Here is a 46,110-nt window from a genome sequence, read left to right as displayed (position 1 = left end):
GGTTATCGAAATCTTCACCACCTAAATGAGTGTCACCATTGGTTGCTAACACTTCAAATGTTTGGTCACCATCATTACTGTCGATTTCGATAACCGCTTAATCAACTATTTAGCTGACGAATTTAAGAAAGACCAAGGCTTAGATCTTCGTAGAGATCCTCTAGCGATGCAACGTTTGAAAGAAGCTGCTGAAAAAGCAAAAATCGAGCTTTCAAGCACTAACCACACTGAAGTTAACTTGCCTTACATCACTGCAGATGCATCAGGTCCTAAACATTTAGTGGTTAAAATTACTCGCTCTAAATTAGAGTCATTAGTTGAAGACTTAATTCAACGTACTTTAGAGCCGTTAAAAGTTGCCCTAGCTGACGCTGATTTAAAAGTATCAGACATCAATGAAGTGATTCTTGTTGGTGGTCAAACTCGTATGCCTAAAGTACAAGAAGCGGTAACTAACTTCTTCGGCAAAGAGCCACGTAAAGACGTCAACCCTGATGAAGCGGTTGCAGTTGGCGCGGCGATTCAAGCTGGCGTACTTTCAGGTGAAGTGAAAGACGTATTGCTACTTGACGTTACACCATTGTCTCTTGGTATTGAAACCATGGGCAGTGTGATGACTAAGCTTATCGATAAAAACACCACTATCCCGACTAAAGCTCAGCAAGTATTCTCAACCGCTGACGACAACCAAAGTGCCGTGACAATTCACGTACTTCAAGGTGAGCGTAAGCAAGCGAGTGCAAACAAGTCTTTAGGTCAATTTAACCTTGAAGGTATTGAGCCTGCACCACGTGGCCAGCCACAAGTTGAAGTGATGTTCGACATCGATGCTGATGGTATCTTACATGTGTCTGCAACAGACAAGAAAACAGGTAAGAAACAAAACATTACCATTAAAGCCTCTTCTGGTTTGTCTGATGAAGAAGTAGAGCAAATGGTACGTGATGCCGAAGCTCATGCTGACGAAGATGCGAAATTTGAAGAGTTAGTTAAAGCGCGTAATCAAGCAGATGGTTTAGCTCATTCAACTAGAAAACAAGTTGAAGAAGCTGGTGATGCTTTAGCAAGCGATGAAAAAGAAAAGATTGAAGCGGCAATTGCAACTTTAGAAACGGCTATTAAAGGCAAAGACAAAGAAGCAATGGACACTGCAACTCAAGCTCTTATCGAAGCGTCTGCTAAGTTAATGGAAATTGCTCAAGCTAAAGCGCAAGGCGAAGCTGAAGGCCAAGCACAAGATGCTGGCCAATCTAAGCCTGCTGATGATGTTGTTGATGCTGAGTTCGAAGAAGTTAAAGACGACAAAAAGTAATTAACCATTTCAGTTAGTTACTTTAAAAGCGGGCGTTGAGGCTATCCTCACACGCCCGTTTGTATAAATTAAGTTTAACAACTTACTCACACCTTCGAGAAACAGAACACTATGTCAAAGCGTGATTATTACGAAGTTCTCGGTGTTGGACGTGACACCAGTGAACGCGAAATTAAAAAAGCGTACAAACGCTTAGCGATGAAATTTCACCCAGATCGTAATCCGGGTGATAAAGCCGCAGAAGCCAGCTTTAAAGAAATTAAAGAAGCGTACGAAATTTTAACCGACAGCGACAAGAAAGCTGCATATGATCAATTTGGTCATGCTGGCGTCGATCCTAATCGTGGTGGACACGGCGGTGGCCAAGGTGATTTTGGCGATATCTTTGGTGATGTTTTTGGTGATATTTTTGGTGGCGGTCGCCGCGGTGGTCAACGTCAGGCTGCACGTGGTAGTGACTTACGCTACAACCTTGAATTATCTTTAGAAGAAGCTGTCCGTGGTTTAACCAAAGAATTACGCATTCCGACACTCGCTGCATGTGATTTGTGTGATGGTAGTGGCGCTAAAAAAGGCACCTCTGCAACCACATGTGGCACTTGTCATGGTCAAGGCCAAGTGCAAATGCGCCAAGGTTTCTTTGCTGTTCAGCAAGCGTGTCCTACTTGTCATGGTCGCGGTAAAATTATTAAAGATCCTTGTGGCAAATGTCATGGCGAAGGCCGAGTCGAGAAAAGCAAAACTCTGTCAGTTAAAATTCCAGCCGGTGTTGATACAGGCGATCGTATTCGTTTAACCGGTGAAGGTGAAGCGGGCGAGTTTGGTGCACCTCCTGGCGATTTATATGTGCAGGTTAGTGTGCGTGAACATGCCATCTTTACTCGTGATGCCAATAACTTATACTGTGAAGTGCCTATTTCATTTAGTAAAGCGGCATTAGGCGGCGAGATTGAAGTACCGACATTAGACGGTAAAGTTAGCCTTAAAATCCCAACAGAAACCCAAACTGGGCGTATGTTCCGCTTGCGTGGTAAAGGGGTTAAGTCGGTTCGTAGCCATGCCGTTGGTGACTTGTTGTGTAAAGTGGTCATGGAAACGCCGGTTAACTTGAATGACAAACAAAAAGAGTTATTGCGTGAGTTTGAAGCGACCTTAACTGGCGAGTCAAAAAAGCACAGCCCTAAAGCGGAAGGTTTTTTTGATGGCGTAAAAAAGTTTTTTCAAGACTTAAACAGTTAGTATCGTTCCATTAAACGTGACTATCATGAAAGGCTGTTTACTTTAGGTAAACAGCCTTTTTTATTGACTGGTATAATCAGGTACTAAAAGGTGACATGTTATAGCTCTGCAGATGACGTCAATGTCTGTCTAGTTCATGGCGAACACATTTTTAACGATACAATTTTTTAGCAACTTATTTAGCTGTTTTTTCTACCATTAGGCGTTATGTATGTCATTTTCTGTATTCCAGCTCAATCCAACATTATTAACCGCATTACCGCCAGCAGTGACTGAGCCTAGTCGCGTTCAGCAATTAGCGATCCCTGCAATATTGACTGGGCAAGATGTCTTGGCATTGGCGCAAACCGGTAGCGGTAAAACCTATGCTTATGGTTTACCACTTTTACAGCGCTTGAGTCTGTCTCCAGAGGTTGGTCTTTCTGCGGTGGTCATAGTGCCAACTCGAGAATTAGCTTCACAAGTGATGCAAGATTTAGCCCCGTTAGCGCAAGCATTAAATTTACGCGTTGATATGCTATGCGGCGGCCAAGCAATTGAATTGCAAGTAGAGCGATTGACACAACCTGCTAACCTTATTGTTGCGACCCCAGGGCGCTTATTAGCGTTAGCGCAGCAAGGTGTTATTCAGTTTGAACATCTGCAAAGCTTAGTACTTGATGAAGCAGATAGATTATTGGACATGGGTTTTATTGGCGACATTAATGCGCTAATCGCAATGATGCCAACTGGGCAGCGTTTATTGTTTTCGGCCACATTGCCTGAGCCATTAACCACATTAGCCGAGCAAGTTTTGACGACAGCACATGTGCGTATTCAGGCGCATGTGATCAATAGTGCTGTGGCTGATATCGCTCAAACCTTATATCATGTAAATAAAGGCAGTAAAGCAAAAGCACTGATCCACTTAATTACTTTGCACCAATGGTCACAGGTGTTGGTATTTGTTAATGCTAAAGATGATGTCGATTCATTATGTAAAAAATTAGTCAAAGCGGGTATTAATGCCGCGGCACTTCATGGTGATAAAGAACAAGCTGTACGAAGCCATACTTTGGAGCAGTTTAAAAATCAACAGTTAACAGTACTAGTGGCTACCGATGTATTATCTCGTGGTATCCATATTGACGCTCTACCTGTGGTCATAAATGTTGATTTACCTAGCCAGGCCGCTGTATATGTACATCGTATAGGACGAACTGCTCGGGCAGGATTAAGTGGTGTTGCCTTGTCATTAGTGAGTCATGCTGAGTTATTAAGCTTGGATGCTATTAGGCTGTTAACAAGGCAAGCGTTACCGTTAACTGAACTCGCTGGTTTTGCCGTAACAGATAAGCCAACGAGCGAAGCCAGTAAGCGAGCGCCTCGCGATAAACAAGCTAATCGTCGTACAGCTAACAAACGCAGTATTAGTGATTTTACCAAACGCAAACCGACCCGTTAATGCGAGCTGATGTTTGATATTGTAAGTGATGTATTCGCGCTAAAGACTGGTATAAAATAAGCTAATGCTGGATTAGCTTCTTGATTCAATAATGTTTAAGGGATGACAACATGAAACCTCTCGCACTAACCCTATTTGTTGCTGCTTTATTAGTGGGCTGTGTCAATAGTCAATCGCCCACGGGGCGAGGGCAGACCTTATTGTTTTCTGATACACAGATGCAGCAAATGGGTGGTCAGTCGTTTGAGGCAATGAAACAAAGTGAAAAAATAAGTCAAAATAAAGCCCAAACTGACTATGTCAATTGTATTGCTAAACGTATCACAGCAGTATTACCTGATCAGTCCCAACAATGGGACGTAGTGGTATTTGATTCAGACCAGGTTAATGCTTTTGCATTGCCGGGCGGTCATATTGGTGTCTATACCGGTTTATTGAAGGTCGCCGTTAATCAAGATCAACTTGCTACTGTGATGGGGCACGAAGTGGCACATGTGTTAGCGCAACATGGAAATGAGCAAGTATCTCGCGCCCAGCTTACTGGTTTGGGTATGCAAGCCGCCGATGCAGCGATAGGCGCATCTGGAATTGCTAATAAAGATCTGTACATGGCCGGACTTGGCTTAGGGGCAAAAGTCGGCATTATTTTACCCTTTGGCCGCAGTCAAGAGTCTGAAGCTGATATTGTAGGTTTAGAGCTAATGGCTAAAGCGGGATTTAATCCGGCGCAAAGCATTGCTTTGTGGCAAAATATGGCCAAGGCTGGAGGTGCACAAGGGCCTGAGCTGTTGTCGACTCATCCGTCACACAGTCATCGAATTGAAGACTTACAAGCGGCGCAAAATCAAGTGATGCTGCTTTATACACAGGCAAGAAAACAGTCTTTGACTGAGTGTAAAATTGCTCAAGTTAAATAGCGTTTTTTGCCAACATTGACGGAGTTTATTGTGATAAACTCTGGTGCGAATTTTTTATGTTTATTGAGAGAAAATTATTATGTCAGATTTGTTCAGCACTATGGAACAGCATGCTAGCTACGGTGTAGGTCGTCAAATGGGCGAGCAGCTAGCGGCAAACTCTTTTGAAGGTATTGATATCCCGGCTGTTCAAGCTGGTCTTGCTGATGCATTTGCCGGTAAAGAAAGCGCAGTATCAATGGAAGAGCTTCAAGTTGCATTTACTGAAATTAGTCGTCGTTTACAAGAAGCTCAAGAAGCTGCTGCTGAAGCCGCTGCTGCTGAAGGCGAAACATTCTTAGCTGAAAACGCTAAGCGTGACGGTATTACGATTACTGAGTCTGGTCTTCAATACGAAGTACTTGTTCAAGGTGACGGCGAAAAGCCTACCTATGATTCAACTGTACGTACTCACTACCATGGTACATTTATCAGTGGTGATGTTTTCGACAGCTCTGTTGCTCGTGGTCAGCCTGCTGAGTTCCCGGTATCAGGTGTGATAGCTGGTTGGACTGAGGCATTACAGCTAATGCCTGTTGGCACTAAGCTTAAATTATATGTCCCGCATCACTTGGCTTATGGTGAGCGTGGCGCGGGTGCTTCAATCCCGCCTTATTCAGCTTTGGTCTTCGAAGTTGAATTGTTAGAAATTATCTAGTTATTAAAAACGCCTAAGTTAACTTAGGCGTTTTTGTATATGCTGTTTTTAGGTTTATCTTTAGTTAACACTGGGAGAAATAAATGACTGCAAAAGTGAGAATTGCTGTAGTTGGTGCCAGTGGCCGTATGGGCCGTACACTGATTGAATCTGCTAGACAGCAACAAGTCATCGTACTTGGCGCAGCGATAGATCGTACAGGCTCTAGTTTAGTCGGTATTGATGCCGGTGTGCTTGCTGGTGTTGGTGCAATGGACGTTGTTATTACCGATTCACTAGATAACGTAGTGAATGATTTTGACGTTCTGATTGATTTTACCTCACCAGAGTCTTCAATCATTCATCTTGATTGGTGTGCTAAAAATCACAAAGCCATTGTCATCGGTACAACTGGGTTCAATCATGCTCAAAAAGAGCTCATTGGTGCCTATTCAGAACAAGTACCTGTGGTGTTAGCACCTAATATGTCTGTTGGTGTCAATGTGATGTGGAAGTTACTTGCACTTGCCACTGAAGTGATGGGTGATTATACCGATATCGAAATAATCGAAGCTCATCATCGTCATAAAAAAGATGCACCGTCAGGCACCGCGCTCAAAATGGGTGAGATTATTGCTCAAACATTAGGCCGTGATTTAGACCAATGTGCGGTATTTGGACGTGAAGGTATTACTGGTGAACGCGACCGTAATACCATAGGTTTTGCTACTGTTCGCGCTGGTGATATTGTTGGTGAACATACCGCTATGTTTGCTGACATAGGCGAGCGGTTAGAAATAACCCACAAAGCATCGAGCAGAATGACCTTTGCGAATGGGGCTATGAGAGCGGCTTTTTGGCTCTCAGATCAAAATGCTGGTCTATACGACATGCAGCAAGTACTAGGGTTGAATTAGCGACTAAAAACACCATTCGTTGGTGTTTTTTTTTGAAAACAATCCTGCAAAATATAGACGTAAAAACGAATTTCTTATACAATCGCTAGAATTTGCCAAAATTTCGTAATTTAACGGAAATTGGTATTTTTAGTGCAAAATAAAAAACACATAATTTAAGTGGCTTGGCTCTTTTCTGGAGGTCGCGTTGACACAGTCTGCCTTACTCGTACTCGAAGATGGAACCGTATTCTCTGGTACCGCAATTGGTGCTACCGGTATCTCTGTTGGTGAAGTGGTATTTAATACTTCAATGACAGGTTATCAAGAGATTCTTACGGATCCTTCATATTCACGCCAAATAGTAACATTAACCTATCCTCACATCGGTAACACAGGTACTAATGATGAAGACACTGAATCGGATTCGGTTCATGCATGTGGCTTAATCATTCGTGACTTACCGCTTATGGCGAGTAATTTTCGTAACCAACAATCATTAAGCGATTATTTAAAAGCAAATAATGTTGTTGGTATCGCTGATATTGATACTCGCAAACTAACTCGTATTTTGCGTGAAAAAGGCGCTCAAGCCGGTTGCATTATGGTCGGCAACCTAGATGAAGCGAAGGCACTTGCAGCTGCAAAAGCATTTCCAGGCTTAAAAGGTATGGATTTAGCTAAAGAAGTGACTACCGATAAAGCCTATACATGGCGCAATGGTAGCTGGAAATTAGTCGGTGGTTTACCGTCTGAAACACCAGAAGCTGAACTCAAATATAAAATTGTTGCCTACGATTACGGTGTAAAACGTAATATTTTACGTATGTTGGTTGACCGTGGTTGTGATGTCACCGTGGTACCTGCGCAAACTTCTGCTGCAGACGTACTTGCGATGAATCCTGATGGAGTATTTCTGTCAAATGGTCCTGGCGACCCTGAGCCATGTGATTACGCGATTACCGCCATCCAGCAAATTTTGAAAACAGAAATCCCTGTTTTTGGTATTTGTCTTGGCCATCAACTATTAGCATTAGCCTCAGGCGCAAAAACCTTAAAGATGAAATTTGGTCACCATGGTGCAAACCACCCAGTGAGCAATGTTGAAAAAGGCAACGTGATGATCACCAGTCAAAACCATGGTTTTGCTGCTGATGAAACCACGCTACCTGCTAATATCAAGGTGACGCATAAATCGTTATTTGATGGATCATTACAAGGTATTCATCTAACGGATAAACCCGCATTTAGCTTCCAGGGTCACCCTGAAGCGAGCCCTGGGCCAACCGATGCCGCGCCTCTGTTCGATCATTTCATCGAGCTTATAGAACAATACCGTCAGCACGCCAAGTAGTTATCTGGGAGAAGACAGAAGCAATGCCAAAACGTACAGATATAAAAAGTATTCTTATCCTAGGTGCCGGTCCAATTGTTATTGGTCAGGCGTGTGAGTTTGATTATTCAGGTGCGCAAGCTTGTAAAGCCCTTCGTGAAGAAGGCTATCGCGTTATTCTGGTCAACTCTAATCCAGCAACGATTATGACCGACCCAGAAATGGCCGATGCAACCTATGTCGAGCCAATTCATTGGGAAGTCGTACGCAACATTATTGCCAAAGAGCGTCCAGATGCCATTCTCCCGACTATGGGTGGACAAACCGCACTGAACTGCGCACTTCAGCTTGAAGCAAAAGGCGTACTAAAAGAGTTTAATGTTGAAATGATTGGTGCGACAGCAGATGCGATTGATAAAGCTGAAGACCGTAGTCGTTTCGACAAAGCGATGAAATCCATTGGTTTAGACTGCCCGCGTGCGGGTATTGCTCATAACATGGATGAAGCTTATGGCGTATTAGATATGGTGGGCTTCCCCTGTATTATTCGTCCGTCTTTCACCATGGGTGGCAGCGGCGGTGGTATTGCCTACAACAAAGAAGAGTTTGAAGAGATTTGTTCTCAAGGCTTAGATTTGTCGCCAACTAACGAATTATTGATCGATGAATCATTAATTGGTTGGAAAGAATATGAAATGGAAGTGGTTCGTGACCGCAACGATAACTGTATTATCGTCTGTACTATCGAAAACTTCGATGCGATGGGGGTTCACACCGGTGATTCAATCACTGTCGCTCCAGCACAAACGCTAACCGACAAAGAATATCAATTAATGCGTAACGCTTCGATAGCGGTACTGCGTGAAATTGGTGTTGAAACCGGTGGCTCAAACGTACAATTTGGTATTTGTCCTAATACTGGCCGCATGGTCATTATTGAGATGAATCCACGGGTATCTCGCTCATCAGCATTGGCCTCTAAAGCAACCGGTTTCCCGATTGCTAAAATCGCGGCTAAATTAGCTGTGGGTTACACTTTAGACGAGCTAAGCAACGACATTACTGGCGGTAAAACACCAGCATCGTTTGAACCTGCTATCGACTATGTTGTGACTAAAATACCGCGCTTTAACTTTGAAAAGTTTGCCGGTGCAAACGACCGTTTAACCACTCAAATGAAGTCTGTTGGTGAAGTCATGGCAATCGGCCGTACTTTCCAAGAGTCATTGCAAAAAGCGTTACGCGGACTTGAAGTGGGTCGTAACGGTTTTGATTCTGTGGTGGATTTACAATCACCAGAAGCCATGCAACGTATTCGTCATGAACTTAAAGAGCCAGGTTGTGACCGCATTTGGTACATAGCTGATGCATTTCGTGCCGGTTTAAGCCGTGACGAAATCTTCACGTTGACGAATGTCGACCATTGGTTCTTGGTTCAAATTGAAGATTTGATTACCCATGAAGCCAAAGTGGCTGAGCTTGGTATGTCAGGTTTAGAGCAAAACTATTTACGTCAATTAAAGCGTAAAGGGTTCTCTGATGCGCGTTTAGCTGCTGTGTTAGGTGTCAATGAAAACGAGATTCGTAAACTACGTTATCGACATGAAATTTACCCAGTTTATAAGCGCGTCGATACTTGTGCTGCTGAATTCTCAACCGATACCGCGTACATGTATTCAACGTACGAAGAAGAATGTGAAGCTAACCCATCGAACCGTGAAAAGATCATGATTCTGGGCGGTGGTCCAAACCGTATTGGTCAAGGTATTGAGTTTGATTACTGTTGTGTGCATGCTGCATTAGCCTTACGTGAAGACGGTTATGAAACCATCATGGTTAACTGTAACCCTGAAACCGTATCAACCGACTACGATACATCTGATCGCCTATACTTTGAACCTGTCACCTTGGAAGACGTGCTCGAAATCGTGCGTATCGAAAAGCCAAAAGGCGTTATTGTTCAATACGGTGGTCAAACTCCGCTTAAACTCGCGCGTGAGTTAGAAGCCGCAGGTGTGCCAATTATTGGTACTAGCCCTGATGCGATTGACCGTGCAGAAGACCGTGAACGTTTCCAACAAGCAATTCAACGTTTAAACATGAAGCAGCCAGAAAATGCCACTGTAACGACTGTTGAAAGTGCGGTGATTGAAGCTGAAAAAATTGGTTATCCGTTAGTGGTGCGTCCATCTTATGTATTGGGCGGTCGTGCGATGGAAATCGTCTACGACAAGCAAGATTTACTGCGTTACTTCAATGAAGCCGTTAAAGTGTCTAATGCATCGCCTGTATTACTCGATCACTTCTTAGATGATGCAATTGAAGTCGATATTGATGCAGTATGTGACGGCGAAACCGTGGTTGTTGGCGCTATTATGGAGCATATTGAACAAGCAGGCGTTCACTCTGGTGACTCAGGTTGTTCATTACCACCTTACACTTTAAGTGCTGATGTTCAGGCGAGAATGCGCGAGCAAGTGTCAAAACTGGCTTTTGAGTTAGGCGTAATCGGCTTAATGAACGTGCAATTTGCGGTAAAAGATAACGAAATCTACATGATTGAAGTTAACCCGCGCGCTGCCCGTACCGTACCATTTGTATCTAAAGCAACAGGCGTTCCTTTAGCTAAAATTGCTGCACGTGTGATGGCTGGTCAAAGCTTAATTTCACAAAACTTTACTAAAGAAGTGATCCCACCTTATTTCTCGGTAAAAGAAGTTGTATTGCCGTTTAATAAATTCCCAGGCGTTGATCCACTCTTAGGCCCAGAAATGCGCTCAACGGGTGAAGTGATGGGCGTGGGTGATACATTTGCTGAAGCCTATGCTAAAGCACAGCTTGGTGCCACATCTGAAGTGCCTAAGTCAGGTCGTGCGTTACTATCTGTTCGTAACAGTGATAAAAAACGTGTTGCTGACTTAGCCTCTAAGCTGATTGAGTTAGGCTATGAAATTGATGCCACTCACGGCACTGCGATTATTTTAGGTGAAGCAGGGATTAATCCTCGCTTAGTTAACAAAGTACATGAAGGTCGTCCACACATTCTTGATCGTATTAAAAATGGTGAATATACCTACATTGTTAACACTACTGAAGGTCGTCAAGCAATTGAAGATTCTCGCCAGATCCGTCGTGGAGCATTGCGCTACAAAGTGAATTACACGACGACATTAAATGCTGCCTTTGCGACCTGTTTGGCGCATTCAGCAGATGATCGTATCAAGGTGACATCTTTGCAAGAACTGCACAAACGCATAAAAAGTTAGTTTTTATTGCGAAGGAATGACTAAGGTCGCCTTTTGGCGACCTTTTTTATGACATTTTGATGATGGATGACTAGCAAGTCTGTAAAAGCTTAGGTAAGCTGTCAGACATCATCGAAAAGATGCATCCTAGATACGTACGCTAAGTCGATTGCGTACTTCCAACTGAATTTTTACTGTGTTGACTTTCGTCAGCACGGGATGCTTTTGTTTTTAAAGGAGACAAAGACATTATGAGTAAGGTCCCAATGACGGTAGTTGGCGCAGATCAATTACGTAAAGAAGTTGAATTTTTAAAGTTCGATCGCCGCCCAAAAATTACCGAAGCAATTGCTTCTGCTCGTGAATTAGGTGATTTAAAAGAAAATGCTGAATATCACGCTGCCCGTGAAGATCAGGGTATTTGTGAAGCGCGTATTCGTGACATTGAAGGTAAGTTGTCTAACGCTCAAATCATTGATGTTACCAAATTAGAAAATACTGGCCGAGTGATTTTTGGTACGACAGTGACTATTTTAAATATCGATACTGATGCTGAAGTGACTTATCGCATTGTTGGTGATGATGAAGCTGATATTAAGCAAAATTTAATTTCTGTTAATTCACCGATTGCACGTGGGTTAATTGGCAAAAGTGAAGGTGATGAAGTCTCGATTACCACTCCAGGTGGTTTGACTGACTATGAAGTCATTGCCGTTAAATATCTTTAAGTGTGGATTGTTATTGAGCATAACTAATATTTAACAGTATGTTTTATCTATTATATTAAAGCTGATGACCAAATATTAAGCATTAAATTTTTTGCACAACTCAATACCGACATCAATAACACATCACTTTAGCGAGCACTAAATAGCATCCTGTTTAGTGCTTTTTTATTGTCATGAAATACAGTACCTATGTGCTGATGACGATAAAACATGTAAAAAAATTCATTTGCACATTAAAGGTGCAATGGATATCATCCATTTAGTTTACAATGCTGTTACATTTTACCGTATGAAGCCTAATATGCTTTGCAATATTACGTTTAAAATATAGGTTTAAAAATCATCTTGTGATGATGTAAAAATAGAATATGCAGATTGTGTATCTGAATTGCTTGATTAAATAAGGTCATTATGACGTTTCCGTGGGCTCGTATACTACTAATGCTGGTAATTGTGGGGTTGTGTTCAATCTTCCTCATCAATAGCCGTGTGTTGGTTTTAGCATCGTTGCCATTTACCACGACTACGGCACATTCTTGTTCTTATAATATCGACACACACTCAGATGATAGTATGTGTGATCAACCAATGAGTTCAGCTAACGTTGATATTATCCTGTCGTCAGTCAAAGGCATTGATCGTTCAATTGACCGTCATGATGCAAATAGTATTACCGCGTTAAATCACACTCTCATCGATGGTAATAGTTCACTGCTGGGCTATGTTGGTAATATCTCTTCAACCAACTCTATCTCTGCAGAATCTAATTCTAAAGACATTCATTATGTGCCCACTTATTCGTCGCGATATATCAGTATTGTTCAACACGAGTCTGATGAGTTAAAGCCCAATTATTTATTGGCTTACGAATTTATATCTCCACCTGTTCCAAGTTTAACCATAGGGTATCAAATTAACTTTAGTCCGCAATTGGACTGGGTTTTATCCACAGCTTCAGCTCCTTCAAGACTTTCCGCCTGGAAAGAGTCTAATTTACTTTTCGTCCATTCCCATACCTGTTAGCCATATTCTGCCTTGATGATAAACGCCATTAGCTTTGCTAATGAGTTTTACTGTGGGTCGATGGGTTAGGTCAATTGCGCCTCATCACTCGCTATGCATTTTTATCGTGGCTTAAATAGCCTCGATCTAGTGAGATCAAGAGTTATGAAATCAAAAACGAAACAGCTAAATCATTATTCTCAATGGAAATACTGGTTATTAATTACCACATTAATCATCTTATTTATGAGCGCATTACCATCTTGGTATGGCGAAGATCCTGCTGTACAACTTGGTGTAAAGCCAAGCCAATCTATAACAGCAGAACAAGTTGATTATGCGCTACACCAGGTAGGCATAAAGAGTAAACGTATTGAGCAACAACAAGATAGTTTACTGGTGGTGCTAGATAACCCTGATATGCAGGCCCAAGCTAAAAAGGCTTTAGCTGAGCAGTTTGAGCATCAAGCTCAAGTGACATTAGCCTTAGCGCCTGCTGCACCTCACTGGCTATTAAACCTAGGTGTTAAACCGATAAAGCTGGGTTTAGATTTACGCGGTGGAGTACAATTTTTATTGGATGTAGATCTCGATTTAGTGTTTCAAAACCAGGCGATTATGCTTGGTGATGCCGTGAAGCAATTTGCTGCTGATCAGCATATCAGTAACGTTAAGGTTCGTTCCGGTGATGGCGCTACATTGAGTATTGAGATTGCTGATGAACCGTCTCGAGCCCAGCTAAGACAATTTATTGCACAGCAGTATCCATTATGGCAAGTAAGTGGTCACCAACAAATACTCACAGTTAGTTTGTCTCAACATGAACAACTTAAATTGACCAATGTGACTGTGCAGCAAAACTTGCAAATTATGCGTAGCCGGATAGAGGAACTGGGGATAACCGAAGCGCTCGTTCAACGCCAAGGTGATCATCGTATCCGTATTGAGTTACCTGGAGTACAAGATCCTGCCACCGCTAAAAACGTTATTGGTGCAACGGCCAGTTTAGCATTTTATCCCGTACTGCCAACGGGTTCTGTAAACGCTGTGGTTATTAACGACCAACATGATAAACCCGTGTACGTATCAAGAAAGCCAGTGCTGGGAGGCGATCATATTATTGATGCTAGAGCGACTACTGGTGATTTTGGCATGGCGAAAGTCAACATTAGTCTCGACGCTGCAGGCGGTAAGTTAATGTCTGATTTCTCGCGCGACAACATAGGTAAACCTATGGCGACCGCATACAGTGAATATAGCCGAGATGAAGCGGGTAAAGCTCGACAAACAACCCAAATCATTAGTGTTGCCACCATACAAAGTCAACTGGGTAATCGGTTTGAAATTACCGGTTCAGGCAGCCATCAAGAGGCACAGCAGCTTGCGTTATTGCTAAGAGCAGGTTCCATGACAGCACCGGTGACGATTGTAGAAGAACGCACAATAGGACCAAGCTTAGGTGCTGAAAACATTGTCAACGGATTTGCAGCGTTAGCATTAGGTATGTCAGTAACATTATTATTTATGGCCTGCTGGTATCGCCGTTTAGGCTGGATTGCTAATGTGGCGTTAATCGCCAACATGACGATGTTATTTGGCTTACTAGCCCTTATTCCCGGGGCAGTATTAACCTTACCTGGTATTGCGGGGTTAGTGCTTACTGTTGGTATGGCGGTTGATACTAATGTGCTTATCTTTGAGCGAATAAAAGAAAAGCTAGCTGAAGGTCGCAGCTTTGCCAGCGCTATAGATGTGGGATTTGATAGTGCATTCTCAACCATATTTGATGCTAATTTTACCACTATGATCACCGCCGTTGTGCTGTTCTCTATTGGTAATGGCCCTATTCAAGGCTTTGCATTGACCTTAGGCTTAGGGCTATTAACCAGCATGTTTACCGGCATTTTTGCCTCGAGAGCATTAATCAATTTAGTTTATGGCCGCGACACTCGCCGCGCAATTAAGGTGTAATACTATGAACTCAACAAGTATAAATAACTCACTAGAAACAGGTAAACTAAAATACCTCACCAAATGGCGCTATATTTCAAGCATACTTTCTATTGTGTTGATGCTGGTCTCCCTAAGCGTAATTGGTGTAAAGGGGTTTAATTGGGGCTTAGATTTTACTGGCGGAGTGGTCACAGAAATTCAACTTGACCATCGTATTACGGCCAGTGAAATACAGCCACTAATGACCGCCGCCTACCAACAAGACGTGAGTGTTATTTCCGCCAGCGAACCGGGACGGTGGGTATTACGTTATGCCAACATACCCGACGAGCAGCTTCGTCCAGAACTCCGACAAGTCTTAGCGCCATTAAATACCGATATTACTGTGCTAAACAGCAGCATTGTTGGGCCTCAAGTAGGCCAAGAGTTAGTAGAGCAAGGCAGCATAGCTCTGCTAATCGCTATGCTATGTATTATGGGGTATTTAAGTTTTCGTTTTGAATGGCGCTTAGCTTCAGGTGCGTTATTGGCTTTAGTACATGATGTGGTGTTTGTGCTGGCTTTTTTTGCGTTAAGCCAAATGGAATTTAATTTAACTATCCTGGCAGCAATTTTAGCTATTCTGGGGTATTCACTCAATGACTCGATTATTATTGCTGATAGGATCCGCGAACAGTTAGTGGCTAAGTTACAATGGAAAACTTCGGATATTAATAATTTAGCGGTTAAAACAACTTTCTCTAGAACTATGATTACATCGGGGACCACCTTATTAACCGTGGTAGCATTGTGGATTATGGGAGGGGAGCCATTGGAAGGTTTTTCTATCGCGATGTTTATTGGTATTTTAACCGGCACTTGGTCTTCAATTTCAATTGGCGCAACTTTGCCTGAGTTTTTAGGCTTAAAGGCGCAGCATTATCAAGAGGTTCCATTACCTGATCACCCCTGATTAACGATAATTCATCTCCCATAAAAAAGCCGCTGAATTCAGCGGCTTTTAATAAAAGAATGTGAAACTATTTGGCTTTAGGCAAAGCAATCTTCATTTCTACCGAATGACGGAAAATGACTAAAACATGACCGATTAGTTGCACTTTCGCAGACTGGGTTTCACGTATAATGGCGTCAACGATGGCATTTTTGAGCTCTCTGTCAGCAGAGGCTACTTTTACTTTAATCAATTCATGATGTGTAAGAGCGCTATCAATTTCAGCCAGAACACCTTCAGTTAGGCCATTGCCACCAAGCAGCACCACTGGTTTTAGACTGTGAGCCAGACCTTTTAAATGCTGTTTTTGTTTGGTTGTTAAGTTCATTTGTGCCAACTTTTGCTGAGTTACTGTTGAAAAACGGGTATTCTACCCTTATATAGAGCTTATGTAACTCTGAATCGTTGCGGAATTTAAATGACAACAAAAAAACGTACGGCGAGCTCAACTCGCTGGATGCAAGAACACTTTGATGATCACTATGTGAAACTGGCCCAAAAACGTGGCTTACGTTCACGAGCAGCATTCAAGTTAGAGGAGATACAACAAAAAGATAACTTGATAAAACAAGGTATGACAGTTGTTGATTTAGGTGCAGCACCAGGTGGTTGGTCGCAAGTTGCGGTTAAACTCGTTGGTGACAGAGGTAAAGTCATTGCTTGTGATATTTTACCTATGGACCCAATTGTTGGTGTTGATTTCCTTCAAGGTGATTTTAGAGAAAACAAAGTACTCGAAGCATTGCTTGAGCGTGTAGGTCAAGATAAAGTGGATGTGGTACTATCAGATATGGCTCCGAACATGAGTGGTTCGGGTGCTGTTGATCAACCAAGAGCTATGTATTTAGTTGAATTAGCGCTAGATATGTGTCATCAAGTGTTGACGCCTAACGGCTGTTTTGCTGTTAAAGTCTTTCAGGGGGAGGGTTTTGACGATTATATTAAAACGGTCAAGCAGGCATTCAAAGTAGTAAAAACCCGAAAACCAGACTCCTCTAGAGCGCGCTCTCGGGAAGTCTATCTAGTGGCGACTGGTTACAAGTTGTAGTAGTCTAACGTTAATAATCGCAGGACTGTTAAGAGGTCTAGTAATTTGAGTGACATGGCAAAAAATTTAATACTCTGGGTTGTCATCGCTGTTGTACTGATGTCAGTGTTTCAGGGTTATTCCCCCTCTTCTTCGAATTCGCAGAAGATGGATTATTCCGCCTTTTTGGACAATGTTCGAAATGGTCAAATTAACACGGTTGAAATAAAAAGCGACCAACGGACGATTGAAGGAACTAAACGTACCGGCGAGAAGTTCACCACAATCATGCCTATATATGACCAAGATTTAATTAATGATCTTGATCGTAAAGGCATCACCATGAAAGGCCAAGAAGCTGAAGAGTCAGGTTTCCTAACCCAAATCTTTATTTCATGGTTCCCAATGTTACTGCTAATTGGCGTATGGATATTTTTCATGCGACAAATGCAAGGCGGTGGCGGCAAGGGCGCAATGTCGTTTGGTAAAAGTAAAGCCAAACTGATGAGCGAAGACCAAATCAAAACCACTTTTGCTGACGTTGCAGGTTGTGATGAAGCAAAAGAAGAAGTCAAAGAACTTGTTGATTATTTACGAGACCCAACCAAGTTCCAAAAATTAGGCGGTCGTATTCCTACGGGCGTGCTGATGGTCGGACAACCTGGTACAGGTAAAACCTTATTAGCCAAGGCGATTGCCGGTGAATCTAAGGTGCCGTTCTTTACCATTTCGGGTTCTGACTTTGTGGAAATGTTTGTCGGTGTTGGTGCATCCCGTGTACGTGACATGTTCGAACAAGCTAAAAAATCTGCTCCTTGTATCATTTTCATTGATGAAATCGATGCCGTAGGCCGCCAACGTGGTGCCGGTGTAGGTGGTGGGCACGATGAGCGTGAGCAAACATTAAACCAGCTTTTGGTTGAAATGGACGGCTTTGAAGGTAATGAAGGCGTTATTGTTATTGCAGCAACTAACCGTCCAGACGTACTTGATTCAGCGTTATTGCGTCCAGGTCGATTTGACCGTCAAGTTGTCGTTGGCTTGCCCGATGTTCGTGGTCGTGAACAAATTCTTAAAGTACATATGCGTAAAGTACCTTTATCAGATGATGTTAAAGCCAGTGTCATTGCGCGTGGTACGCCAGGCTTCTCTGGTGCTGACTTAGCAAACCTTGTCAACGAAGCTGCGTTATTCGCTGCTCGCGGTAATCGTCGTGTTGTTGGTATGGAAGAGTTTGAGCGTGCTAAAGATAAAATCATGATGGGTGCAGAGCGCCGTTCTATGGTGATGTCTGAATCTGACAAAGAAATGACCGCTTATCATGAAGCTGGACATGCCATTATTGGTTGCTTGGTACCAGAACATGACCCAGTGCATAAAGTGACTATTATTCCGCGTGGCCGTGCATTAGGTGTGACCTTCTTTTTACCTGAAGCTGATGCCGTTAGCCAAAGCCGTCGTAAATTGGAATCACAAATTTCAGTTGCCTATGGTGGACGTTTAGCTGAAGAACTTATTTACGGAAGTGAAAAAGTGTCTACAGGGGCGTCGCAAGATATTAAGTACGCTACATCGATAGCTCGTAATATGGTTACGCAATGGGGGTTCTCTGACAAGCTAGGTCCGTTACTTTACGCAGAAGAAGAAAACGAAGTTTTCTTAGGCCGTAGTATGGGTAAAGCAAAGGCAATGTCAGGTGATACAGCAACATTGATTGACTCTGAAATTAAGATGTTTATCGATAAAAACTATCAACGTGCGCAAACGATGTTGACAGACAATATGGATATTTTACATGCGATGAAAGACGCATTGATGAAATATGAAACTATTGACTCGTTGCAAATCGATGATCTAATGAATCGCCGTGAAGTGCGCATGCCAGCTGAATGGCAAAAAGATGAATCATCAGACGATAAAGATAGTGGCAATAACACGCCTAAATCTGAAGTCGAAACGCCAGTGGATGAGGCTAAAACCGACGTTAAAGTCGATAATAAAGCCGATACCAATGACGCGGATGAATCACCCGCTAAATAAACAATTTAGCAAATAAAGAAAACCCCGAAAGGGGTTTTCTTGTTTTTAATCTTATCTAGGAAAATACCCGTGTTTCAATTAACTCATGCTAATAAAACTCTAGACTTATCAAGCCCTGTAGTGATGGGGATTGTGAATGTGACGCCAGATTCATTTTCCGATGGCGGTGAATATATTGGTTTTGAACAAGCCTGTCGTCATGTTGATAATATGGTAGAGCAAGGTGCATTAATTATTGATGTGGGTGGTGAGTCAACCCGACCTGGTGCTGCAGAAGTGACGATTGAGCAAGAACTTGCTCGAGTGATCCCTATCATCGAATACACAGCAAAAACACACAATGTATGGATTTCAATCGATACCAGCAAACCTGAAGTGATGGAACAAGCTGTCAATGCCGGAGCTAATTTAATCAACGATGTGCGCGCGTTACAAGTACCAGGTGCTTTAGCTATGGCTGCAACGCTAGATGTGCCAATTTGCTTAATGCACATGCAAGGTGAGCCGCAAACTATGCAAGATCAACCTGAGTATGAGGATGTGATTGATGAAGTGGCGGCTTTTTTTGAATTACGTATCGCTTACTGTGAAGCGGCTGGAATTGAGCGCGAGCGTTTAATTCTCGATCCAGGTTTTGGTTTTGGCAAAACTTTAGCGCATAATTACCGTCTATTAGCGGCATTACCAAAGTTACATGAATTTCATTTGCCTTTATTGATAGGTCTGTCGCGAAAAAGCATGATCGGCGACCTGTTAGCGCGTGATATAGACCAACGCCTTGCCGGAAGTCTTGCTGGTGCATTAATTGCAGCTCAGCAAGGTGCACAAATTATTCGAGTTCATGATGTACCAGAAACAGTCGATGTGCTTAAAGTGATGTCAGAAACCATGGCTAATCTATAGTTGCATCACATAATAATGTTATCAGTAAAGTGAAAACACTTAAGTAGGGATCTGTGAAGCAAAGAAAATTTTTTGGAACCGATGGTATTCGCGGCAAAGTAGGGGCGGGTAAAATGACTCCTGAATTGGCATTGAAGCTCGGTTGGGCGGCTGGACGAGTATTGTCTCGAAATGGCACCCAAAAAGTGATTATTGGTAAGGATACTCGTATTTCAGGTTACCTGTTTGAATCAGCTTTAGAGGCAGGCTTATCAGCCGCGGGACTTAACGTTTTGCTGCTAGGCCCTATGCCTACTCCTGCAGTGGCTTATTTAACTCGTACCTTTCGCGCCGAGGCCGGTGTCGTGATTAGTGCATCACACAATCCTTATTATGATAACGGTATCAAGTTTTTCTCTACTGATGGCAGTAAACTGGATGATGCAATCGAGCTAGAAATAGAAGCAGAACTTGAAAAACCGCTAGTCTGTGTGGAGTCGCATCTACTGGGCAAGGCTCGTCGTATTGATGATGCAGCAGGGCGCTATATCGAGTACTGCAAAGGTAATTTTCCAGCTGATCAAACACTTAAAGGATTAAAAATAGTCGTCGATTGTGCTCATGGCGCCACTTACCATATTGCTCCTAACGTTTTTCGTGAATTAGGTGCCGATGTTATTGCTATTGGAGATAAACCTGACGGTCTCAATATCAATGATAAAGTCGGTGCAACAGCAATGGCCAAAATCTGTGAAACCGTTTTAGTTGAAAAAGCTGATTTAGGTATTGCACTCGATGGTGATGGCGATCGCATTATGATGGTTAATCGTCATGGCGCAGTGGTTGATGGTGATCAGATTTTATATATTTTAGCGGTAGATGCCCAAAAACGTGGTATTTTAAGCGGCGGAGTTGTTGGCACCGTAATGTCTAATTTAGGTTTGGACTTAGCGCTGCAAGCACTTGATATTCCTTTTGTTCGTTCTAAGGTCGGTGACCGCTATGTCATGGAGATGCTGAAGAAGAATAAGTGGCGTATAGGCGGTGAAAACTCTGGCCATATTCTTAATCTTGATCATGGTACTACTGGTGATGGTATCATTGCAGGTATTTTAGTCCTCGCGGCAATGCGACGTCAAAATGCTTCACTTGAACAATTAACTGAATCGATGAAGATGTTACCGCAAGTGTTAGTTAATGTGCGTTTTGAAGGCAGCTCTAATCCACTCGATAGCGAAGCGGTTAAGTTAGCTAAAGCGGATGTTGAACAACAATTGGGTGCTCGTGGACGTGTATTATTACGTAAGTCGGGTACTGAACCGTTAATTAGAGTCATGGTCGAGGGAGATGATCATCCCCAAGTGCTTGCGCATGCAAATCGTATTGCTGACGCGGTAAAGGCAGCATGTTAATTATTTGAATATTAAGATAAGCCGTTGCTCGCTCAAAAAGTAGACGCTTCGACAGTTTATATGAAATATTCCCCTTTTAGCTCTTGTAACTTGATAAGTGGTTCGCTATTATTCACGCCGCTTTCAGAGGAGACAGTGAATGGCACTCAGACGTCCTATGGTCGCTGGTAACTGGAAAATGAATGGTAATTCGGCATTAGCCCAAGAGCTTTTCAAGAAGTTTGCTACCAAGCTCCAAAATGATTCCGCTGAAGTGGTTTTATGCCCGCCTTCAATTTATCTTGAAAGTGTTCGGCAGCTGCTTGAAGCCAATAAGCAAACCTTAGATGGTGCACTTGTTAGAATGGGTGCACAAAATCTGAGTCAACATGATTTTGGTGCATACACAGGCGAAATATCCGGGCAGATGCTAAAAGATTCTGGATGTCGGTATGTGATTATCGGCCATTCCGAACGTCGCCGTATGTACGGAGAGACGAGTAATATTGTGGCAGAGAAGTTTGCTGCTGCTCAGAAACATGGTCTGACACCGATTTTGTGTGTAGGTGAATCAGGACCAGCTCGTGAAGCAAGACGTACCTTTGAGGTGATTGCGGAAGAGCTTGATATAGTAATTGAAAAAAACGGTACCATGGCTTTTGATAACGCAATTATCGCTTACGAACCTTTATGGGCAGTAGGGACAGGTAAAAGTGCTACACCAGAGCAGGCACAAGAAGTACATGCGTTTATTCGCAGTCGCCTCTCGGAAGTTTCTCCCTTTATTGGTGAGAATATCAGAATTCTTTACGGTGGTAGCGTCACCCCAAGCAATGCGGCAGATATATTTGCCCAGCCTGATGTTGATGGTGGTCTGATTGGCGGTGCAAGTTTGAACTCAAGTGAGTTTTTAAGTTTATGTACCATAGCAATGAGCGCGTAATTATATGTACGAAGTTCTTATAGTTGTATACTTGGTGGTAGCGTTAGGTCTTATCGGCTTAATATTAATCCAACAAGGAAAGGGTGCCGACATGGGCGCATCTTTCGGAGCCGGTGCTTCAGGCACATTATTTGGCTCAAGTGGTTCAGGTAATTTCCTGACTCGCAGTACTGCAGTATTAGCCATTGGCTTTTTTGCATTGAGTTTAGTGATTGGTAATTTAAGTGCTAATCACACAGAGCAAAATGATCAGTGGAAAGATTTAGGTCCAGCAGCAGAGCAAATCATTGATGAAGCTCCGGTGCAAACCGAAAAGTCAGAAACGAAAATTCCTGACTAGTAAACCAGGTAACGCCGAGGTGGTGGAATTGGTAGACGCGCAGCCTTGAGGTGGCTGTGTCTTAACGGACGTGCGGGTTCAAGTCCCGCTCTCGGCACCAAATTTAACTAACAAATGATAGATAGCGTTTGATTAGTTATTGCAAGATATAGTGTAAATCAATATACTTGCATACAGTTGACGCGGGGTGGAGCAGTTGGTAGCTCGTCGGGCTCATAACCCGAAGGTCGTCGGTTCAAGTCCGGCCCCCGCAACCAGCTCCTTGTAATTTAATTTCGTTAGAAAATAAATTACAATTTACAGGTTTTATAATAAAATAACCTCGTGATTACGGGGTTTTTTGTTATATGAACTTTTAAATATCCGTGTTTTATGCGGGTTGCAATGGGGCTATTAGCCCTTTTTTTGTTTTTTTGGGGGTCATTTTTGGCAACAATAGAATCCAAGCTTGTTGAAATGTTAACAGTACCTGTTGAAGCATTAGGCTTTAAACTATGGGGCATTGAATATATTCAAGCTGGTCGTCATTCAATTTTACGTGTTTTTATTGATCACGAGAATGGCATCAATATTGAAGATTGTGCAGCAGCCAGTCGTCAAGTTAGCGCAGTTATGGATGTTGAAGACCCTATTTCTACAGAATACACATTAGAAGTATCTTCACCTGGCGTAGATAGACCGTTATTTACCGCCGAGCAATATGCTGCCTATAAAGGTGAGGATGCAAAAATACAACTGACTATGCCTGTTGCGGGTAGTCGTAATTTAAAAGGCGTCATCAATAGTGTTGATGGGCAAATGCTCACCATAACCGTTGATGGTAAAGACTTGATTGTTGCTTTGGATAATATCCGTAAAGGCAGCATTATCGCTAAGTTTTGATAGTTTCAGGTGAAGGACGAGGCAAGACCAAATGAATAAAGAGATCCTGCTAGTCGCAGAAGCGGTTTCCAATGAGAAAGGCCTTCCGCGCGAAAAGATTTTCGAAGCGCTAGAAATTGCACTGGCTACCGCAACAAAGAAAAAATACGAAGGCGATATTGAAGTTCGCGTTGCGATTGATCGTAAAACCGGTCATTACGATACTTTCCGTCGTTGGATGGTTGTTGACGATCATGGCGAGGCTTTGGAAAACCCATATAGCGAAATTACCTTCGAAGCCGCTCGTTATGAAGAGCCAGAGATTCAAGTAGGTGAGTATATCGAAGATCAAATCGACTCTGTCGCGTTTGACCGTATTACTACACAAACTGCTAAACAAGTTATCGTGCAAAAAGTACGTGAAGCTGAACGTGCACAAATTGTTGAACAATTTATTGAACGTGAAGGTGAGATTGTTACTGGTGTTGTTAAGAAAAGCACCCGTGAAAGCGTGGTTGTTGATTTAGGTAATAATGCTGATGGCGTATTATTTAAAGAAGATTTAATCAGCCGTGAATCTTTCCGTCCTGGTGACCGTGTGCGTGCATTATTGTACTCAGTTCGTCCAGAAGCTCGCGGTGCGCAGTTATTTTTAACACGCAGCAAGCCAGAAATGCTGATTGAACTATTTCGGGTTGAAGTGCCAGAAATTTACGACGAATTGATTGAAGTGATGGGTGCTGCTCGTGATCCAGGTGCTCGTGCTAAAATAGCCGTTAAATCAAATGACCGTCGTATCGATCCAATTGGTGCTTGTGTTGGTATGCGTGGTGCTCGAGTGCAAGCCGTATCAAACGAGCTAGGCGGCGAGCGTGTTGATATCGTGTTGTGGGATGATAATCCAGCGCAATATGTGATCAATGCCATGGCGCCAGCTGATGTTGCCTCTATCATTGTCGACGAAGACAATCATTCGATGGATATTGCTGTTGAAGCAGACAGTTTGGCACAGGCTATTGGTCGTAACGGCCAGAACGTACGTTTAGCGACTCAACTGACTGGTTGGGAACTGAACGTAATGACAGTTGAAGACATGAACAAAAAACACCAAGCCGAAAGCGCTAAGGTGATTGATTTGTTTGTGGCTTATCTAGATGTAGATCAAGATTTTGCAGCCGTATTGGCTGATGAGGGATTCACTTCGTTAGAAGAGATCGCTTATGTTCCAGAATCTGAGCTATTAGCAATAGAAGGTTTCGACGAAGGAATCGTTGAAGCATTACGTGAACGTGCAAAGGCCGCTATCTCTACAAGAGCATTAGCGTCTGAAGAAGCGTTAGATGGTGCAGAGCCAAGTGATGATTTATTAGCATTGGAAGGATTAGAAAGACATTTAGCTTATGTTCTAGCGAGCAAAGGCGTAGTGACTTTAGAAGACTTGGCCGAGCAAGGTATTGACGATTTAATTGATATTGAAGAATTAACAGAAGAAAAAGCAGGTGAGCTCATCATGGCTGCCCGCAATATCTGTTGGTTTGGCGAAGAAGCATAAGTCGATCAACAGGGGGATTTAATTGATGGCAGATACAAGTGTAGAAAAATTAGCAGCGGAAGTGGGAAAATCAGTTGATCGATTAATCGAACAATTCTCAGATGCTGGTATAAGCAAAAAACAACTCGATACTGTTTCAGAAAAAGAGAAGCAACAGCTTCTTGATTTTCTAAAAAAACAGCATGGTGCAGATTCAGTACCGACTAAAATGACATTGCAACGTAAAACCGTGTCTACGTTAAGTGTTGCAAGCACTGGCGGTCAGTCGAAAGACGTTAAAGTAGAAGTACGTAAGAAACGTACTTTTGTTAAGCGTGATGATGCAGAATTAGCCAAACAAGCTGAATTAGAAGCTCAAGCAAAAGCCAAAGCAGATGCTGAAGCTCAAGTAAGAGTGGAAGCTGAAGCAAAAGCAGCGGCAGAAGCGAAAGCTAATGCTGAAGCGAAGAAAAAAGCGGAAGCAGAAGCCAAATTGAAATCAGAAAAAGTAAAGTCTGAACCTAAAGTAACTAAAGTTGCTGACCCAGAAACTGCAGCAGCAAAAGCTGAAGCCGAGCGTTTAAAAGCGACTCAAGAAGCTGTGTTAACTCAGAAGCAAAAAGATGAAGCCGCCAAAGCAGCTGAAACAGCTCGTTTACTTGCTGAAGTAAACTCAAAGCGCTGGGCTGAAGAAGAACGTCAACGTTTAGATGCAGAAAAGAACGGTGATCATCATATCACCACATCTAAAGTTGCTCGTGCAGCTGAAGACAGTTCTGATGCCGATGATGAAAAACGTGGTCGTCGTGCTCGCAACAAAAATGCCAACAAAAAACGTGGCGGAAAAGATGCGCGTGACGGTCGTGAAAAACACATGCGTAACCGCAGCACAGCACCAGAATCTATGGCGCACGGTTTTAATAAACCCGCTGCAGCAGTGAGTCGTGATGTACGTATCGGTGAAACCGTAACTGTATCTGAATTAGCGCATTTAATGGCAATCAAAGCCACTGTTATCATCAAGCAAATGATGAAAATGGGCTCTATGGTGACGATTAACCAAGTACTTGACCAAGAAACCGCTCAAATGGTTGCTGAAGAGTTAGGTCATAAGGTTGTGCTGATTCGTGAAAACGAACTTGAGCATCAAGTACTAAAAGATCGCGATGACAACATCCAACTAGAGTCTCGCGCTCCTGTTGTGACTATCATGGGTCACGTTGACCATGGTAAGACGTCATTACTTGATTATATCCGTCGTGCGAAAGTTGCTGCTGGCGAAGCCGGTGGTATTACTCAGCATATTGGTGCATACCACGTTGAAACTGAAAACGGCATGATCACTTTCCTTGATACTCCTGGTCACGCGGCGTTTACGTCAATGCGTGCTCGTGGTGCTAAGGCGACTGATATTGTTATTTTGGTTGTTGCTGCCGATGATGGCGTAATGCCACAAACGATTGAAGCGATTCAACACGCTAAAGCGGGTAACGTACCGTTAATCGTAGCTGTTAACAAAATGGATAAGCCAGATGCTGATCCAGAGCGTGTTAAGAGTGAGCTGTCTCAACATGGCATCATGTCAGATGATTGGGGCGGAGATAACATGTTCGTTCACGTATCAGCCAAAACTGGTATGGGCGTTGACGAATTGTTAGAAGGTATCTTACTTCAATCTGAAGTATTAGAACTTAAAGCAGTACGTGATGGTATGGCTGCAGGTGTTGTTATTGAATCACAACTTGATAAAGGTCGTGGCCCTGTGGCAACTATCTTGGTTCAAGAAGGTACGTTACGCCAAGGTGATATCGTTTTATGTGGTTTAGAGTACGGTAAAATCCGTGCGATGAAAGACGAAAATGGTCATTCAATTACTGAAGCGGGTCCTTCTATTCCGGTTGAGATTTTAGGTCTCTCTGGTGTGCCTTCTGCGGGTGATGAAGCCACTGTTGTACGTGATGAACGTAAAGCTCGTGAAGTCGCTTTATATCGTCAAGGTAAATTCCGTGATGTTAAGTTAGCGCGTCAGCAGAAGTCTAAACTAGAAAACATGTTTGCCAACATGGAAGAAGGCGAAGTACAAGAGCTTAACATCGTACTTAAAGCTGATGTTCAAGGTTCTCTTGAAGCGATTTGCGAATCTTTAGCTAAACTGTCAACAGCTGAAGTTAAAGTGAACATTATTGCTCGCGGTGTTGGTGCATTAACCGAAACCGACGCAACATTAGCCGCTGCTTCAAATGCGATTCTTGTTGGTTTCAACGTCCGTGCTGATGCACAGGCTCGCAAAACCATAGATTCAGAAAGTGTCGATTTACGTTATTACAGCATCATCTACAACCTAATTGATGAAGTTCGTGCTGCAATGACAGGTATGTTAGCACCTGAGTTTAGACAAGAAATTATCGGCCTTGCAGAAGTTCGTGATGTATTTAAGTCTCCTAAAATCGGCGCTATTGCAGGTTGTATGGTTACCGAAGGTATCGTTAAACGTAGCGCACCAATTCGTGTATTACGTGACAACGTAGTTATCTTCGAAGGTGAACTTGAGTCTTTACGTCGCTTTAAAGATGATGCTCCTGAAGTGCGTAATGGCATGGAATGTGGTATCGGTGTTAAGAACTACAATGACGTCCGAGTGGGCGATCAAATTGAAGTGTTCGAAACAGTCGAAATTGCTCGCACCTTATAAGTACCAATGGAAGGGCGGCTTTAGCCGCCCTTTTTGATTGTAGACCTAACGATATGGCATATCATCATGGCAAAAGAATTTAGTCGTACACGTCGCATTGCGCAACAGCTCCAGCAAGAACTTGCTATGGTGTTGCAACGCGATATGAAAGATCCTCGCATTGGTTTCATTACCGTAAACGATGTCGACGTTTCACGTGATTTAAGTTATGCAAAAGTGTTTGTGACCTTCTTTGAAGAAGACACTGAACTTGTTCAACAAAAAATTGATGCACTCACTGTTGCTGCACCTTATGTTCGTACTTTGGTTGCTGGGCGTATGAAATTACGCGTTATGCCTGAATTACGCTTTATTTATGATAGCTCACTGGTAGAAGGCATGCGCATGTCTAACCTAGTAACTCAAGTCATCAATAAAGATAAAGCCAAGCAACAGCAATTTACTCCAGAAGTCTCTGATAACAGCGAGTCTGTTGACGGTGAAAAGGAGCAAGATTAATGGCTCGTCGCCCTAAAGGTCGCTTCATCGACGGAATAGTATTACTCGATAAAGATACTGGCATGAGCTCTAACTTTGCTCTGCAAAGAGTTAAGCGCTTTTTTAATGCCAATAAAGCGGGCCACACAGGTGCTTTGGATCCGCTAGCAACAGGAATGTTGCCTATTTGTCTTGGAGAAGCGACTAAGTTCTCTCAGCATTTATTAGACTCGGATAAACGTTATCTGGTGACGGCTAAATTGGGTGAGCGCACTGATACGAGTGATTCAGATGGCGAAGTCGTTCAGACGCGTCCTGTTAATTTTACTCAAGCACAACTCGATGAGAAACTGGCCTTTTTTCGTGGCACAACACAACAAGTACCATCAATGTATTCGGCATTAAAATACCAAGGCCAGCCTTTGTATAAGTATGCACGTGAAGGCATTGAAGTACCTCGTGAATCTCGACCAATCACTGTTTTTGAGCTTAATTTTATCAAGCTTGAAGGTGATGAGTTAACCCTAGATATTCATTGTTCTAAAGGGACTTACATACGGACCATTATTGATGATTTAGGTGAAATGTTGGGATGTGGTGCACATGTTATTATGCTGCGTCGTACTCAAGTTGCCGAATATCCGTATGAAAAAATGGTCACCTTAGCGCAATTAGAAGCGCTACTTGAGCAAGCTCATAGAGATGACGTTGCGCCTCAAACTCTGATGGACCCATTATTATTACCAATGGACACCGCGGTCGCTAATTTCCCTGAAATTAACTTGCCAGAGGCGATGCTATATTACGTCATGCAAGGCCAGGCTATTCAGGCTGCTGGACTTAAGCCTGATGAATTAGTGCGTATCACTATTGGTGATGAACGTCGGTTTGTTGGTATGGGCATCATGAATGATGATGGCTTATTAGCACCAAAGCGTTTGATTGTGATCCATGATAATGCTCCTGCAGAGTAATCAGTCGGAGTTGTTGTTTGCTTTTACTGATAAATAATCGAATTTATATTGCGGTTAACCATCAATCTGGTTAAAATGCTGCCCTCGCTCTGGCTGAGTTAGTGATCGGCTTGAGATACATTTACTTTTTTTGGAGATACACATGTCACTAAGTGCTGAAGCAAAAGCAAAAATTTTAGCTGATTTTGGTCGCGGCGAAAACGATACAGGTTCAACTGAAGTTCAAGTAGCTTTGTTAACTGCTCAAATTAACCACCTTCAAAGTCACTTTAAAGAGCACATCCATGATCACCACTCTCGTCGTGGTTTATTACGTATGGTTAGTGCACGCCGTAAGCTTTCTGCTTACTTAAAGCGTACTGACGTAGCACGTTACACTGCTATGATCCAGAAGTTAGGTTTACGTCGTTAATTCGACACTCGGCTTACTTTAGTAGGCTGATTAAACCATAAAAAAGGAGGCTAATAGCTTCCTTTTTTATTGCCTAAAAATGCTTGTTTTTAGCCCATCCTTTCACTGACCAGTTCCCATAATCATTTGTGGTTGTTTTTTTAGTCATACTTTGATTGATCAAATCTGTATCGATATTGCCATATCTACCGAAATAGCCTTTAAGGCTTGGATAAATAATGGCCGTTGATCATGACTACATTCAACAAGAGTTAATGGGCACTTAACCGCACTTTAATCACTCCAGAGCAACTTCATCTATGTTTTGTCTTTAGGATATTTTGCTCAGCTTTAAGTCTTAAAATTATTAAGAACTGAAAGAAAAAAGAATTGTGGGTTGTAATCAGCCTAAACTTGGGTAACAAATACCTCGCCAATAGCCCTTTGCCCTACTAACTTAGTTGATTTCACTTAATAAGGGAAAAGGGGCCTTTAACAGGATTATTAGCCGCTAAATGATACTTTGCCGCTTATGGGTAAGCCGCTGACGAGATAGGTTTACTGTGGCTTATACAGAGTGTTTAAGCATGAATGACTTTAGCTGTATTACTGATAATATATTTCTCTTCAAACTCGGCTAACGGCAGTGGTTGGCTAAAGTAAAAGCCTTGACCAATCTCACATTGATTTTCTTTGAGCCATTCAAGTTGTTGAATATTTTCAATACCTTCAGCAACAATGGTCAAATCAAGTTGACGACCCAACATTAAAATAGTCGATGCGATTGCACTATCTTCAGGAAGATCACTTACAAAGGCACGATCAATCTTCATTGTTGTTATTGGCAAGTGACGTAGATAGGATAATGACGAGTATCCTGTGCCAAAGTCATCGACCGCAATACCAAAACCGGCAGATTTAAGCTGTTCTAATTTAGTCACTGCTTGTTCAACATCATTCATCAGCGATGTTTCGGTAATTTCAATTTCCAGTAATTCAGGACGTATCTGGTATCGAATTGCCAGTTGCTTGATGTCGGGTACTAAACTGGCATCAGCGAATTGCTGCGATGCCACGTTCACCGCAATAGGGATCTCATAATTGTATTTACGTTGCCATTCTCGGATCACTTTGCAGCTTTGCTCGATAACCCAACGGCCAATTGGGATAATAATTCCGGTTTCTTCGGCCACAGGGATAAAAGACATCGGACTTATCAATTGACCGTCTTTTTGCCAACGAATAAGGGCTTCACATCCGACGACTTTGTTGGTTTTTAAATCAAATTTAGGCTGAAAATATAATAAGAATTCGTTGTTTTTCAATGCGTCGTGTAATGAGGCTTCTGTGCGAAGTCTTATTGCCGCACGTTCAGTCATTTGTTGCTTGAAAAATGACCACTGATTAGAGCCAGCCGCTTTAGCGCTGTACATGGCGATATCGGCATGACGAATTAGGTCTTCCGCAGTGATACCGTCTTCGGGATATATAGAAATGCCTATCGATGCCGCGGGATGAATTGCGTGCTCATTAAGCTGGATTGGAGTATTTAATTGAGCGAGTAATTTATCAACAAAGTCTGCCGCTTGTGAAGGTGTTTGGATCTCATCGGCTAAGATAACAAATTCATCACCGCCAAGACGAGCCACGCTGCCTCTGTCACCCACCACTCGTTCTAATATACGCGCAATACGCGCCAGAAACTGATCACCTATGGCATGGCCTAAGGAGTCATTAATATTTTTAAAGCGATCCAAGTCAATGAAGAGTAGAGCAAAATTTCGTTTGTGGACTCGAGAGCGTTGAATGGTGACATTCAATGTCTCTAATAATAAGGTCCTGTTTGGTAAGCCCGTTAATGGATCTCGGGTTGCCATTTTGCGCAGCTTATTTTGAGTTTGACTGAACTGCAATAATATTTGATTAAACTTACTGGTCACCAGTCCTAACTCATCATCTTTATGAGCTTTTGACATAGGTAACAGGTTTTCGTCAGGATAATCAGGATCAATTTTGTCAATTGCTTCGCTAATCCGAGCAATCGGTTGAGTGAGAAAACGATGAAACACTACGGTCAATACTAATGTGAGTAATAATGCTCGAGCTAATGTTGCGATAAGTCCAAGTTGTAATTGATTAAACAGTTTCGTGGTCAGCTTTTGGGTATCGTAAAAAATCGTTAGGGTGCCAATAAGCTGTTGTTGTTTGTTTCCTTCAAAATAGAAAGGACGATACAGTGGACGGGCGATTTCTTTTAGATCCCCAAACAGACGATTACTTAAGGAAACATAAGCTTTTGAGGACTCTCCGGTTTCATTTACCTCAGACACAAACAATGAACCATCATCGAGCTCGATGACTGCAGAACCAACATTATCGACTTTTATAATGCCTTCTAGGGTTTGACTGGCAAGTTTATCATCTAACGACCATACCGCGTTGGTAGTGGTTTGTTCGACGGAATTGAGCAGCTCTTGTTGTGCCGCGGTAAGCTGTTGTTTAGCGGTAACAACGACGAGTGCTATTTCGATGATAAAAATAGCAACAGCAAAAAACAAAGCAGTAAAAACTACTAAGTTAGTTTGTTTCCATGTGAGAGACTTAAAACGAGCCGTCATGTATTATTCCATGTCATCTAAGTGACTTTTCACGTTAAATTTGCAGTTTAACAGCCTAAAACTACAAGAATTTATACTCAATATAAATTAAATCGCCAATAGGGCGAATTAATTAGTTAACTTTCACAAAAAATAATAATACTTATTACTACGACTTTAGTTAAATTCATCTCTGTTGTCATTAATAATCAAGCCAAATAGTGAACCTCATGTCATTTAATCGGCGTAAACTCGCTCATCACTGTCAAAATCGTTTGTTAATGCTGTGATCTCATCTAGGAAAATGATTATTTAAAACATTTTCTCATTCTGTATCGCGCGTCTATTTAACTATTCGGTGTAATTGAAGTATACTTGTGCGCGTAATTAAAGGTCATTAAATTAAGGAATGGGTCACGTGAATCCAATTGTAAAGAGTTTTGAGTATGGTCAACATACAGTCACCTTAGAAACAGGTGTTATTGCACGTCAAGCAGATGCTGCAGTTTTAGCAAGCATGGGCGATACCACAGTATTAGTTACTGTAGTTGGTAAAAAAGTAGCGGATTTAAGCCGTGACTTCTTCCCGCTAACTGTTAACTATCAAGAAAAAACCTATGCTGCAGGTAAAATCCCTGGTGGTTTCTTCAAGCGTGAAGGTCGTCCTTCAGAAGATGAAACTCTGATTGCACGCCTTATTGACCGTCCTATTCGTCCTTTATTCCCTAACGGTTTTAAAAACGAAGTTCAAGTTATCATCACTGTGGTGTCTGTTGACCCACAAATTGAGCCAGACATTGTTTCAATGATCGGTACCTCTGCAGCATTAGCTATTTCTGGTATTCCTTTCAGCGGTCCACTAGGTGCGGCGCGTGTTGGTTATATCAACGATGAATATGTCCTTAACCCAACGGTTGATCAGCTTGCAACAAGCTCATTAAACTTAGTCGTTGCGGGTACTAAAGCTGCTGTACTGATGGTTGAATCTGAAGCGAAAGCGCTTGCAGAAGAAATTATGCTAGGTGCGGTGACTTATGGTCATGACCAACAACAAGTCGTTGTTGATGCTATTGCTGAGTTCAAAGCAGAAGCTGGCAAGCCAACATGGGATTGGACTGCACCAGTTCAAGATCAAGTGTTAGTTGCTAAAATCAAAGAGCTTGCAGAAGCTGGCATGACAGAAGCTTATCAAATCGAAGTTAAGCAAGATCGTTATGTACAAGTTGGCATCGTTAAAGCGGCTGCCAAAGCGGCATTAGTGGCTGAAAACCCAGATGTTGATACTCGCGAAGTAGACAATCTACTTGGCAGTCTAGAGAAAAATGTTGTTCGCGGACGTATTATCAGTGGCAAGCCACGTATCGATGGTCGTGAACCAGATATGATTCGCGCATTGAGTGTTTTAGCCGGTGTACTTCCACGTACTCACGGTAGTTCATTGTTTACTCGTGGTGAAACTCAAGCTTTAGTTACCTGTACTCTAGGTACTGAACGTGATGCACAAAAGATTGATAGCATCATGGGTGAGCGTACTAATCGCTTTATGCTTCATTATAACTTCCCTCCGTATTCTGTTGGTGAAACAGGTATGGTTGGCTCACCTAAGCGTCGCGAAATTGGCCATGGTAAGTTAGCATGGCGCGGTATGAATGCCGTTATGCCTTCTGCTGAAGAATTCCCATACAGCATTCGTGTTGTATCTGAAATTACTGAATCTAACGGTTCAAGCTCAATGGCTTCTGTATGTGGTACTTCATTAGCATTAATGGATGCCGGTGTACCGATTAAATCATCTGTTGCTGGTATTGCGATGGGTCTTGTTAAAGAAGGCGACGATTTTGTTGTACTTTCTGACATCTTAGGTGATGAAGATCACTTAGGTGATATGGACTTTAAAGTAGCCGGTACTCGTGATGGTATTACTGCATTGCAGATGGATATCAAAATCGAAGGTATCACTAAAGAGATCATGGATATTGCACTGCAACAAGCTTATGGCGCACGTGTTCATATCCTAAACGTAATGGATCAAGCTATTGGTTCACATCGTGACGATATTTCTGCTCACGCTCCACGTATCACCACAATCAAGATCAACCCAGAGAAGATCCGTGATGTGATTGGTAAAGGCGGCGCAGTAATTCGTGCTCTAACTGAAGAGACTGGCACAACTATTGAACTTGACGACAATGGTACTGTGAAAATTGCCTCTTCAAATGGCGAAGCTACCAAAGAAGCGATTCGTCGTATTGAAGAAATCACTGCCGAAGTTGAAGTGGGTCGTATCTATAACGGTAAAGTTATCCGTATCGTAGATTTCGGTGCATTTGTTAACATTCTACCTGGCAAAGATGGTTTAGTGCATATTTCACAAATCAGTGATGAGCGTGTTGCTAACGTATCTGATCACCTAGAGATGAACCAAGAAGTTGCTGTTAAGGTAATGGAAGTGGATCGTCAAGGTCGCGTAAGACTGTCAATTAAAGAAGCTCAAGCAAAAGAAACTGCTGAGTAATTTTTTTTAAAGTTTAACGATAAAAAAGGAGACCATTTGGTCTCCTTTTTTTATCTATCGAAAAATAATCGTTAATGCGCATGGCTCTTAGATTGCCAGATTGCTATGATGTTGAATATTAATAGAACCTGATAAGGTAAAGCGGATGGAATGTAAGCTACGCACCACAATCGTTGCCGTTGTTGTTGGTGCAAGTATGATGTTGTCAGGTTGTGCTGCAACATTAGGTTCAAATGATGATACTGCAGGGCAGATGATTGTAGCCCCTGTCATGCCAGACTATAAGTTAGAAGTGACGCTGGCAAAGCTAAATGAAATTTTGGCTACCATGGAATTAACTGACGAACAGCGTGCACGTTTTCATTATGATCGCGGCGTCATATATGACAGTGTAGGACTGCGTTTACTGGGTCGAATTGATTTCCATCAAGCATTAAAGTTGCAACCCGATTTAGCGGATGCATATAATTTCTTGGGTATTTATTATACTCAAGAAGGTGAGTTTGACAGTGCCTATGAAGCATTTGATGGGGTACTGGAACTGTCACCAAACTATGATTATGCCTTCTTAAATCGTGGCATCGCGTTGTATTATGGCGAGCGTTACCAATTAGCTGTCAGTGACATGCAAGCGTTTTATGATCGAGACCCTACTGATGGTTATCGTGTACTTTGGCTCTATTTGATGGCTTCAGAGGTCGATAAAAGTAACGCGTTAATCGATTTAGCGACGCAACGAAAACAGTTAAATAATCAACAATGGTCAAGTGTGTTGGTTGATTTTTACTTAGGTAAAATGAGTCAAGAGCAAGTATTTTCAGCGGCGAAAGTGGGCTTGTCTCAACCAAAAGAATATGCAGAGCGTTTATGCGAAGCGTATTTTTACTTAGCTAAGCATGCCGCTGCAAATGGCCAATATCAGCAAGCTGCTAATTTTTATCGGTTAACCTTAGCGACCAACATTTATGATTTTGTTGAACATCGTTATGCCAGAATTGAATTAGCTAAAATGAAAAATATAATCCTACAGTCTTCTGAATTATCCTCGAAAAGCTAAAAAACACTTTGCCTAGCCAATTCTGCCGATAGGCGCTATAATTTGCGCCTTTTTTAGCGGCTAGTGCAAGGTTAACATGTCAGGCAATAAAGTTGAGGTCGACAAGCGTCGTACCTTCGCCATCATTTCGCACCCAAACGATAGTCACTAAGTCAGCCAACGCCAGTTTAAGACAAAATCCTACGTAAACCCCTTATTTATCAGTGTTTATAGTTAATCCGTAAAGACAACCTGAGACAAAGAAAGCCCATCTAAGCCAGCAAAAATGTGTACAAATTTGCGTACAAAATTGTACTATACAAGCTTAATGATAAAAAGTTTGTACACAAAGCTGGTTAAAAGGTTATGGCATGGCGCTTTCAGACACATGGTTAAAGTCAATTTTATCTAAAGATCACGATAAGGCTTTTGAAAAAGCAGATCGCGATGGTTTAAGTGTGAGAGTGTCACCAAAAGGCAAGATCACGTTTCAAATTAGATATCGTTATGTAGGTAAAGCAAGTAGGGTAGATTTAGGCTCTTATCCATCATTAGGGCTTAAAGATGCCAGGATAGAATGCGCGAGATTGCGTGCAGAGCTAGAGAAAGGTTACAACCCTAAAGTTGTAAAAGTAACGGAGAAGAATGCAATTATTACTGCGATCACAGTAAGCAAACTTTTTTATGATTGGTATGAGAGTTACTGTGTTGAGAATAAAGTCGGCCATTTTGAAGTGAAGCGTTCTTTTGAATTACACATACTCCCTAAGATTGGCAAAATACCTGTAGATCAAATACTGTTAAAGACTTGGCTCGAAATTATTGAAAATAAGTCAAAGAAAACACCGGCTATTGCTCACAGATTGCTGACTAACGCCAAACAAATGCTCAAGTGGGGCGCTAAACGCCGCATGATAAGAGAAAATGTGTTAAATGACATAAGTCCTCGAGCAGATTTAAATATCAATAAGAATGTTGGTTCACGCTCATTTAACGATAATGAAATAAAGCTTTTTTTATTAGCATTAAATCACTCGCGTATCGCGCATAAAAACAAATTATTTCTCAAGCTATGCTTAGTACTTGGTTGTCGAAATGGAGAGCTTAGGCTGGCTAAAAAGTCTGATTTTGATATGGTAAAAATGGTATGGACAGTTCCACCTGAAAATCATAAAACAGGTAAAACAACAAAAAAACCTTTAGTAAGACCTATTATCCCTCATATTGTACATTTCATTGAAGAAGCTATGTTGTTAAGCGATAGCGACTATTTATTTAATAACGCTGGCACAAATGAGCCTATGGGTCGATCTGCTCCATTATCTTTGCCTTACAATATCAATCAATGGTTACGCAAAAACATGGATTTTGATATGCCACATTGGTCAGTCCATGATTTACGAAAAACAGCAAGAACAAATCTTTCAACATTAACAGAGCCACACATTGCCGAGATAATACTTGGACATAAGTTACCAGGCCAGTGGCAGGTTTATGACCATCATGCGTATTTGAGTGAGCAGGGTGTGGCGTATTCTGCATGGTTTGATCGCTTAACTACCATTGAAAATGATTAAGCAGCACTATTCATTCGACTAAGTTCCCACGATTCTACATCATCTATAGCCCACAGATTTGGGCTACCAGCTGCAAGTAGTCTTGGTTGTGGGAATGGATATTCCTCTCTTTTCATCCAGCGGAATATTGTTCTTGTTGAGCAGTTGTAGCGTTCAGCTAAATGTTTAGTGTTCCAATAGCCTTTTGCTGCTACTGATGTTGATTTATTCATGGTTACCTCCAATCAGTTGTGCCTTCGCTTGATTCTCTAATAGTTTTCTTAATGCTTGCTCTCGACCATGTACTGTTGACAAGTCAAACTCAGGTCTTAGGCTTAATTGCTCAATTTGATTCTTGAGTTCATTATTTTGCTTGGTTAACAACGCCACTTCATGTCGTGCTTGGTTGAGCATTTCATTCATTGACATTATTTACCTTCCTTGGCCAATTTTTCGGCTAACGCTTTCATAAATTGTTGACATGAATAAACTTGATCGCGGGGCTGGCTATACCACTGGCTTAGTGCTTTTCTAATGACTTCTGATTCTTTCATGCGGCATACCCCGGCAAACGTAGTTTTGAATCGGCTGTGCAGGCAAATAGCTCTGCACAAGTTTGAGTAAAGTCGCTAACTTCAATAGCGTTGTAGGTTTTACACATACCCCAACCGCTATAGTGGTTAGGTTTGTATGTCACTTCAACCTGTGGTTGATCGGCCATAAGCGTGAAGAATGGATCTGATAACGTGACAACACCTTGTTTGGTACTAAACGTTTGCGTTATTTTTTTCATGTCACCACCTTGTTGCTTCGTTTACGAGTGGCCGCGGTGATGGATAGCTGTGCGAGAAGCTTCACCGTTTCTTTTGATTGTGCATCTGCATTGCCTAACCCGAGCTTATTAGCCACTGCATGCTGAGCTTTTGTTGCAAGCATCAAGTTCTGTGGGTCGCAATTGGTTCTATCGTTATCAATAAACCAAAGCACGTGATCATCAGGCATTATTCCGTTGACCTTCTCCCATTCAACAATGTGTTTTAATCGCCAGGTGTTAGGGTTGGAAACTTTGACCATGACATATCCGTCTTTAGTATCTATCCGTTCAGATCCAACTGGCCGCTGGTTAAATGGTATGTTTCCTTTTTTGAATCTAGCCTTGTGTGAGTTACCGCCAGCATCCCAACCTTTCATGCCATTATTCCAAGCGGTTTGTCCTGGATTAAATTGTCCTGTTCTACCTGACTTTATTTTATGATTTCGAGTGAATGAACGAAGTTGGGCCTGAGTCATACAAGTGTCAAAAGTGGAGTTAAATAGATTGGTCAGATCATCGAGGTTCAAGTGTCTGTATTGCTCTTTTATCCATTCATGCTGTTGCTGAGTAAATAAGCGAGACTTGCCTTTTCTTATCTCTCCGGTAGTGCGTCCACAGGTGATCCCATGATTACTGAGAGTACCTTTTGTCTGAGACTCAGTTTTGTTAAGGGAAAACTTACTGTTGAAAAGAATGGTGGTAGTTGAAATTGAATGTTTTTTGTATGTTTGCTGTAGAAATTGAATCATTTCATTGGTGTATAAAAACCTAGCCATTGGTATTCTCCAGCATTTGAGGCATTCTGCGGCCCATTGGTAGTTCTGGTGTTAGCTTTTGAGCATCTAATGCTAAACGACCATTAGCAACAATTTGTGATGCAATCTGAGCTACAGCCTTTGATCTAGCCATCTCTTCTTTAAGTTCTTCACCTTTAACCGTTTCATCTGATAAGCGCTCTATTTGAGCAAATAAGTGATTATTTAAGTCGATTAACTTGTTTTTCATGCTGCATCTCCCATTGGTTCGCACTGAACTAACATTGTGTTTAGCTCTGCTATGATTTGACTTGGGCGCATCTTTTCGAGCAGTCTTTTATTTGTGAGCTCTAATAAGACTTGAGCACGATGATCATTGTGTTTGTTCGGGTTTGCTTTAAAGCATTCCTCTACGATATGACACACTTCACTTGGCCATTTAGTTGTAGCCAGTTCGGTTTCAGCATCTTTGGCAATGAGCTGTTCGACATCGATTTGTTCACCTATTTCGGTATCGTCTTGGTTAATGTTTTCAAACATCTTAAAGCCATGGCTTGTTAGCATTTGACTCAACTTTGATTCAGCGCTTTTAACTGCTGCGGCACTAATCATGTCGAGTAATTTTTGGCCTTGGGCTCGGAGTGAGTCGCGATGGATATAGCTGATTTGTTGTCCGCGCCATTCTTTATCAAATATAACTAATGCACCGGCAAAACCTGCACTGGTTGCTTTTTGCTTTTCATTAGCAGGAATAAACCAGCTAGGTAATTTAAAACCGACACGACCTTTTATAAAGCAGATATGATCAGCTTGTTCTGGCCACCAAGCTTCAGAAGGGACCCCACGAATTAAAAACACAAGCTTAGCGCCTTTATCGCGTTCGTTTTTTGCTTTACCCATAATGGTTATCATGCCAGTTAGATCATTATCATTATTGTCTTTGCATGGACGAGAATAGGGTGGATTAGCGAACCCAATCCCACCATTTAAATCCTCATTCCAGTCTTGGGTCAGTGCGTTATCTTCGATTGAGTAAAAACGTGGACATAAAGCATTACTACCATCGGTAAATAAATCCATATCGAATGGACCAAAAGCAGCATTGATACCCCAAAACAAATCAACTGGCGTGCACCATTGGTCACCCACATCCTCAAGTAAGTGAGCCGGCTGAGCTTTTAGTTCAACTAATGATTGTGCGTATTGGCTGGTGGTCTTCATAATGCTGACTCTCTATGAATAATTTTATACATTTCGGCTTCTAAACTTTCATTCATACCGCTAGCATTAAGATAATCTGCCGCTCGAATAACCAAGTCTTCTAGCTCAGAGATTCTCGATTCTGCAGCGGATAACTTAGCCATTTGCTTTTGCCAATCCATAGCTTTGACGCTTTCAATGACAGCGGCAGTTTTTTCGAGTTTCTTTTGGTTGCGTACGAAGTTTGAAAGCTCAATTTTATGACGCGCTGTACAACGTTCTGCTGGTAATGACGTTGTATAATGCAGCTTTAATGCGGCGATAACTTCTGGTGAACTAATGCGGGTAAGTGACAGAATGGATTCAATTCGGTTTATTGATTCAAAGCCTGGGAGGAGGTAGTTCATGCTGCACCGCCTTGGGCTGATTCCCAATGTAAGAAATGTTTAAAGCTATCAAAGCAATCACCAACCTCTAAATAGCGTTGGTATCTACGTTGTGATGCAGTCGGTTTTCTTATTTTTCCTACTGCGCCGTACTCAACGCGCCAAGTTGGATGGCAATTTGAAATTAAACCCGGCTTATCTTTGTCAAAGTTAACGCCAATGTAGTGACCACAATCTTTAGCAATAACACCTGGCTCACCATCAACAATTACCCTTTTGCCAAACTCAGCATTTACGTTGTAGTAATTATTTATGTATTCAAATGGGCTCATATCTCACCGCCTGTGTTTTCAATGATGTTGTTGATCAAAGCGTCATGGTTAGACTGTTTTAGTTTCTCGGCGTCTTTGTCATCGCATTTAGTATTCATTGAATCCATAAACATTTGGCCAAGGGCAGTTAACTTTTTACCCTCTGCGAGGCCAGCATTACCAACTCGCTTTCTTTTTGAATCAACCAAAAATCCTCCGTGGGTCATGATGTAATAGGCCGTATGGCCAGACCAATAACCGTTAACTTGATCTGTTAGATTTTTATGTAACTGTTCTTTGGCAAGTTCTAGGCTTTCACTTTGACGACCGTGCCAGTTGCTTTTGAATAGATCTAAAATAAAATCGTCTAATGAGATCACGCTGCACTCCTTGCTTGCTTCACATCTTCACAGGTATCAAATAGACGGTAATCAAGCCCTAGGCTTTCGTTTTTAGCTTCTGCACAGGTATAAGCCTCGTAAGGATTGCCACCCCAAGTAACCTTGCCGCAATGTGGGCAGTTACCGCGAGTTCTGCCTGTAGTCGCTCTATTGCGCTTGCGAGGATGATTGTTCTTGATACCTGCAACAGTAACCATTTTGCGCTTGTTAACGTTGCTCACCTGAAAGGTTCGGCGTGCAATATTGTCGATAGATAGCTTTGGATAAATATCAGCTTTGATGTTGTACTTTGCTAAATGCGCGACTTTGTTGACTGCATCAGCATGTGACAATACAAGCGCATCAGTTAATTCAATTGAGTGATAAGCATCAGTTAGCCAGTAAATATCATTACCGTTGTATTCACCGACTATATGGACCACGCATAGGTCATCTGTTGCGGCTAACGCATCAGGTAAATACTGGTGATCAACTCGTACTGTTGCCAGTTGATCAACTTGTTCTTTACTGTATGGAATATCAGTATCACGACCATTAAAGTAACGTTGAGCTTCTTCTTTGGTGTAAACGTGCGCCTTGTTTAAGTCGCTGGTATAACCTGCACCGTCTTTAGCCCAAAACATGCAGCTATCACCAACATCGCTGCGACTATCGCGCAAGTAAAATAATTGGCTCATACAAAATCCTCTACGCTAATACCAAACTCAAAGCCCAGTTTGATATCTTCAGCACGTCGGCGTGCAGCTGCGTTGTTTTTGCCTTGCACACTAATGGCCTTGTTGATTGCTTTGCGGTCGCGATATTCAGTGTCGTCGTTGATGACGCCATTGAAGCCATTACGACCTTTTAATTGGCCATCCCATTCGATGTCTGCTTTAGTCGCCGAAGGCTGTTGCGCTGCAGGTTTTGAGTTAATGACTTTTAACACAGCAGGTTTATTGCGCTTTGGCACATGCTTGTTGCGCTTATCGGCTAGGATGCGTTGACGGTTTTCTTGATAGTAAGCCCGGGCTTTAATTTGCTTTTGGGTGAGTTGGGTCATGCTGCCACCTCTGCTTTAGTCAGTGACATGATCCAGTTGCGTAACTCAATCATTTGAGGGCATAGGTACATAGATACAACGTAGGTATACAGCTTTGGGTAATCATGCTGCTTACGTTGAATAAACCAATTGGCATCGGCTTCGGTTAAGAATGCTGATTTAACAATATCCTCATATTCCTCAACCCAAAGCACATCAAAACCATCAAGCTCATGAAAATCGGTATTGAAATTTTCAAGAAAGTAATCAATCTTTTCCTGACCATCAGTTAATTCACATTCACTATCAACCCAAGATTCAAGCACTATTGGCAAGTCATCTGGATCACAGTCAAGGTAGTTAACTATTTGTTGGTTTATGTCTATATCAGAACTGCTATTAGCAACTAAACCATAATCATTTTCTGTATCTAATATATGAAATATGTCTGAATATCCTTGAGCTGTTGGTCTAAATCGCTTACAGCGAACTTGCCAAATAGGTTCCGCTGTAATGCGGTTATCTTGCTCATGCATCTGCTTTGACATTTCAATTAAAAAAGCGGGTATTGTTTTATTCATAATCGCTGCTCTCTTCGATTGTTAGCCTATGTAAGTTGACCATTCCAAAACTTCTTTTTTGGTTTTTGGGTTAATGGCGCCAGTTGGTTTTCGGTATCTAATTTCAATATCTCGGCACTGTTCTTGTGCCTTGGTTAGCTCTGCGTATTGCTTAGCTAAACTTGGTGTTGATAAGCTATGACTTAGCTTTTGTGCTTTCATTTTGGCAAACAGTTCATCACGAGTTTTCGTTAGCTTTTGTTGATATTCATCAATAGTTAGCTCTCGTCGATTTGGATAAGTACCTGTGAATCTGCTGCATTTTTTTTCAGCGGCTTTCTTTACTAATGTTTCGCTTACTCCGAATACAAAAAACATAGCTAAGCCCTCATTAACAGCGACGATTTATGTTGCTGGTGGATTGCCGTTAATCGCGTTTTGGTCACCATAAAACCTGACTTTAATCTTATTAGTCGGTTTCGATGTTCAGGAAAGTCGCTGATCATCTGCTCCATTTCAGCTAGCTTCTTGTCGCACCATTCCAATGTTGCGGGTTGTTTACTCATGACCCACCTCTGCTGCAATGAGTTGTCTATTCTTCCAGTCGCTTATTCTGTTACTGATGTGTATCACTGGCTTTTCTTGCTGTTTTAATCTGAATAAAAGCACTTTATTCACGCAATTCACTCTCATGCTGCTTATTTCATTTAACTGACCAGTGAACTCAATAAAGTTTATTTTGAACACCTCTGTGCATGTGTTGCTCTTTAAGTACTGCTCAAGCTCTGTTGCACGTTGGCGAACGGTAGGGCACTTCATTAGATTCGGCATTAATGCGAGGCGACACGCCATGCCAAGATTCATTATCAGTTTTGCTTCTGTTACTGATTTACTTTCTTGATAGTTAGTTTCCATACATTCCTCGCATTAAATGGTTAGTTAGAACAAATCGAATGGGATTAATTTGGCAATAAGTTGAATAATTAAGTCGATAAAATCGGGTTGCTGTGATTGCATAGCGAAACTCCATGCAGTTGGGATAAATTGAGCTATTCGGTTATTCCGAACAGTTGGTAATATTGAATATGTGCCCATTTTTTTGCCACGTTGGGCTTCGTGTTACGATTAGTGCTCCTACACAACCAATCGAGAAACGGCATCATGTTTAATAAAAATTAAAGGCAGGATTAGGCATCTATTTAGGCGCTACAGATACTCATTTATTACGGTGGGGGTTTTATCATCAACAGCACTAGGCCTAAGAAAACTACTAATAAATGACGGTAACCTTGTAATGATTTACCTACTTACAGCTTTAATGTTGTTGTTTATTTGTATCCTGTGCTTTTCTATTATTAAGGACGTAAAAAAGTACAAGCAACAAATAGCTGCAGTAGATAATTATCGAAAACAAATCAACCAAATTAGAAGGTTTAAGGCCGAAAACCAAAAAATTATCGAACAGCACAGTAGTAAAATACGTGGTATACAAAAAAAGATGGATTGAATACAACACCCACCCCGATATCCATTGATATTTAATTCGCATTAATTTCACCCTGTTTATTGCTTTGGTTTTATCGCTACCACTCGTTTTGAACACAAATGGCAACTGTAAAACCTGTTCTTACCACTGCCGCCAGAACGTGGCGGGGTTGTTCGCGTTGCGGGTCATGCGCTCGGGGCGGGATCGTGTCCCTTATCAGCCGCAGGGTTTATCCCTCGTTGGTTGCCTATCTGTGCAATCTGATACCTGGTCGCCGCAAGAGGCGTACAAGTCTATTTCAGCGAATTTCTGTCCTCCATCGCTGGCACTTGGAGTGACCTAGTACTGTCTTGGTACCGTAATCAGTTACGGTACCAAGGCGGTGTTTAGTCGTTCATTGTGTAGATTATTAAAGAGCGGATTAGGATTTCTGCTGGGCAGTATCTAATCGATGTATTAATAGTAGGATAACCTACTATCGGGTGTCAATTAAATTAGTAGGTATTCCTACATTTATTTTTTAACTATTTTATTGCGTTTAAAATAATGGGAGGACGGAGTGATTCGAAACGAATATGGTTAGAAGTGTATTTTTGGGGGGGCTTATATGTATGGGAGGAATTACAGGTTGTGATAGCAAGTTTACAGGCATAAAAAAACCGCCGAAGCGGTTTTTGACTATTCTTACTGTAAATCAATTTTTTAACTACTAGCTGGTTTAACAATGCTACCACTTTCAGTTGCATAGAATTTCTTTGTTGTCATGCCTTGCTTATAGTAATCGTTCAACAATTTCAAAAAGTTTCGACCGTCAGCCTCTGATTCAATCACAATTTTACCAGCTTCATTAAATGTAAACTCAACCCCTTGAAACTGTTTTAGTACTTGATTCATTGACAATACTTCATCATCATCAAGTGTTGTATGATTACCTTTTTCTGCTATGTGCGCTAGCGTTTTTCTAAGAGATGGCTTGTGCAATATCGCTTGCTCGATTATATCCAGCCCTTCTATTAAATCAAAACCTTTGATGATATTAAGTGTTTTTTGTGCGGCCTCTGTGAATTCAGATTCTAAACCAACAATAGCTTCGAAGCTTTTTTTATGAAATACATAGAACTGGTTTTGGATATAAATACAATCTATTTTGTCGTCAAAGCTTATTATATTTCCGTCAAACGGTTTCAATTCTCCGCCTGTTTTATCAAACATGGCAGAAATTTTTTGTAAGATGTCTTGAGGTTCATTTGTGGTAACTTTAGCTTTACCAAGTTTTCTAAATGAGTAAGTGAACTCAACCCCTTGCTGTACTTTTATACAGTACGCCCAAAGATCATTTTTCACTTGTGACAAGTCGTTCAGTTCAGGGGTTTTATCTGATTTAATATCCTGATTAATCACGTTAGAAAATGATATTGCGTTGTTCATGGCGTAGCTATAGATTTTATTGTCTATATCATCATCAATAACGGTGTATTGTTTTACTGTGATGTCGTCTTTAGAGCCATGTGATATAATTTGATTAGCAAGTGTATCTTTAAAGAATACTGATATTTCAGTACTGATGGGTACTTTTACCAATTTAAAATCATATTTATCGGTAACCTTTGCCTTTGGGCTCATCCCTGTTTTTAGGTGGCGAGTAACAAAATAAAGAGACACTTTAGTGCCAGTGTCGACTTTTAGTTGCTCAGCGTACTCCATTAACTCTTCTACATTTAGCATCAACTTTCCTTTATAGTTTTGGCATAAAATAGTTTTGGTCCTACATCTTCAATGTCTAACATGTCATCTTCTTCCAAGTGGCGTGATGATGTTAGTAGCATCCCACTTCTGTTTTTTTCATTTTCAATGTTGCGATAAGTAACTTGGTATAATGTGTATTTAATGCTGATAGTTGGGTTGATCAGTATCATGCTTGAGTTTACATATATTAAACAGGTCACCAACAAAAGAATCGTTATAGAGACAACATTGGTTAGTGATGATAAATCTTGAAAAACAAATGGAATAACATAAGTAAATAGATAGTTTATTGATTCACTGTTTTTATTTTCTATATCTACAACCTTAATCGTTCTACCGCTAGTGTTACATCTACGCTTTACATTATTTAAAAAAATAAAAAATCCAATAATACCAAAGATAGATAAAACCATTAAAACAGTAACTGCACCAAAATATCTT

Annotated in this window: 46 protein-coding genes, 2 tRNA genes and 2 pseudogenes; 29 read left to right on the top strand and 21 right to left on the bottom strand. The window is 41.7% G+C overall.

Annotation, left to right across the window (positions count from 1 at the left end):
- The coding region (locus tag H5185_RS23410; RefSeq protein ID WP_404948445.1) for an Hsp70 family protein at nucleotides 1–52 on the bottom strand (52 nt) is incomplete at its 3' end.
- Between the two features lie 30 nt (nucleotides 53–82).
- Here H5185_RS23410 and H5185_RS06615 point away from each other — a divergent pair.
- From H5185_RS06615 to secF, 12 genes and pseudogenes are all read left to right on the top strand, one after another.
- Nucleotides 83–1,312 (top strand): annotated as a pseudogene (locus H5185_RS06615) (Hsp70 family protein); the annotation flags it as partial.
- A gap of 111 nt (nucleotides 1,313–1,423) precedes the next feature.
- On the top strand, nucleotides 1,424–2,551 hold the full coding sequence (gene dnaJ / locus H5185_RS06610; RefSeq protein WP_124017655.1) for a molecular chaperone DnaJ: 1,128 nt from the start codon (nucleotides 1,424–1,426) through the stop codon (nucleotides 2,549–2,551).
- Between the two features lie 211 nt (nucleotides 2,552–2,762).
- Entirely contained in the window at nucleotides 2,763–3,995 is a 1,233-nt protein-coding gene (locus H5185_RS06605; protein ID WP_182722051.1) for a DEAD/DEAH box helicase, read from the top strand.
- A 110-nt stretch (nucleotides 3,996–4,105) separates the two neighbouring features.
- On the top strand, nucleotides 4,106–4,912 hold the full coding sequence (locus tag H5185_RS06600) for a M48 family metallopeptidase (protein ID WP_182741657.1): 807 nt from the start codon (nucleotides 4,106–4,108) through the stop codon (nucleotides 4,910–4,912).
- Nucleotides 4,913–4,991: 79 nt separating this feature from the next.
- The gene (locus H5185_RS06595; protein WP_124017652.1) at nucleotides 4,992–5,609 is read left to right on the top strand and encodes an FKBP-type peptidyl-prolyl cis-trans isomerase; all 618 of its coding nucleotides are present in this window, start codon (nucleotides 4,992–4,994) and stop codon (nucleotides 5,607–5,609) included.
- Between the two features lie 83 nt (nucleotides 5,610–5,692).
- The gene (gene dapB, locus H5185_RS06590) at nucleotides 5,693–6,505 is read left to right on the top strand and encodes a 4-hydroxy-tetrahydrodipicolinate reductase (protein ID WP_124017651.1); all 813 of its coding nucleotides are present in this window, start codon (nucleotides 5,693–5,695) and stop codon (nucleotides 6,503–6,505) included.
- A gap of 175 nt (nucleotides 6,506–6,680) precedes the next feature.
- Entirely contained in the window at nucleotides 6,681–7,838 is a 1,158-nt protein-coding gene (carA, locus tag H5185_RS06585; RefSeq protein WP_124017650.1) for a glutamine-hydrolyzing carbamoyl-phosphate synthase small subunit, read from the top strand.
- Nucleotides 7,839–7,861: 23 nt separating this feature from the next.
- Complete coding sequence (gene carB / locus H5185_RS06580) at nucleotides 7,862–11,083, top strand: carbamoyl-phosphate synthase large subunit (protein WP_182697854.1); 3,222 nt, start codon at nucleotides 7,862–7,864, stop codon at nucleotides 11,081–11,083.
- 230 nt (nucleotides 11,084–11,313) lie between these two features.
- Nucleotides 11,314–11,790, top strand: a complete 477-nt coding sequence (gene greA / locus H5185_RS06575) for a transcription elongation factor GreA (RefSeq protein ID WP_124017648.1) — start codon at nucleotides 11,314–11,316, stop codon at nucleotides 11,788–11,790.
- Between the two features lie 411 nt (nucleotides 11,791–12,201).
- Nucleotides 12,202–12,813, top strand: a complete 612-nt coding sequence (locus tag H5185_RS06570) for a hypothetical protein (RefSeq protein WP_182741656.1) — start codon at nucleotides 12,202–12,204, stop codon at nucleotides 12,811–12,813.
- A gap of 144 nt (nucleotides 12,814–12,957) precedes the next feature.
- On the top strand, nucleotides 12,958–14,763 hold the full coding sequence (secD, locus tag H5185_RS06565; protein WP_182741655.1) for a protein translocase subunit SecD: 1,806 nt from the start codon (nucleotides 12,958–12,960) through the stop codon (nucleotides 14,761–14,763).
- A 4-nt stretch (nucleotides 14,764–14,767) separates the two neighbouring features.
- On the top strand, nucleotides 14,768–15,697 hold the full coding sequence (gene secF, locus H5185_RS06560; RefSeq protein ID WP_182741654.1) for a protein translocase subunit SecF: 930 nt from the start codon (nucleotides 14,768–14,770) through the stop codon (nucleotides 15,695–15,697).
- 67 nt (nucleotides 15,698–15,764) lie between these two features.
- On the opposite strand, the gene yhbY is transcribed toward secF, so the two are convergent.
- Nucleotides 15,765–16,064: a ribosome assembly RNA-binding protein YhbY gene (gene yhbY, locus H5185_RS06555; protein WP_182697858.1), complete on the bottom strand. Its 300-nt coding sequence runs from the start codon at nucleotides 16,062–16,064 to the stop codon at nucleotides 15,765–15,767.
- 90 nt (nucleotides 16,065–16,154) lie between these two features.
- Between yhbY and rlmE the strand changes: the two genes are divergently transcribed.
- The 14 genes from rlmE (at nucleotide 16,155) to rpsO (ending at nucleotide 29,306) form a co-directional block, all read left to right on the top strand.
- Nucleotides 16,155–16,784, top strand: a complete 630-nt coding sequence (rlmE, locus tag H5185_RS06550) for a 23S rRNA (uridine(2552)-2'-O)-methyltransferase RlmE (RefSeq protein WP_182722047.1) — start codon at nucleotides 16,155–16,157, stop codon at nucleotides 16,782–16,784.
- A 45-nt stretch (nucleotides 16,785–16,829) separates the two neighbouring features.
- Nucleotides 16,830–18,803, top strand: coding sequence for an ATP-dependent zinc metalloprotease FtsH (ftsH, locus tag H5185_RS06545; RefSeq protein ID WP_124017642.1), 1,974 nt, complete (start codon nucleotides 16,830–16,832; stop codon nucleotides 18,801–18,803).
- Between the two features lie 123 nt (nucleotides 18,804–18,926).
- On the top strand, nucleotides 18,927–19,706 hold the full coding sequence (gene folP / locus H5185_RS06540; protein ID WP_220487603.1) for a dihydropteroate synthase: 780 nt from the start codon (nucleotides 18,927–18,929) through the stop codon (nucleotides 19,704–19,706).
- 53 nt (nucleotides 19,707–19,759) lie between these two features.
- Nucleotides 19,760–21,097 (top strand): phosphoglucosamine mutase, encoded by a 1,338-nt coding sequence (gene glmM / locus H5185_RS06535; protein ID WP_182741653.1) that lies wholly within the window; start codon nucleotides 19,760–19,762, stop codon nucleotides 21,095–21,097.
- 139 nt (nucleotides 21,098–21,236) lie between these two features.
- Nucleotides 21,237–22,019: a triose-phosphate isomerase gene (tpiA, locus tag H5185_RS06530; protein WP_124017639.1), complete on the top strand. Its 783-nt coding sequence runs from the start codon at nucleotides 21,237–21,239 to the stop codon at nucleotides 22,017–22,019.
- A 4-nt stretch (nucleotides 22,020–22,023) separates the two neighbouring features.
- Nucleotides 22,024–22,359, top strand: a complete 336-nt coding sequence (secG, locus tag H5185_RS06525; RefSeq protein WP_124017638.1) for a preprotein translocase subunit SecG — start codon at nucleotides 22,024–22,026, stop codon at nucleotides 22,357–22,359.
- Nucleotides 22,360–22,372: 13 nt separating this feature from the next.
- Nucleotides 22,373–22,459, top strand: a tRNA-Leu gene (locus H5185_RS06520).
- Between the two features lie 81 nt (nucleotides 22,460–22,540).
- Nucleotides 22,541–22,616, top strand: a tRNA-Met gene (locus tag H5185_RS06515).
- Nucleotides 22,617–22,785: 169 nt separating this feature from the next.
- A complete protein-coding gene (gene rimP, locus H5185_RS06510) occupies nucleotides 22,786–23,241 on the top strand; it encodes a ribosome maturation factor RimP (protein WP_124017637.1) in 456 nt (151 codons plus the stop codon).
- 31 nt (nucleotides 23,242–23,272) lie between these two features.
- Nucleotides 23,273–24,772, top strand: a complete 1,500-nt coding sequence (gene nusA / locus H5185_RS06505; RefSeq protein ID WP_124017636.1) for a transcription termination factor NusA — start codon at nucleotides 23,273–23,275, stop codon at nucleotides 24,770–24,772.
- 25 nt (nucleotides 24,773–24,797) lie between these two features.
- A complete protein-coding gene (gene infB / locus H5185_RS06500) occupies nucleotides 24,798–27,443 on the top strand; it encodes a translation initiation factor IF-2 (protein WP_124017635.1) in 2,646 nt (881 codons plus the stop codon).
- A 66-nt stretch (nucleotides 27,444–27,509) separates the two neighbouring features.
- Entirely contained in the window at nucleotides 27,510–27,941 is a 432-nt protein-coding gene (rbfA, locus tag H5185_RS06495) for a 30S ribosome-binding factor RbfA (RefSeq protein WP_124017634.1), read from the top strand.
- Nucleotides 27,941–28,894, top strand: coding sequence for a tRNA pseudouridine(55) synthase TruB (truB, locus tag H5185_RS06490; protein WP_124017633.1), 954 nt, complete (start codon nucleotides 27,941–27,943; stop codon nucleotides 28,892–28,894). The genes rbfA and truB overlap by 1 nt, the downstream gene beginning before the upstream one ends.
- A gap of 142 nt (nucleotides 28,895–29,036) precedes the next feature.
- Nucleotides 29,037–29,306: a 30S ribosomal protein S15 gene (gene rpsO / locus H5185_RS06485; protein ID WP_124017632.1), complete on the top strand. Its 270-nt coding sequence runs from the start codon at nucleotides 29,037–29,039 to the stop codon at nucleotides 29,304–29,306.
- Between the two features lie 560 nt (nucleotides 29,307–29,866).
- Here the strand turns inward: rpsO and H5185_RS06480 are convergent.
- The gene (locus H5185_RS06480; RefSeq protein WP_124017631.1) at nucleotides 29,867–31,903 is read right to left on the bottom strand and encodes a bifunctional diguanylate cyclase/phosphodiesterase; all 2,037 of its coding nucleotides are present in this window, start codon (nucleotides 31,901–31,903) and stop codon (nucleotides 29,867–29,869) included.
- Between the two features lie 397 nt (nucleotides 31,904–32,300).
- On the opposite strand from H5185_RS06480, the gene pnp reads away from it, so the two are divergent.
- The 3 genes from pnp (at nucleotide 32,301) to H5185_RS06465 (ending at nucleotide 37,010) form a co-directional block, all read left to right on the top strand.
- Nucleotides 32,301–34,397: a polyribonucleotide nucleotidyltransferase gene (pnp, locus tag H5185_RS06475; RefSeq protein ID WP_124017630.1), complete on the top strand. Its 2,097-nt coding sequence runs from the start codon at nucleotides 32,301–32,303 to the stop codon at nucleotides 34,395–34,397.
- Between the two features lie 145 nt (nucleotides 34,398–34,542).
- Entirely contained in the window at nucleotides 34,543–35,454 is a 912-nt protein-coding gene (gene nlpI / locus H5185_RS06470; RefSeq protein ID WP_124017629.1) for a lipoprotein NlpI, read from the top strand.
- 350 nt (nucleotides 35,455–35,804) lie between these two features.
- Nucleotides 35,805–37,010 (top strand): site-specific integrase, encoded by a 1,206-nt coding sequence (locus tag H5185_RS06465; protein WP_182741652.1) that lies wholly within the window; start codon nucleotides 35,805–35,807, stop codon nucleotides 37,008–37,010.
- Here H5185_RS06465 and H5185_RS06460 read toward each other — a convergent pair.
- From H5185_RS06460 to H5185_RS06380, 18 genes and pseudogenes are all read right to left on the bottom strand, one after another.
- Nucleotides 37,007–37,222: an AlpA family transcriptional regulator gene (locus tag H5185_RS06460; protein WP_182741651.1), complete on the bottom strand. Its 216-nt coding sequence runs from the start codon at nucleotides 37,220–37,222 to the stop codon at nucleotides 37,007–37,009. The genes H5185_RS06465 and H5185_RS06460 overlap by 4 nt on opposite strands.
- A complete protein-coding gene (locus H5185_RS06455; protein WP_182741650.1) occupies nucleotides 37,215–37,418 on the bottom strand; it encodes a hypothetical protein in 204 nt (67 codons plus the stop codon). Before H5185_RS06455 ends, H5185_RS06460 begins: the two co-directional genes overlap by 8 nt.
- The gene (locus H5185_RS22905) at nucleotides 37,418–37,543 is read right to left on the bottom strand and encodes a hypothetical protein (protein ID WP_259396179.1); all 126 of its coding nucleotides are present in this window, start codon (nucleotides 37,541–37,543) and stop codon (nucleotides 37,418–37,420) included. Before H5185_RS22905 ends, H5185_RS06455 begins: the two co-directional genes overlap by 1 nt.
- Complete coding sequence (locus H5185_RS06450) at nucleotides 37,540–37,782, bottom strand: hypothetical protein (RefSeq protein ID WP_182741649.1); 243 nt, start codon at nucleotides 37,780–37,782, stop codon at nucleotides 37,540–37,542. Before H5185_RS06450 ends, H5185_RS22905 begins: the two co-directional genes overlap by 4 nt.
- Nucleotides 37,779–38,579, bottom strand: coding sequence for an HNH endonuclease signature motif containing protein (locus H5185_RS06445; protein WP_182741648.1), 801 nt, complete (start codon nucleotides 38,577–38,579; stop codon nucleotides 37,779–37,781). Before H5185_RS06445 ends, H5185_RS06450 begins: the two co-directional genes overlap by 4 nt.
- Complete coding sequence (locus H5185_RS06440; protein WP_182741647.1) at nucleotides 38,572–38,808, bottom strand: hypothetical protein; 237 nt, start codon at nucleotides 38,806–38,808, stop codon at nucleotides 38,572–38,574. Before H5185_RS06440 ends, H5185_RS06445 begins: the two co-directional genes overlap by 8 nt.
- Nucleotides 38,805–39,779, bottom strand: a complete 975-nt coding sequence (locus tag H5185_RS06435; protein ID WP_182741646.1) for a phage N-6-adenine-methyltransferase — start codon at nucleotides 39,777–39,779, stop codon at nucleotides 38,805–38,807. Before H5185_RS06435 ends, H5185_RS06440 begins: the two co-directional genes overlap by 4 nt.
- A 98-nt stretch (nucleotides 39,780–39,877) precedes the next feature.
- A pseudogene (locus H5185_RS06430) lies at nucleotides 39,878–40,165 on the bottom strand (hypothetical protein); the annotation flags it as partial.
- Nucleotides 40,162–40,476 carry a hypothetical protein gene (locus tag H5185_RS06425; protein ID WP_182741645.1) on the bottom strand — a complete coding sequence of 105 codons (315 nt, stop codon included), beginning with the start codon at nucleotides 40,474–40,476 and terminating at the stop codon, nucleotides 40,162–40,164. The gene H5185_RS06425 and the pseudogene H5185_RS06430, both read right to left, overlap by 4 nt.
- Entirely contained in the window at nucleotides 40,473–40,835 is a 363-nt protein-coding gene (locus H5185_RS06420) for a hypothetical protein (RefSeq protein ID WP_182741644.1), read from the bottom strand. Before H5185_RS06420 ends, H5185_RS06425 begins: the two co-directional genes overlap by 4 nt.
- Nucleotides 40,832–41,533, bottom strand: a complete 702-nt coding sequence (locus tag H5185_RS06415) for a hypothetical protein (RefSeq protein ID WP_182741643.1) — start codon at nucleotides 41,531–41,533, stop codon at nucleotides 40,832–40,834. The genes H5185_RS06420 and H5185_RS06415 overlap by 4 nt, the downstream gene beginning before the upstream one ends.
- Entirely contained in the window at nucleotides 41,530–41,898 is a 369-nt protein-coding gene (locus H5185_RS06410) for a hypothetical protein (protein ID WP_182741642.1), read from the bottom strand. Before H5185_RS06410 ends, H5185_RS06415 begins: the two co-directional genes overlap by 4 nt.
- On the bottom strand, nucleotides 41,895–42,458 hold the full coding sequence (locus tag H5185_RS06405; RefSeq protein ID WP_182741641.1) for an ead/Ea22-like family protein: 564 nt from the start codon (nucleotides 42,456–42,458) through the stop codon (nucleotides 41,895–41,897). Before H5185_RS06405 ends, H5185_RS06410 begins: the two co-directional genes overlap by 4 nt.
- A 21-nt stretch (nucleotides 42,459–42,479) precedes the next feature.
- The gene (locus H5185_RS06400) at nucleotides 42,480–42,815 is read right to left on the bottom strand and encodes a hypothetical protein (RefSeq protein WP_182741640.1); all 336 of its coding nucleotides are present in this window, start codon (nucleotides 42,813–42,815) and stop codon (nucleotides 42,480–42,482) included.
- A 2-nt stretch (nucleotides 42,816–42,817) separates the two neighbouring features.
- Nucleotides 42,818–43,003, bottom strand: coding sequence for a hypothetical protein (locus H5185_RS06395; RefSeq protein WP_182741639.1), 186 nt, complete (start codon nucleotides 43,001–43,003; stop codon nucleotides 42,818–42,820).
- Complete coding sequence (locus H5185_RS06390) at nucleotides 42,996–43,352, bottom strand: hypothetical protein (protein WP_182741638.1); 357 nt, start codon at nucleotides 43,350–43,352, stop codon at nucleotides 42,996–42,998. Before H5185_RS06390 ends, H5185_RS06395 begins: the two co-directional genes overlap by 8 nt.
- A gap of 1,273 nt (nucleotides 43,353–44,625) precedes the next feature.
- The gene (locus tag H5185_RS06385) at nucleotides 44,626–45,648 is read right to left on the bottom strand and encodes a Kiwa anti-phage protein KwaB-like domain-containing protein (RefSeq protein WP_182741637.1); all 1,023 of its coding nucleotides are present in this window, start codon (nucleotides 45,646–45,648) and stop codon (nucleotides 44,626–44,628) included.
- Nucleotides 45,648–46,110, bottom strand: a 463-nt coding sequence (locus H5185_RS06380; protein WP_182741636.1) for a hypothetical protein, incomplete at its 5' end; no start/stop codon positions are given. The genes H5185_RS06385 and H5185_RS06380, both read right to left, overlap by 1 nt.

The sequence above is a fragment of the Shewanella sp. SG44-6 genome (assembly GCF_014164185.1).
GTDB classification, from domain to species: Bacteria; Pseudomonadota; Gammaproteobacteria; order Enterobacterales; family Shewanellaceae; genus Shewanella; species Shewanella vesiculosa.
This window is presented reverse-complemented; position numbering and strand designations above follow the sequence as displayed.

Excerpts from the sequence above, each read along its gene's own strand:
- dnaJ (WP_124017655.1), top strand. The coding sequence starts at position 1,424 with ATGTCAAAGCGTGATTATTACGAAGTTCTCGGTGTTGGACGTGACACC.
- H5185_RS06605 (WP_182722051.1), top strand. The coding sequence starts at position 2,763 with ATGTCATTTTCTGTATTCCAGCTCAATCCAACATTATTAACCGCATTA.
- H5185_RS06600 (WP_182741657.1), top strand. The coding sequence starts at position 4,106 with ATGAAACCTCTCGCACTAACCCTATTTGTTGCTGCTTTATTAGTGGGC.
- H5185_RS06595 (WP_124017652.1), top strand. The coding sequence starts at position 4,992 with ATGTCAGATTTGTTCAGCACTATGGAACAGCATGCTAGCTACGGTGTA.
- dapB (WP_124017651.1), top strand. The coding sequence starts at position 5,693 with ATGACTGCAAAAGTGAGAATTGCTGTAGTTGGTGCCAGTGGCCGTATG.
- carB (WP_182697854.1), top strand. The coding sequence starts at position 7,862 with ATGCCAAAACGTACAGATATAAAAAGTATTCTTATCCTAGGTGCCGGT.
- greA (WP_124017648.1), top strand. The coding sequence starts at position 11,314 with ATGAGTAAGGTCCCAATGACGGTAGTTGGCGCAGATCAATTACGTAAA.
- H5185_RS06570 (WP_182741656.1), top strand. The coding sequence starts at position 12,202 with ATGACGTTTCCGTGGGCTCGTATACTACTAATGCTGGTAATTGTGGGG.
- secD (WP_182741655.1), top strand. The coding sequence starts at position 12,958 with ATGAAATCAAAAACGAAACAGCTAAATCATTATTCTCAATGGAAATAC.
- secF (WP_182741654.1), top strand. The coding sequence starts at position 14,768 with ATGAACTCAACAAGTATAAATAACTCACTAGAAACAGGTAAACTAAAA.
- yhbY (WP_182697858.1), bottom strand. The coding sequence starts at position 16,064 with ATGAACTTAACAACCAAACAAAAACAGCATTTAAAAGGTCTGGCTCAC.
- rlmE (WP_182722047.1), top strand. The coding sequence starts at position 16,155 with ATGACAACAAAAAAACGTACGGCGAGCTCAACTCGCTGGATGCAAGAA.
- folP (WP_220487603.1), top strand. The coding sequence starts at position 18,927 with ATGGGGATTGTGAATGTGACGCCAGATTCATTTTCCGATGGCGGTGAA.
- tpiA (WP_124017639.1), top strand. The coding sequence starts at position 21,237 with ATGGCACTCAGACGTCCTATGGTCGCTGGTAACTGGAAAATGAATGGT.
- secG (WP_124017638.1), top strand. The coding sequence starts at position 22,024 with ATGTACGAAGTTCTTATAGTTGTATACTTGGTGGTAGCGTTAGGTCTT.
- nusA (WP_124017636.1), top strand. The coding sequence starts at position 23,273 with ATGAATAAAGAGATCCTGCTAGTCGCAGAAGCGGTTTCCAATGAGAAA.
- infB (WP_124017635.1), top strand. The coding sequence starts at position 24,798 with ATGGCAGATACAAGTGTAGAAAAATTAGCAGCGGAAGTGGGAAAATCA.
- rbfA (WP_124017634.1), top strand. The coding sequence starts at position 27,510 with ATGGCAAAAGAATTTAGTCGTACACGTCGCATTGCGCAACAGCTCCAG.
- truB (WP_124017633.1), top strand. The coding sequence starts at position 27,941 with ATGGCTCGTCGCCCTAAAGGTCGCTTCATCGACGGAATAGTATTACTC.
- rpsO (WP_124017632.1), top strand. The coding sequence starts at position 29,037 with ATGTCACTAAGTGCTGAAGCAAAAGCAAAAATTTTAGCTGATTTTGGT.
- H5185_RS06480 (WP_124017631.1), bottom strand. The coding sequence starts at position 31,903 with ATGACGGCTCGTTTTAAGTCTCTCACATGGAAACAAACTAACTTAGTA.
- nlpI (WP_124017629.1), top strand. The coding sequence starts at position 34,543 with ATGGAATGTAAGCTACGCACCACAATCGTTGCCGTTGTTGTTGGTGCA.
- H5185_RS06465 (WP_182741652.1), top strand. The coding sequence starts at position 35,805 with ATGGCGCTTTCAGACACATGGTTAAAGTCAATTTTATCTAAAGATCAC.
- H5185_RS06460 (WP_182741651.1), bottom strand. The coding sequence starts at position 37,222 with ATGAATAAATCAACATCAGTAGCAGCAAAAGGCTATTGGAACACTAAA.
- H5185_RS06455 (WP_182741650.1), bottom strand. The coding sequence starts at position 37,418 with ATGTCAATGAATGAAATGCTCAACCAAGCACGACATGAAGTGGCGTTG.
- H5185_RS22905 (WP_259396179.1), bottom strand. The coding sequence starts at position 37,543 with ATGAAAGAATCAGAAGTCATTAGAAAAGCACTAAGCCAGTGGTATAGC.
- H5185_RS06450 (WP_182741649.1), bottom strand. The coding sequence starts at position 37,782 with ATGAAAAAAATAACGCAAACGTTTAGTACCAAACAAGGTGTTGTCACG.
- H5185_RS06445 (WP_182741648.1), bottom strand. The coding sequence starts at position 38,579 with ATGGCTAGGTTTTTATACACCAATGAAATGATTCAATTTCTACAGCAA.
- H5185_RS06440 (WP_182741647.1), bottom strand. The coding sequence starts at position 38,808 with ATGAAAAACAAGTTAATCGACTTAAATAATCACTTATTTGCTCAAATA.
- H5185_RS06435 (WP_182741646.1), bottom strand. The coding sequence starts at position 39,779 with ATGAAGACCACCAGCCAATACGCACAATCATTAGTTGAACTAAAAGCT.
- H5185_RS06425 (WP_182741645.1), bottom strand. The coding sequence starts at position 40,476 with ATGAGCCCATTTGAATACATAAATAATTACTACAACGTAAATGCTGAG.
- H5185_RS06415 (WP_182741643.1), bottom strand. The coding sequence starts at position 41,533 with ATGAGCCAATTATTTTACTTGCGCGATAGTCGCAGCGATGTTGGTGAT.
- H5185_RS06410 (WP_182741642.1), bottom strand. The coding sequence starts at position 41,898 with ATGACCCAACTCACCCAAAAGCAAATTAAAGCCCGGGCTTACTATCAA.
- H5185_RS06405 (WP_182741641.1), bottom strand. The coding sequence starts at position 42,458 with ATGAATAAAACAATACCCGCTTTTTTAATTGAAATGTCAAAGCAGATG.
- H5185_RS06400 (WP_182741640.1), bottom strand. The coding sequence starts at position 42,815 with ATGTTTTTTGTATTCGGAGTAAGCGAAACATTAGTAAAGAAAGCCGCT.
- H5185_RS06395 (WP_182741639.1), bottom strand. The coding sequence starts at position 43,003 with ATGAGTAAACAACCCGCAACATTGGAATGGTGCGACAAGAAGCTAGCT.
- H5185_RS06390 (WP_182741638.1), bottom strand. The coding sequence starts at position 43,352 with ATGGAAACTAACTATCAAGAAAGTAAATCAGTAACAGAAGCAAAACTG.
- H5185_RS06385 (WP_182741637.1), bottom strand. The coding sequence starts at position 45,648 with ATGCTAAATGTAGAAGAGTTAATGGAGTACGCTGAGCAACTAAAAGTC.